The following is a 57671-nucleotide window of genomic DNA, read 5'->3' as shown; positions in this document are numbered from 1 at the left end:
CGGCTTTTCCGGCGCCGACTTGGCAAACTTGCTCAACGAAGCAGCTATTCTCACAGCGAGGCGTCGCAAAGACACGATTACTAACCTAGAAGTTCACGACGCGATCGACCGGATCACGATCGGGCTTACGCTCAACCCACTGCTCGACAGCAAGAAAAAGTGGATGACAGCATACCACGAAGTCGGACACGCCCTAGTCGCGACCATGCTCAAAAATGCCGACCCGGTGGAAAAAGTAACGATTATTCCCCGTTCCGGCGGCATCGAAGGCTTTACTAGCTTTGTGCTCGACGACGAAATGCTTGACAGCGAAGGTTTGAGGAGTCGGGCTTTGCTGTTAAACCGAATTAAAGTAGCTTTGGGGGGACGGGCGGCAGAGGCCGAAATTTATGGCGATGCTGAAATCGACACCGGTGCCGGTAGTGATCTCAGAAAAGTTAGCACTCTCGCGAGGGAGATGGTAACGCTTTATGGAATGTCGGATTTGGGGCCTGTGGCTTTGGAAAGTCCGAACAATGAGGTGTTTTTGGGCCAAAACTGGAATTCGCGATCAGAGTATTCCGAAGAATTGGCAATCAAGATCGATCGGCAAGTCAGGGAAATTGCCTGTGAGTGCTACGAAGAAGCTCGCCGGATTATCCGCGAAAATCGGGCTTTGGTAGACAAACTTGTCGAAGCGCTGTTGGATGAAGAAACGATCGACGGCGATGAATTCCGCCAAATTGTCGAGCGGTACACCGAGTTGACAAAAAAAGAGTTGGCCCCAACGTAAAGAGTCAGTTGGCAGTTGGCAGTTGGCAGTTGGCAGTGGTCATTAGTTATATCATGTCCGCCTAATCACTTACGATATGTCCGCAGGGAGTGAAACGAAGCAATCGCAATGTTTCTGCGATTGCTTCTCTACGGTCGCAATGACAAGTGTTTAACCGGACAATATATTATTGGTAATAACAGTCAACAGTCAACAGTCAACAGTCAACTGTTTAAGATTGTTGCGCGTACATTTCCCGGAGTACCAAAGCCGGGTCTACCCAGCGGCCGCCGTACTTCAATCCCCAGTGTAAGTGAGGCCCACTCGTGCGGCCGGTCATCCCAACTCTGGCAATTCTTGCACCCGCAGGCACTGTTTGACCTTGCCAAATTTGCACCGTACCTTCGCGATCGGTATAATAACGCCCGCCGTTAGCCGTTAGCACTCGGCCTCTGAGGTGACAGTAGATGTGTTCCCAATTTCCCGATCGCACCACCATACCAGTGCCGCATCGACCATCTTCCCAAACTTCCACAATTTGCCCGCCCCACCAATTGCGGATATAGCTGCCTTCCGGGGCGGCCAAGTCCAAACCGTAATGAAAATCCCCGCCACGGGGGCCGAAGGCGGAAGTGTATGTTTCAAAGTTTTCGACTGGAAAAGAAGCTTCTTGCCACAAATTACCCGTCGCTACTCTGCTTGGTAAGCCTGACTGAGCTTTGACCACCTGCTGCTGCAAATAAGGGCTGATCAACACAATGCCGATCGAAAGTGCCAGCAGCAGCATCTGTCTGAGACGAAAAAAGCGTTTTGCCGTCAGCGGGCCTCTAGAGTCTTGCAGGATTTTTTTCACGGCTCAAAGTTAAATGTGTGTGCGAGTTTGCGTTGTCTGTTAGGCTCCCATCTTGCACCCTTGTCAATAAAGCTTTCAGGGGCGGGCTTTCCGGCCCACCTCACAAAAAAAATCATTGTTTGTGGAACGGGCATCTTGCCCGTTTCTAAGAAGGGTGCAAGATGTAAGTTATGCCAATTCGCTGCAAGATTGGCTTTGAGCTCTACCCGCGATCGCGAATCAGTTTATCAACAACGTGTATCTTACTCCATCCAAAACCCGTGTCAAGGCTTCCGGGTAAATGCCCAGGGGTGATAAAAAAAATTGGCCGAGGAATTCGTGCTGCGGTTGAATTCGATCGAGCTTTTGCTTGACACTATAGTTAAGTTCGGAGATTTTGGATCACATCCAAAATCTCAAATTCATCACAAACATCAAGCAATGCTTACTGAAATTTTTCCCTTTAGTTTTGCCATAGACGCAACTGCGATCGCCGGTGCGTCTTTGTGGTCTTTGGCCCTCTATTGGGGCCTGTCGCCCCTCACAGAATGGGTAATCCTGCAACTCAACCGCTGGATGAATTTTGCTGAGAGATCCCTCTACACCTCGGAAGCCGAGTTTGAAAGAACCCGCCAAGCGAGAGAAGCTCAAAATGCCTTTTACGCTTCGCTGTTGAGCATTGTGCCCTTTTTGATTGCGGGCGGATTGTGCAATTGGGGCGTAGAATTTTCTCTGGGTACTGGTTGGGCGGTATCTATGGGTACGATCGCCTGTATTGGTGGCGGCGTTTACGAACTCGGCCGCCGAGACGCTCAATCTTAGGCGATTTTAGATTTTAGATTTTGGATTTTGGATTTCTGAAGATATTCGGAGATTTACCAGCCTCTAGAATTGATCGTAATCTCAAATCCAAAACTCAAAATCTAAAATAAATATGACATTTCCCGTCTATTATCACTCGCGCCTCCAACAAAATTAGCAATGTATTTCAACCGTAATTTGACTCAGGATGTTTGCCTAAAAGCCGCAGTTGCCGTTCAGTAGCGGTAGCGATAATTTCGGGGTTAAACTGCCACGGCCAAGGCGAAAATTTCTGCGCGATGTTGCGGTGGGAATAATGCACTTGCAGTAAGTAGCGAGTTCCATCTGTTGTCGTATTTTTGCCACCGGAATGCCAAATTTCACTGCGGAAAAATAACACATCTCCAGCTTTGCACAAAACTGGTTCTGGGGAATTTCCGTTCCAAGTTTCTTCCCCGCGATCAGGTTTGCGACCAGATTTGTGACTACCAGGAATAATGTAGGTAGGACAGAGGTCTTCTGCGATGTCGCTGAGATAGAAATGGGCTGTACAAATCCATACTGGTAGTTGAAAAGTGCGTTCCTCTTCGAGGGCTCCGCTAACGGCAAACACGCTTTCGGGCACGGGTACAAATACCTGATCGACGTGGACCCGCCAACCGTCATAACCGGGCCCGCTTTTCCACGCAGTCATGCCGATAATGTGGCAATCGCTGCCCATTAATGCTTCTGCTAACTCAATTATACCCGGCCGATCGGCATAGGAGAGCCACAGCCGATCGCGATTAAAAACGCACTTAAAATGCTGGTTCAATTCACTCCAACTGCTACCATCGAGTCCGAAGGGTTGCAGGCGATCCAGTGCTTCCTTTGTTTGCGCCACTTCCGACGGACTGAGTACACCAGGAATCAGCGCAAAACCATCTTCCTGCACCGCATCTACCGCCCCCGCTGTATCGAAAAGGTCACAAGTCTTTTGCCGATAGCTGAAAACTTCGCTTAACGTGCTTGCGTTCATAATTCAAAAAGTAAAATTATTAACTGTTATTAAATTAACACTTATTCTGCTCGATACTTGCATACTATGAAACCAGCCACCCGGTTTCTTGGTACATCAAGACTTACACAAAATTTAATTATGTAGACACGCACTGCTCACATTACGTCTGATTTGGGAATAAATAAAATGAAATACCAACCAGAACCAATATCATTAAATCAAGCCCGCGCCGCCTTCCAAAAAATATGGGGATACGACGACTTTCGACCACCCCAAGGAGAAATAGTCGGTAGCTTATTAGCCGGAAAAGATACAATTATAATTATGCCGACAGGTGGGGGCAAATCAATCTGCTTTCAACTGCCAGCTTTGTTACAAACAGGCTTAACGTTGGTAGTTTCGCCGTTAGTCGCACTGATGGAAAATCAAGTACAAGAATTGCGTGATCGCAATCTGCCCGCTTCCCTCCTCCACAGTCAATTGCCAACAGCGCAGCGCCGACAAACTATGCAATCGCTGCAACAAAACAAATTAAGATTGCTGTACCTGTCTCCCGAAACATTACTCAGCAAACCTGTTTGGGAAATTATAAGTCAGCCACACATCCAAATCAACGGTTTAATATTAGATGAAGCTCACTGTTTAGTACAGTGGGGTGATACTTTTCGACCAGCTTACCGCCGTTTGGGAACAGTGCGGTCGGCTTTGTTGAAAGCTAAACCAGCAAACAGTAAAATTGCGATCGCAGCTTTCACCGCTACCGCCAACCCGGAAGCACAGCAGATAATCAAAAATGTCTTGCAACTGCAAAAACCCGAAGCATTTTTGCTAAGTCCCTACCGTTCTAATCTGCACCTGCAAGTGCAAACAGTCTGGACGCCGAGAGGACGCAAGCAGCAGTTATTGAATTTTATAAAAGCTCGACCCAAACAAGCAGGTTTAGTCTATGTCCGTACTAGAAAAGATAGCGAAAGCTTGGCGGATTTGTTGGAAGCAGCAGGTTATGAAACAGCAGCCTATCATGCAGGTTTGAGTCCAGAATCACGACGAAAAATAGAAAAAGCTTGGCTGAACAATGAGCTTAAATTTGTGACTTGTACCTCAGCATTCGGTATGGGAATTAATAAACCAGACGTTCGGTGGGTTGTTCATTATCAAGCACCTTTGCTATTATCGGAATACATTCAGGAAATTGGTAGAGGCGGACGCGACGGCAAATCGGCGATCGCCCTGACATTGATTAGCGAACCGACGGGTTTGCTTTATCCCGAAGATAAACAAAGAAAGGAATTTTTTCAAGATAAATTGCGATCGCAATACCGAGAAGCTCAGCAATTAGCCAAAAAACTGCCAGTTAAAGGGGATATAGAAGCAGTTTCCCGCGAATTTCCAGAAAGCGCGATCGCCCTTTCAATCTTGCACAGCAGCGGACAATTAACATGGCAAGATCCTTTTAATTATGCCATCGACAAATCCGCACAGCAAAAAGGCGAAAAACAAAACTTTAGCGCAGCGGAAGAAATGGCTAAATATCTCAAACATCGCGAGTGCAGGTGGCAATTTTTGCTGCAAGCTTTTGGCTTTACCAAGGAAGCTACATCAATGCGCTGCGGCCACTGCGACAATTGTCGATAGAATTGACGATTATACTCAAGCGACTTAACCACTCCGACCAAAGAAACCGGGTTTTCTACCGAGTCTGCGGGCCCAAACGAAGTATTGCTGTGAAAAAACCCAGTTTCTCGCTACCCGTGCGATCGCGAACTAACTCACAGATGTTATGATTAAGATATTTGCTTTACACACTTGGCAAAAAATAGTAAAAAGTAAATGATAGAAACAGACACTGCGGCACAGATTTACACAGTAGAAAATACAGAGGAATTCGATCGCAGTAATGTCACTCAGCGATTAGATATTTGGCTTTCAAACCAGATACCGGACTTATCCCGATCGCGAATCCAAAGCCTCATATCACAAGGCAACGTCAAAGTCAACGACGAAACCTGCACCTCGAAAAAAATATCAGTAAAAACGGGCGATCGCATCCACCTCACATTACCCGAAGCCCAGCCCACTTCCTTGCAGGCCGAAGCAATTCCCCTCGACATCCTCTACGAAGATGACAGCCTAATTATCATCAACAAACCAGCCGGATTAGTCGTCCACCCAGCCGCCGGACACCAAGACGGTACATTAGTCAACGCCCTCTTAGCCCACTGTCCCCTAGCAGAAATAGGCGGAGTTCAGCGGCCGGGAATCGTACACAGATTAGACAAAGATACGACAGGTGCGATCGCGATCGCCAAAACCGACATAGCCCACCAACACCTGCAAGCCCAACTCAAAACTAAAACAGCCCGCCGCGAATATTTAGGCATAGTTTACGGGGCTCCCAACACCGAAACAGGCACAATAGACCTACCCATCGGGCGGCATCCCACAGACCGCAAAAAAATGGCCGTAGTACCAGTAGAAAAAGGCGGTCGCCCCGCAGTTACCCACTGGACAATCAAAGAAAGAATCGGCAACTATTGCTTAATGCACTATCAATTAGAAACAGGCCGCACCCATCAAATTCGCGTGCATACAGCCGAAATAAAACATCCCATTGTCGGCGACCCGATGTACAGTTCCAACCGTTCTATCGGCGTCAATTTAACCGGACAAGCCCTCCACGCATGGCGGCTGACTTTGCAGCATCCAATCTCGGGAGAATTAATAGAGGCGATCGCACCTTTGCCCGATCAATTCAACACCCTGCTAAAAATATTGCGGTTGCGGGCTAATATTTGATAATTGGTATAGCAGTCACCAAAGCTGTTATGACAATTCGCCATTAGGCGTTGAGAATTTTATCTACCTTGATTGCTTTGTTAAATATTCCCTCTAGGATATTCTTTCTACCTTAACTGTTTTTTATAGCACAAGTGTCACTTTGATGCTCGTGCAAGTCTGGGAGGGTACTGCTCTGTGCAAATTTGTTGATGTCCAACATATCGATGTAGCCGTTGTTCTCATTTCTCCCACTTTTATCTACTCCTCTAGGTGCGATCGAGTTCTTGCAACCCTGACACCAGATTGCCCAGTTCCATGACGTAAGCACCCCTAATCTTCTTTTTGTTGCTAAAACTCACTTTGGCATCGCTAAATACAACTACTGGAGTGACCTTGGTTAACTTCTTAGCTTTTTTGATAGCCGTAACTTCTTTGGCAATCTGTGCCAGAAAATCTTTCTCAAAATCTCTCAATTTCCCGTAAGATTGACGCTTGAGCACATCGCCCTCCAACAAAACTACGGTTGAGTGAGACTTCACATCAAGAATAAAATTGACCCCTTTAGGCGATCGCAGCCACACATCGATATCGCCTACTTCCGGCAATCTTAAGTTGTACTCAGCTATCCATCCAGATTGGATTAGGGACTCCAAAACTTGCTGAGTCTTTTCTTCACCACAGGCGCCTTGGTCAAATCTCTGAGACGACTTCCAAAACGTTTTCCCGTCCTCAAGGAACGGAAGGGCGATTAATGCCCCAATCAAAAGAGCCGCGACCAAAAATAAAGGAGCAAAAGGTGCTACCGCGTATACCAGCAGTGGCAACAACATCAACCCTGTTGCGGCACCGTACCTGTATAAGGCTTTGGTACGAAGCTGTTGAGCATGGCGACGCAATGGTTTTCCAGCACCTTCGTTATATTGCGGCTGCATAAATGCACCTATGTACTTATAGTTAACAATGGGAAAAGGTCAAATTATTTTTCTTCCTTCTTCCTTCTTCGTTCTTCCTTCTTCGTTCTTCCTTCTTTCTAATGACAAAAAATTATGAGTCCCGAGTTTTGGATTCCAAGTTTATCAAAAAACTCAAACCTCAAAACTCAAGACTCAAAACTCTCTCAGCGTAAAAGCCGATCGATTCAGTTGATCGCCCGACACAAATAATTGCATCAGACAGGATCAATTAGCGGCGAGGAACCATCGTGGCAATATTGATATTAGCCAGAGGCACGCGCTGCGGTGGAGTAGCAGGCGTGGGCATCTCGCGCGCCATACCCAAATAGTTCGACGGATCGCCAGCCTTCGCCTGCAGTTCTTGAGGAACAAAACGGCGAACACTTGTCTGCCAGATGATTTGCGGGAAGCCAAGCTGCGAACGGTGGTATTCGCTGTAGCGGGGCGTCTTCAAGTTGAAAGGAGTGTCCCCTCCAACTCGCTGAGGCAAAATTCGGCGCTGCTGGTAAGGTACTGTATCGTAGCCGAACTTTTCCAGGTACTCTTCGCTATTGACCAACTCGTCAATAAAGCCTTGAGGCCCCTTATTGGCTACCACGATCGACCAAGCAATCTTTTCGCGCTCGCTGTACACATCCCGGCCCAAAACGCGCTGCACGCACATTTCTACAAACCGGTAATTGCTGTTAGTTTGATAATTCCGCTCTAGGAAAGGAGCAGAAGTTGCCAAACCGCGAATAAAGTCCCGCACAGTAATTTGGCCGAACTTGAGTTGCGACTCCAAAGACTTTTGGCGGTTGCTCTTGAGGATTTGGTGTTCGCTGTAAATCTGGCGATATGCAGCCCAAATCAAATTTTCGATGTCTCCAGACGAGAGCACATTTTCAGTTGTGAAAATTCTCGGCTGCTCGTCGCCCCCTATTTCAAAACCAGCAACGCGCTGGTTTTGGCTCTTGGGGGCGTAGCTTAATAAAGGAAGCGCCACGTTAAAATCTCCGTTATCTCAAATTTCAGAAATAGTTGACACCGTGAGCTGCCAGCAAAACGGATACAACTAACCAACATACAGATTAGGGGATTCCCGCAATCTAAATCTGATTTTCCTGAATTTTTGCAACAATCTGTAACATTTGTTGACTGTTGACTGTTGTCAGTTGACTGTTGTCAGTTGGCAGTGGGCAGTCAACAGTCAGGAGTCAGCAGTCAGGAGTCAGCAGTCAGCAGTCAGCAGTCAACAGTCAAATTACCAACCCAGAGCCGAATAAAACTCGCTGGCGGCCACTTGATCTGCTGCGGGTTGTGATGTTGCATCCGAGTCTGGTTGCACCCGAATTTCGGTACAAAAAGTCGAAGTGCTGAAACCGCCAAAGCGCTTTACCGTACTCGTCCGCATCCGCACGTTCGGATTAGCAAACCAGAAACGCTCGATCGAACTCATTGTCTCGTATTCGGTAATCAGCAGCAGCCCATCCTCATCATCCATCTCAAAACGGCCAGCCACCGGCACAATTTCCGCATAGCCCCGTTCGCGCAACATCAAGCCTTGCCGGGGATTTTCAGGATCGGGGACGATCGCGAAAACCGTAGACCCTTTATGATTCTCATCATCCTTATCCCACGCCATCGAGCCGTGCCAAGTCACAAAAGCCCCCCCAGCAGCCCGGCTCGGATCGACTTCGTGCATCTTGCAAATCTCCGCGACTCTCGCGTCATCTGCAGCCAGGGCTGTTACCTGAATATTTGAATCCCCAATCTCCGCTTGACGAAAAGCGAGGTGGTGAGTGCTGCGCTGAGAACGCCACTCCCCAGCACTGCTTTGAAAAAACTCCATGGCATCCATACGAACTAGCTCCTTTGGCTTAGGCTTCCCTGTCTTTACGCCTTTTTATGATAAGGCTCCCCCCACTTTGATGTACTTTTGCGACACAAATTAGTTTCAAAATGTCTACTTTGGACATATTGTCAAGGGAATGTTATGATAGTTTACAATGTAGGAGACACAACAAATCCTGCGAAACGTCATTCCGATCAATTTCGCATTAATCTCAGCAAACTGGAGGAGCGATTTTATGGATATGCCTACAACCAGCCTCAGCATGGAACAGCAGTTCAAACTTCAAGTGCTGCGCGAAGAAGTCAAAAGGTTAAGCCAAGACCAAGCTCAGGAATACTTGCTCGAAGTTATGCGGCAAAGTATGGTCAAAGAAAACCTGTTCAAGCATTGGATGAAGAATATGTGAACTCTTCGAGCATTTCTTCACAAAAATCATTGGCTTGTATCTGCAAAAAGTACGATCGAGCTTTTAATCATAAAATCCAGAATCCCGCTTTCTCTAAGAAAGCGGGATTCTAAATTTACAAAAGTTTTACGCGGTTTATGTCGCTACCAGACTCAGCAAATTAAATATTTTTAGTCTCTTAGAAAGGGGCTTCGTTTGTGTAGCGACAGGTTTCAACCTGTCGGGGACTCAACCAAAACGGCCGCTGACATAATCTAAAGTAGACTCTTCCTTCGGACTTTGGAAAATTACCTCAGTCTTATCACACTCCACAAGATAGCCAAACCGCTTCCCATCGTCAGAAAGTTTAGCATTGAAAAAAGCAGTCAGGTCAGAAACCCGAGAAGCCTGCTGCATATTGTGAGTAACGATCACGATCGTATACTTTTCCTTGAGTTCCCGCATCAATTCCTCAATCTTAATCGTAGAAATCGGGTCAAGAGAAGCGCAAGGTTCATCCATTAACACTACATCAGGATTAATCGCGATCGCCCTAGCAATACACAAACGCTGCTGCTGACCACCCGAAAGAGAAAAACCGCTTTGCTTCAACTTATCCTTCACCTCATCCCACAAATAAGCTTGGCTGAGCGATTTTTCCACTAGCTCATCCATATCCCCCTTATAATTGTTCACCCTCGCACCGTAAGCAATGTTGTCATAAATCGACTTCGGGAAAGGATTCGGCTTTTGAAACACCATCCCAATCTTGCGGCGCACCGCCACAGCATCAATATCAGGATCGTAAAGATTTTGACCGTGGTAATCAATTCTACCCTCTAAACGAAAACCGCTTACTAAATCGTTGAGGCGGTTAAAACATCGCAGAATTGTACTTTTACCGCAGCCCGACGGCCCAATCAAGGCAGTAATGCGATTTTTAGGAATCTCCATTGAAACATTTTTAACCGCGTGAAAAGCGCCGTAAAAAATATTGATATTTTCTGTCCGTAAAACTGTTTCCGTTTGCTGGTCTAAATCCATCATCATACAGGTAAAAATCCTCTCAAATTTTACTCAAAACCTGGGTTACATTCGGCCTTAACCATAAGTGGATAAATGCCTTTTTAAAACTCACCCTTCAATACACTTTTTTGTGAGTAGCCCAGCGAGAAAGAATACTCGTCAATAAAACCATCAACACCAAAATCAAAGATGCAGCCCAAGCCAATTCTTTCTGAGCCTTAAAAGGAACCGTTGCAAAGTTGTACACCAAAACCGAAAGACTCGGAGTTGGCTTATCAAATCCTGCCGGCCAAAAAGGCGAATTCAGCGCCGTGAAAATCAAAGGAGCAGTTTCTCCAGCAGCGCGAGCAATTGCCAGCGTCACGCCCGTTAAAATAGCCGGAATTGCCGCAGGCAAAACCACCTGCAACACCGTTTGATAATTTGAAGCACCCACACCAACCGACGCCCATCTAATATCTTGCGGGACGATTTGTAGAGCTTCGTCAGTAGTCCGCACAATCGTCGGCAACATCAGCACGGCCAGCGCCGCGCCCCCTGCAATTGCCGAAAAACCTCCCATATTTACCACGAACAAACCGTAGGCAAATACCCCGGCAATAATCGAAGGAACGCCGCTGAGGACATTAGTAGCAAAGCGCACCCAGCGAGCAATTTGACCGCTGCTGAATTCCGACAAATAAACGGCTGCCAATACACCAAAAGGAACAGCAATTAAAGAAGCAATTCCTACCGTCATCAATGTACCGAGAATTGCATTAGCAATACCGCCTCCCGATAGTCCGGGCGGCGGTGGCAGCTTGGTAAACAAGTCTAAATTCAGGCGATTGAAACCTTGTAGGGTGACATAGGAAAGAACTGCAAACAAAGGCAGCAGAGTGATTGCCAGACTAGCTCCAGCAAGTACAGTCATCCCCAGACTCAACAGCGCTTGCGGGCTGTTTTTAACCTTCTTCAAACTTCCTGTTTTCGGTACGAAAGGATTCTCATCGGAGACGCTATTTGACATAAACTAAAACTATGTAGGAAATTGCGGTCAACTTCTAGTTGTACTTCGCTCTTACTTGAGAAACAATCCACTCTGCCAAAATATTAACAATCAGCGTCAGAATAAACAAAATTAGCCCCGTGTACATCAGAGCCGCCACTTGCAATCCCGAAGCTTCGGCAAATTGATTTGCCATCAAAGAAGCAATAGTATTTGCAGGAGCTAGGACAGAAGCACTTAACTGATTGGAATTGCCAATTAACAGAGTTGCGGCCATTGTTTCTCCCATCGCGCGACCGAGCCCGAGCATAATTCCGCCGACAATGCCGGAGAAAGCAGCAGGTACGAGTACCCTAAAAATGGTTGTCCAGCGAGTAGCCCCTAAACCGAGAGATGCTTGCCGCAAATCGGGCGGGAGACTTGCCAAAGAGTCGCGGGAGATAGCAGTAATAATGGGCAAAGTCATGATTCCCAAAATTACTCCGGCTGGCAACATTCCCGGGCCGACTGGCGGAGTGCTAAAAATCGGCAGCCATCCGAAGTTACCGTTGAGAAACTTTCCGACAGTGCTAATAATGGGAATCAATACAGCAATTCCCCACAAACCGTAGACTACGCTGGGAATGGCAGCTAAAAGTTCTACTAAAAAAACCAAAGCTGTACGCACTGGCAGCGGCAAAAAATCTTCACTTAAGAAGATGGCAGTCCCTACTCCTAATGGTACAGCAATTAGGAGCGCGATCGCCGAACTGACGATCGTCCCGTAAATCATCGGCAGCGCACCGTACTCTTCTTTAACCGGATTCCAGCTACTGCCAAACAGAAAGCCCAAACCGTACTGTTGAATCGCCGGTAAAGCCCGATAAGCAACGGTGAGCGCGATTACCAGCAAAATTACACCAACTCCTATGCCCAAAATCCGAGTCAGCCAGATAAAGCCTCGATCTAAGGATTTTTCTGCCCCAGAGCGCGATCGGCTCTGTGATTGAGCGCTGTTATTATCTGAAATCATAGAAAAAAAACCAAATATATAGTAGCTGAAAATAGCCTGTTTCGGAAAAAGCTAGAACGAAGCAGAAAGAAAGACCATAAATAAAATCAAAGAGGGGCGGGTTTATTAATTCCCTGACTTTTCAACAAGTATTTCTGGTAAAACCCACCCCTACACAGATGCACCGATTGTTACATAGAAGAGGGGCGGATTTATTAATCCCCTGACTTTTTAACAAATATTTCTGGTAAAACCCGCCCCACAGAAATATCTCTGTTCTTCCTGATTTTTACCCGCACGCGCAATGCCGAAGGGCTTTTGTTCCCTCTGACAACAGTCAACAGTCAACAGTCAACAGTCAACAGTCAACAATTACTATTTGGCAACCTCAATTTTGTAATCTGGGCTGATGCCGTCCGCGGCCGCGGCTACTTTTTCTTTAACGCTTTGGGGCAGAGGAACGTAGCCCAATTCGGAACTAACTTTTTGACCTTCATTCAAGCCGTATTCAACCATTGCCTCGATAGTTTTGGCTTTGTTGGGGTCAGCAACTGTTTTGGGGACCAGCATCCAAGTGTAGGTGACAATTGGATAGGATTGAGCGCCTTCGGGGTCTTCGATAAATGCTCGCAGGTTTTCCGGCATCGGCACAGTTGCTAAAGCTTGAGAAGCTGATTCGTCGGTAGGTGCGACAAAGCTGCCTGCTTTGTTTTCCAAAGATGCAAATTTGAGATTGTTGTTTTTGGCATAGCCGTATTCTACGTAGCCGAGGCTGCCTACGGTTTGCAGGAGTTGGGCTGTGACGCCTTCGTTGCCTTTTGCGCCTACGCCTACGGGCCACTGTACTGTTTTGCCGTCGCCTACTGCACTTTTCCAGTCGGGGCTGATGGCACTCAGGTGTTTGGTGAAGACGGCGGTGGTACCGCTACCGTCGGAACGGTGGACGATGGTGATGGCTTGGTCTGGCAATTTAGCGGTCGGGTTGGCGGCTGCAATTCTGGGATCGTTCCAGTTGGTAATTTTACCGGCGAAGATATCTGCGTAAACATCCCGTGGCAGTTTCAGCGGTTCGGTTAAGTCTGGCAGGTTGTAGCCGATGACGATGCTGCCGGCTGTCATGGGTAGCAAGATCACGCCTTTGTCGGCTGGAACCTTGGCGATTTCGTCGTCTTTCATGCCGGTGTCGCTGGCCCCAAAGTCTACTGTGCCTTTGGTAAATTGTTCGACTCCGGCGCCGCTGCCTACTGATTGATAGTTAATTTGTACTTTGGGGTTGATTTTGTTGAAGTCTTGAAACCAACGCTGGTACAGAGGGGCGGGGAATGAGGCGCCGGCTGCGGTGATGGCTACGTCTGAGGCTAGGGCGAGTTTGGTGTTTTCCGCTGTGCCGGTGGCTGCAACGGGGGAAGCGCCGGGGGATGCTGCGGTATCGCCGGGGCTGGGGCTGCTACTTGTGGTTGTGCTGCCGCTGCCGCAAGCTGCTACACTCAGGGCGAGCGCCATAGCGGAAATTGCAGTAGTCAAACGGTTTGGATTAATCAAGTTGAGACGAAAAAGCATAGGTATAAAAAATCTGCGATCGTTATAGGGGTGTCCCGCATCAGCATAGCGCGCAAAAGTAAAGATTAGGTTAAGAATCTTTACACTTAATGGCAATTTAATATTAATTAATATTATTAATGTTATTAATGAGCTTGACAATTGTGAACTTATAAGATAAAGGGCAGAGAAATAGCTACGGAAACAAGCAGTCGATCGCCCGACCGCGAAAAAGTCCTCATTAAATTATCACAAGCTCCAGGCTTGAGAACCAGAAAACCATACAATGGTGGTTGTTTTGACAGTAGTGCTAGTATTAAGAATTTAAAAGCTGCGGGCATTGAAGCTTGCATCTGACAAATACATTCTGACGAATGCTGTTTGATGATATAGCAACCGCCCTGACGGTTAGGACGTTCTTAATTGCACAAACATAAACGATCGATTGCAACTTCGGTCTTCCTTCTTTCTTCTGCTATAATGCCTGCTCCTATTGAACTAATCTGGGCTGTTATTGGTTTGCTCCTGACGATAGGAGGCACTTTTTTGCCTGCATCTGTCACAATTCCGATTGGGTTGTGGGACGATCGAGGACTTCAGGCGTACTCTTTAGGTGTTACCTATCAAATTGGAGCCGTCTTGCTAGTAGGCTGCATGGGGGGGAAAAATGCTGCGGCTCTCTCGCAAATTGCTTATTTGGCATTAGGATTAACTTTGTGGCCAGTTTTTTCTCAAGGCGGCGGCATCGGCTATCTCAAAGAAGCGAGTTTTGGGTATTTGCTGGGTTTTGTGCCTGGTGCTTGGGTGTGCGGCTGGGTGGCTTTTAAGGTGGCTTCGCGGCTGGAATCTATGGCTTTTAGCTGTTTGTGCGGTTTGTTCACTGTTCACGCGATCGGCTTAATTTATCTAATTTTTACTTACTGGCTGCCTCCGGCAAAAAAAACACCTTTATTCGATGAGATTCTTAAATATTCGGTTTATCCCCTACCGGGACAATTGGCGGTAGTTTGTGCGATCGCAGTGCTGTCATTTACTTTGCGCCGCTTGATGTTTTATTAATTGCGAAGGAAGAAGGAAGAAGGAAGAAGGAAGAAGGAAGAAGGAAGAAGGAAGAAGGAAGAAGGAAGAAGGAAGAGGTAACGGGTAATTGTGCAAAATAAGGTTATACTATACATTGCGAAACGGGAGAGTCATCTCGCTGCGGCTCGGATTGCTTTGCTGCACTGCATTCTGCTCGCAATGACAAGTGAGATTGGAGTAAATTCTCTCATGCCCGATGCCCCATTTTCTATTGCTTAATTCATGCGTTTTAAAAGAAATCCCTTGTTCTGGGTTGCTGCTGTTATCAGTTTAGTTTTAGACCACCTGACTAAGTTTTGGGTGGTACAAAATTTTGACTTGACGGTTCCTCCGCAGACGCAGCCGCTGTTACCCGGGGTGTTTCACTTCACTTATGTTGTTAATACTGGTGCCGCTTTTAGTATGTTCAGCAATGGCGGGGCGATTTGGTTGCGCTGGCTGTCTTTGGGCGTTAGTGTGGGATTGATGGTGCTGGCTTGGTTCGGGCCGCGAATTAACCGCTGGGAACAAGCTGGCTACGGTTTGATTTTGGGGGGAGCACTGGGGAATGGGATCGATCGATTTGTTTCGGGCCACGTTGTAGATTTTATCGATTTTCGGCTGATTCGGTTCCCCGTATTTAATCTGGCGGATGTGTTTATTAATGCTGGGATTATCTGTTTGCTGATTGCAACTTTTCACAGTGCACCGCCTACTCCGAGAACTCCGAGAACTCAGGACGATCGCAATTCTATGTAACTTGGATTTAATGCGAGCGTGCTACACTAACCCAGTGATTCGATTCGCTTGATAACCGGGAAAAACTAGATCAACCTCTTCTTGATTAAGGCCTAAATGAGTCTGCAACAAAGTCGCAATCGCATCTCGGAAATCCGTCGTCACTGCTAAATCGCGCTTTTGATACAACTGACTTTCATCCAATCCCGGCCACTCGCCGTAAACTTTGCCGCCCTTAATTTTACCGCCCAAAACCCACATCACATTTCCGTGTCCGTGATCCGTGCCACCGTTGCCGTTTTCGCGCACAGTGCGGCCGAATTCTGAGATAACTACGATCGCACTTTCGGAGTAAACATGGCCCAATCCCTGCACCAAATTCGCCAAACCCTGTCCCAGAGGGCGCAATCGCCCGGCTAACTGCCCTTGGGAACTTCCTTGATTGATGTGGGTATCCCAGCCGCCGAGGGCGAGGAAAGCTAGCTGAATGCTGGAGTCTCTCGCCATCAGCCGCCCCAATTGCGTCGCGTCGCCCGGGAAACCGTCCGCTAAGGGCGCGCCGTTATTGGCAGCTTTCATTTCTGCATCCAAGTCTGCCAGCAGGGTTTGGCGGGCGGCCCGGCCTTGTCGGTATGCTTGACCTAGTTGGTCGCTGTTGCTGTAAAGTCGATCAAATGCGGTGGCGATTTGGGGTCTGTCGATCGCGATCGGGCGGTTGGCATTTTTACCTAGCCTAAAGCTGGCAACTGCCATTTTTCCCGACAGGATGCGGGGTGTGGTGGCGCCACCATTCAGGGCTTGGACGGGGGAATTGGCGGATATGACTGACAGCAGGCGGTTCATCCAGCCGTCGGGGGTGTTGTTTTTGCCGGGGGTGCCGCTTTCCATGTAGTCTTGGGCCTCGAAGTGCGATCGGGTGGGATCGGGGGAACCGCAAGCGTGGGCAAATGCGAGGGTTCCTTGCTGCCACAGCGGGGCGATCGCGCTGAGTGCGGGGTGGAGTCCGAAACGGCCGTCAAGGTCGATCGCACCGCCTTGTAGCCCCGGTTTTGGAATAGCTATTTTAGGTCGAGATTGATAGTAATTCGCTTCTTGGTAGGGAACAATTACGTTTAAGCCATCGACTGCCCCGCGCAAAAAGATGACGATTAATCGTTTATTGTTGTTGGATGGGGTGGCTTTTACGGCTAAACCGTGGAGTCCGACTGACAAAATTGTCGAAGTAGAAAGTAATCCGGTTTGGATTAAAAATTCGCGTCTGTTCATGGTAATTGGTAATTGGTAATTGGTAAAATACAATATTGCACTCCCAAGCTTTTCAATCTGGAAATTATCTGCGTTGCTCTGTGTTAATCTGCCTTACATATGCGGTTAACCTATCAATCAAAGATTTATGCAAGAAGTATAATTGGTAATCGGAAATTGGGAAGAGGAAATCATTAGTTAAAAATTTACACCCTGTTCATTCTTCGCTCTTTCCTCTTCCTTCTTCTGCCTCTTTTAGCGGTGCATAAATTCTGGACTGCCCAGAATTAAGGCGGCGCGTAAATTAGCAGGACTGGACTCAATCGCACTTTTGGTATTCGCCGAGAAGTTATTCCCCAAAGTATTAGCTAACTGCGACGAGTCTATGGGTTCCTTACTCTCTTTCGGGCCCCTTGCTAAAGAGGAGTTAGAGGGAGTTCCGATCTGAGGCAACATCCATCCCGACTGATTTTTGTCAGCGGGAGGGGAGCTTAAATACAAGGGATTGCTCGCCAAAGCAGTGACAAAACTTAACCGACGGGCGATCGCATCTGGATTCAGCCAAGCATTTTGAGTATTCTTGTAACCGTCTGGAGTTTGGCAGCCGTAAGGTGGCATTCCTAACTGTTGCAAATAGCCGTACAGCGGTTGAAAGTTTTCTACTTTCTGATTTGTCGCTCGCACCGCTGATATAACGTATTGGTAGGGAGTTTTAAACTTTGCGCTGTAGTTTTTTTTATCCCAAAATTCCCGGCTCCGGAACAAAGTGTTTAAGACTTCCCGGATGTCTCCATCTGTTTCTAGAAACCGCTGGCTCAGGCGATCTACTAAGGCATTTGGCGGGCTGTCCGCTACAAAATATTGAGCTAATTTATAACTGACGTGTTTAGCTGTGGCTGGGCTTTTGGCTAAAATATTTAAAGCTTGTTCTCCCTCGGTTTCGCCAGAACCTTTGATAGTTTGTCCCAGAAATACTTTATCGCTAAAATCATGGCGTTTGGCATCAAAATAAAAGCTGTAACCATCATTTTGTCCCGAGCGCGGCGAAAATCCCCATCCTGTAAAAATGCGAGCTAATGCGATGACATCTTGTTGGGTATAACCGCCGTTGACGCCTAATGTATGCAGTTCGATTAACTCCCGCGCATAATTCTCATTTAATCCCTGAAATCTGCCTTGAACTCCGCTACTTTGGGGAGCGGTATTTTGCCAGTTATCTAAATAGTATAACATGGCAGGGTGACGGGAAGTGGCACCTAGTAATTCCCGGAATTTTCCCAAAGCGTAGGGTCTAATTGCTTCTAGTTCGTAGGCTCCTACCCAGAGTCTATCTAATCCTTTATCTGAGTAAACGTTAAAGTGATTATACCAGAAATCTACCATAACTTCTTGCAATTGGCGGGGACTTTCTGCCGCTCGCAATAAACGGGCTATTACTGCTTGTTGTAGGATGATGCGGGATTTTTGGCGGGCGGCTCTGATTGCTTCTGGCCTGGGTTTTTGACCGTTTTGCACGGGGGGGCGACCGTATTCGACAAAAAGTTCTGCCGGTGTTTTTTGGAGGGTTTCTAAACTATTTATACGAGTGGTAAGGTTCGGAGGTTCAGGGATGGTTTCTGGGGAGAGTTGCTGTTGGATGTAATTTTCTGTGCCGCGCGATCGCACTTTTTCGATATCACCCAATCGGGGGCCAAAACTGATGCGGTTGAGGAGATGCAAAATTTGGGAATTGTCGGGGGGACTGGCGGCACTGCTTGAGGCAATCAGTCCCAGCCACAAGTATAGCAATAATGCCCTATATTTAAGTTTTAGGTTCATACTAGGTGCTGGGGGAACTGTTGGTTAATTCTGTATGCTTTAGACTGGTTTGGCGGCAAAAAAGGTTCAATAGTTTAGGATTTCGGCACGGGTCATCGGAAACCGGATGTTTTAACCAAATACTTGCTTAAAACTCTCAATAAGATTTAAAAAACCCGGTTTTTTTGTGTGCGAGTGCGTAACTCCTACGGTTGTTAGTCATTAGCGATCGACACGCATACGCGGATGACACAAAATTGCTATCGGTATATAAGTAGGTGGACAGGGAAAAAATAAACTATGTAACGCTGAGTCTTGAGCTAGCTAGACTTAAACTTGAAACGCTTTGTAGTCCGTCCTTCTACTCGACTTCTGGCTTCTACACCATCCATCACCGCATAAGCCAGGTCTAACTCGTCTTCAAACATCTGTCCTGCCAGTTCATGGGTTTTGAGTTGATGCCATTCCGACTCAATCGGGTTCATTTCCGAGCAATAGGCAGGCAAAAAGAATAGGTAAAGACCCTGCGCTTCCCATCGAGGCCACTGCTGCTGTACTTGAGTACTGGTATGTATCGGTCCGTTATCTTGGACGATAACACGAATCCGTCGAGTCTTGGCAAACTCTTGTGCAGCAAGACGAGCTTGCTCATCTATGATTTTGATGTAGCTTTCACTGGTAAAAGAGCCAATCACCAAGCCGTAGACAAAGGTAACGAAAGGTTGCACAAGCCCTAAAATACTTAACCGTCTGCCGCGTCGAGGGGTTTGTTCAAGTCGTTTTTGTTCTCCGCGAAAAAAGTAGCTGTAGCTCGCTGGACTCCACAAGCTAAATCCAGACTCATCGAGGTACAACAAGTCAATTTCACCTGCAGCCGCCGCCAACTCCAGCATATCGAGATCAGCTTGCTTGATGGCGCGTTGTTGTGGGTCTTGCTTATCCCGATGGCTCACACGACTACGCTTCCAGAGTACCCCCTTTTTTTGAGTACCCGTCGTAGGTGATCGGGACTCAACTGTACTTGCCGCTCTAGGACCAGTTTTTGTGCCAGTTGCTGACTATTGTAGGTACGATTCTCTTGCCGCAGGCACGTTTCCAGGTACTCGATATCAGCGGCTTGCCAACGCGCTTTTCCTCCACGCCCTGGCTCCTCCCATAATCCTCCGAGTCCCTTCTTTTCCCACCGATGAATCGCTTCGCGCACCGTTTGCGGATGCCAATTGAAGTAGTTGGCGATTTTCTCCACGTACCATCCTTGAGCATTGAGCCTTAGTGCTTCGGCTCTATCTTTTACCCTTTGCGGTACTGTACTCGCCTTCCTCATCTCAAATAACGTTCTGTCTTCTTCTGCCTTGAGGAAAATTCTCAGTCGCGCACCCATGACTCATCACCTAGCTACAACTGTTGCCTAGTTTACCTATCTTTATTTACCTATCTTTACATACTTCAGTCTTTTCAGCCCGACCTACTTACGTGTTAATCGCTGTCAGGCTGTCAGTCTATAGCATAAAATGAGAGATGAAAGAGATATTATATTTTTAAGGCTAAACTTGCCCGTGACTCCTAATCCATTTGCTCAAGAACGCTTACTATTTGCCCCAGCAACGCCCGATGCTGATGCTATCCCGACTATTTTTGCTTTTCCCAACGAGTACACGGTGGGTATTACCAGTCTCGGCTATCAGATAGTGTGGGCAACTTTGGCTGTGCGATCGGATATTGAAGTCAGCCGTTTATTTACTGATATCCGCGAACAACTTCCCCGACATCCAGAATTACTCGGATTTTCGCTTTCTTGGGAACTAGACTATGTAAATATTCTCAATTTATTGGAATCTCTAGAAATTCCCATTTGGGCGTCAAAACGAACTGATAATCATCCAATCGTATTCGGCGGCGGCCCGGTTTTTACTGCTAATCCGGAACCTTTTGCCGATTTTTTTGATGTGATTTTGTTGGGAGATGGCGAAAATCTCATTGACAATTTTATTGATGCTTGTAAAGAAGTCCGTACTGCCGACAGACAAACTAAATTGCGGCATCTAGCCCAAGTTCCGGGAGTTTACGTCCCCAGTTTGTACGAAGTAACTTATCTGGATGCGGCTGAGGGTATTAAATCGATTCAGCCTGTCGATTCGGGAATTCCCAGTATGGTTGAAAAACAGACTTATCGCGGCAATACTTTATCTGCTTCCACTGTGGTGACAGAAAAAGCGGCTTGGGAAAATATTTACATGGTGGAAGTGGTTCGGAGTTGTCCAGAAATGTGCCGTTTTTGTTTGGCAAGTTATCTGACTTTGCCGTTTAGAACTGCGAGCTTGGAGGGATCGCTAATTCCGGCGATCGATCGCGGTTTAGCTGTGACTAATCGTTTGGGTTTGTTGGGTGCTTCGGTCACTCAGCACCCGGAATTTGAAGCGTTGCTGGATCATTTGAATCATCCGAAATACGACGGCGTGCGGCTGAGTCTTTCTTCGGTACGGACGAATACGGTGACAGTTAAATTGGCAGAAATATTGACAAACAGAGACAGCAAATCTGTGACGATTGCGGTGGAAAGCGGGAGCGATCGCCTCCGCAAAATCGTTAACAAAAAACTCACAAATGACGAAATTATTCAAGCTGCTATCAATGCTAAGGCTGGCGGCTTAAAGGGAATTAAACTTTACGGAATGGCGGGAATTCCCGGCGAAGAGATGGAGGATTTAGAGGAGACGGTGGCGATGATGCGGGCGATTAGAAAAGCTGTTCCCGGTTTGCGGTTGACTCTGGGATGCAGCTCTTTTGTCCCGAAATCTCACACTCCTTTTCAGTGGTTTGGAGTGAATAAAGATGCCGAGAAGAGGCTGAAGTTTTTAGATAAAGAATTGCGTAAGCTGGGTTTAGAATTTAGACCTGAAAGCTATAACTGGTCTGTGATTCAGGGGTTGCTCTCCAGGGGCGATCGGCGGTTGTCTCGGCTGTTGGAATTAGTGCGGCATTACGGCGATACTTTGGGCAGTTATCGGCGGGCATTTAAGGAGTTGCGGGGACAGTTGCCTGAGATGGATTTTTATGTTTTTCAAGAGTGGGAATTGGATCGGGTTTTGCCTTGGAGTCATTTAAAAGGGCCGCTACCGGAGGCGACTTTGAAGAAGCATTTGGCTGACGCGACGAGTCATTTTAGGACGAAGGATTTGCAGTTGACGACTTAGGAAATAGCCGGCTGCAAAAGATTGAAACTAACGGTTGCTGTTTGTACTGATACAGAGGATAATACTGCAAATGCTGAAACGCGATCGCACTTAAGTGTCTAGCCAAACGAGACAATGCCCAATTTTAAATATTCGTCGCTGATTAATGCCACCGTTGAAGCAGTCTGGAACTTTCACGAAAGGCCGGACATTCTGCAACTTTTGACTCCGCCTTGGCAACCGGTGAAAATCATTCGCCGCGAAGGGGGACTCGATGTGGGTGCTGTATCCGAATTTCGCCTGTTATTGGGACCGATTCCTGTAAAATGGGTGGCGACTCACACTCAGTGCGAACAATATCGCTTGTTTGTTGATGAACAAACTGAGGGGCCGATGGCACGTTGGGTTCATCGGCACGAGTTTACCTCAGAAAATGGCAAGACTAGATTGACAGATGCGATCGCATTTTCGATACCGGGCGGCCCGATTGTCGATTTGTTGTTAGGTTGGTGGGTGGAAATGCGGTTAACCGATATGTTTCGCTACCGCCACGAAGTTACAAAAAGAGAGTGCGAGAAAGATGCAAACAACGGCTGAATATTACTGTGCTTTCTGCGGCGAACCGAGTACAACTTTTGTTGATATCAGCGGTGGTATGGAACAATCTTATATCGAAGATTGTCAGGTTTGCTGTCGCCCAAATGTTCTGTATGTCAGAATAGATGAAGATACCCTGGATATTGAAATAGATACTGACTATCAAGAATAAGTGACCATCAAAATGTATGAATTGCATTTGATGCAGACTTGGTAGAATTCATAAATCTTGAAGCTGCTGCTTCTACGAAAGCCTTAAAAATTCGAGAGTTGAACGAACAGTTTGGCGACATTTCCGGGTGCCATTGAATTGCTATCATCCAAGGGTGATAGCAGTGCTCCATTGCCTCTACCAAAGTGTCAGGTGCATCGGCTACAATTCGCCAATCGGAGGTTACCTTCCGCACAGCTTGATGATGCCAGGAAACAACTGTTGTTGAAGTTTTTCCCATAATTTTTGCTAGCCGACTGGTTGGCTCAATTTCAATGGTATGCTCGATCGCGCGCGGGGGAATTCCCGATCCGTGATTAACCTCGTCTCCGTAAGCATCCGGTACGTGAATCACCAAACTGCCACCGCTGGCTACGTTCAGGATTTGCATTCCCCGGCAAATCCCCAACACAGGTATGTCCGCCTTCAAAGCTAGCTTGGCTAAGGTTAATTCAAAATTGTCGCGTTCTGCATTAACCGAGTAAACTGTGCGATCGACATAACCGCCATAAAGTTCTGGGTTGATATCTCCGCCCCCGGAAAAAATCAAACCATCTACTGCATCAAAAATACTAGCCGGATCTAATTGATTGGGCGGCAGCAAAATCGGGATTCCACTAGCCGCCTGAACTGCATCAATATAAGTTCCATTTAAGCGATACTCGCCTGCTGAACAGCGGTTGGATGTTGTGATGCCAACAATCGGAAATTTTTTCATTTGCTAGAGAGTGCGAGATAATTATTTAGATTAATACTCAGATTTTGCACTATTTGTAATTAGTTTTTTATGGGCGGACTCGAAGCCCACCCACAATAAAACTTACTTACTTATTGTGGAACAGTCATCTTGCCTGTGGTTGTCTGTTTTATTGTGATTGATTCCTACATTAAACTGATAATTTCCTCCACTGCTGTCTAATTGGTAACAGTTTGAGTATTAGTTTCGGGCAGCGGTTTGCGCGTACACAGATAAGCCAGTGGCCCGAACAGCGGCACTAATGTTAAAGCCCAAAATGCTGTAGAGTTCTGCATTCCTCGGCGCGTCATGTCGTCTGCCAATAAGGCAGGAAATAGCAGGCAAAGCATACAAAAATCTAAACTCATTACGTGGATAAAACGGTTGGTTTGCCACTGTCCAATAAAATCAGACCAATCGCCTTTTGTCAAGCCAAAGGCAACTAAACCAAGAGCAGCTAATGTTAAAAAAATTGCAGTAAAACGGGAGTCTAATATCTTTAAAAAGATATTTTTATGACCGGGAAATTCAGGATTCGGTTCGCGCAGGGCTAAATAAGGCAGCAAGGCAACGGCGCCGACGCCAAAGGATAAAGTGGCAAATAGCCATGCAGGTATTTTCTGCCCCCTGCCGTCAGCAAATAAGACGCAACTGTAGATGAGCGGCCAGACTCCCATGAGGTTGAATAACGCTACAATTAAAGGGTTGATGTCTGCTATTTTGCCTGTGGAAATATTGGTAATTAGTGTGATGGTTTTTTCTGGGCTGTCGGGTGGTGCAAATACAAAGGCGTAGGTGATAAATGCAATCCAAAGCAGCCCAAATCCAATTTTTCTGAACATAGTTAGTTTTCTTTACTTCTGATATTACTATAACAATCTTAAAGCGTTTTTGAATAACACTTTTTTTATTAACCGCAGAGGACGCAGAGGAAGAGAAGAGAAGATGAGAGCGGATAAAATGTGGGCATCTTCTGAATGTATTGCTATTGGGTATCGCCTGTTTTTCGCAGATTGCTAAATTTTTGCATAAATTGGCGATCGATCCAATCTTTCCAATACCACAACAACCGTGATTCCCACATGAAATTACCGCGAGATGCGATCGCCCTTTTATTCCCCGTACCAATTAACCCTAAGTATTGTTTCTGCGGTGCAAAGGGTTTCAGCGGTTTTTCCAATAAAAACTGCTGCAAGTTTTCAAACAGCGGTTTGCCCTGACGCACGGCAAACACGCCTGCTTTGGGACGGGGATAATTAAGCATCGCAGCGATATCTCCAGCCGCAAATACGTTGGGGTGAGAGACTGATTGCAGGCAATCGTTGACTTGGATAAAGCCGTTTGAATCGGCTGCTAAACCCGATTCTCCGATCCAATGGGCTGCCGATGCTTGTGTCACCCAAAAAATGCGATCGCACTCTAACTCTAAACCTGATTTACAGGAAATTTGGTAATCGCTATGGAATTGAGGATTGGTTTTTCTCTCAATCTTTTTTACAGCACAGACTTTTTCCTTGAAATGCAATTCAATGCCGCGACTGATGAGAATTTCTTGAAGGCGGCGACGCACTCGATGGTTATGTGCAGGCATTAATTCAGCGCCGCTGTGAAACAAATGAATTTCTAATAATAAATTTTCTAAATTTTCTTCCCACTTCCTTCTTGCCACTTCCTTCTTGCCACTTCCTTCTTCCCTCTTCCTTCTTCCCTCTTCTTTCCCCAATCGAGATTGCATATTTAATGCTAATTCTACGCCGCCTGCACCGCCGCCGACAATGGCGATACGCAGCGGTTTTTGGGGATGGTTTTGCCTTTCGGAAATTAACTGATTCCAGCTAGCTAAAAACTCCGGTACGGGTTTAGCTGCAATTGCATATTCTGCGGCACCCGGTACAGATAAAGTCGCAGGAGTGCTGCCGATATCCACAGAAAGCAAATCAAAATTAACCGGAGGACGAGTTTGACAAATAACTAAGTTTTTGTTAAAGTCGATCGCGATCGCCCGATCGACCACTATTTGACACCTGGCAAATTCAGCGAGCGAGCGCAAATCGATGTGACATTCATCATAATCGTAAAACCCGGCAACGTGCCCCGGCAGCATCCCCGAATAAGGCGCGTGCAGCACGTCGCTAATCAAAGTTAAACGCACTCCCGGCAGCGGTTTGAAACCGAACATTTTTAATACAATAGCATGACTGTGACCGCCACCAATTAAGACTAAATCTTTCACAATTACAGATGTTCGATCGAAATGTTCCAGCACCAATATTGTACAGCACTCGCACTCCGGCAGGCCGCACTCTCCGGTAAGGAGAGCTTGCAGTGCGTAATGAATGATTTCCCAGCAGTTAGACAGAATACTGTCACTTCCCCTCTGTCTCAGAGATTATACTTAGCTCAGTTGCGATCGGAGCACATCAATCCATCCATTTCGCTTAATTGATTCCACATTCAGCGCAAATGGCTGTAGACTCTAGAGCGAGCAAATTTTATCACCAAATTATGCCGGGGTGTGTTTCAATAGCTAACTCACCATTCAAAACTATGACATTACGCATCATTCCGCGCAGTTGGCAGCGATCGATTAAAACTCTTTTCCCGCTTCTGTTTGCCCTCTCATTCATTATAGTATTGCTGGCGAACAATTTCATTCCGGCGATCGCCCAGCAACCCCGCCAGGAAATTCGCGGCGTTTGGATGACGACAAACGACAAAGACATCCTCAGAGATCGTCGCAAACTAGGAGATGCTGTCAGCCAATTAAAGCGGTTAAATTTCAACACTATTTATCCTGTAGCCTGGAATTCTGGCTATGCAATGTATCCCAGCTATGTAGCCCAGCAAAGAGACATTCAACCCTTTGTTTACAGAGGGTTAGACGGACAAGATATGCTCGCCGATTTAATCGATCAAGCTCACCGCCAAGGCCTGCTAGTAATTCCTTGGTTTGAGTTTGGTTTCATGGCTCCTCCCACATCAGAATTAGCCTCAAATCATCCCGACTGGCTGACACAAAAACAGGACGGCAGCCAAACATCAAACGACGCCGGCGGCGAAGTAGTTTGGCTCAATCCCTTTCATCCAGAAGTGCAGCAATTTATTACCGAACTCGTCCTAGAAATCACTACTCAATATAACGCAGACGGCATTCAATTTGACGATCACATGAGTTTGCCGTCGGAATTTGGCTACGATGACTACACAGTTGCTTTGTATACCAAAGAAACAAAAAAAGCTCCGCCCAAAGATTTTCAAAACCCAGCATGGGTGCAGTGGCGAGCCAATAAAATTACCGCTTTTATGTCGAAGCTAAATCAAGCCGTCAAAGCAGCCAAACCAAATGCAATTTTCTCCATTTCTCCCAATTACTACGAGTTTGCTTACAAACATCACCTACAAGATTGGCTGACTTGGGTGCGTTTGGATATTGCCGACGAGCTAATCGTGCAAGTGTACCGCCCCAATCTAGAATCATTTGTGGAAAAGATTAACCGTCCAGAAATGCAAGAAGCACAGCAAAAGATCCCCACCGGAGTTGGGATTATGACAGGTTTGAGAAATAGCCCAGTACCGATTGAGCAAATTAAATCTCAGGTGCAAGCAGTCCAAGAATACGGCTTAGGCGCCGCTTTCTTCTACTACGAAAGCTTGTGGGAATATGCGCCCGAACCCATCGCAGTTCGACTTTCTCAATTTAGCGGTTTCTTCCCGTCTTCTGCATTCCGAACAGCGCTACAAATACCCCGACGCGCGGCGAATTTCCCTCCACCTGCCCCACCAAAACCAGACCCCAAAGCTAAGCCAGAGCCACCTACCAAAAACAGCGCACCTTCGCCCTCGCCAACCACGTAAAAGAATTAAAAAGTCATTAGTTATTGGTAATTTTGTAGGGTGTGCCATTAGTCCGACAGTCCGACAGGGGTTTAAACCCCTGTCTCATAGCTGAAGTCGTCTAAAGACGACTCTAGCAATTCTATCAAAGCTGTTTTGGTAGAGAGTTAGCGCAGAATATATGTGTAACTCTAATTTTCCAAATTGAGATTACTATTTGAGTCGGTTTTAACCGACTTATGCTATTAGACAGGGACTTGAGTCCCTGGCGGCCTGTGGCAGAATGAAACAGCTCTACTGGGGGCTAGGGGATACCGAGTTATGTTCCTATAAAATATCCGTATTACCAACAACTACCATCAATAAAAATGCAAACTAACCAAAAAATTTTACTGCCAAAAATGGGCTGCGGCACTTGGGCCTGGGGCAACCGACTGCTTTGGGGCTACAATGAAAGTATGGACGATGAATTGCAAGCCGTTTTCGATCTTTGTGTTAGTAACGGCGTCACTTTATTCGATACCGGCGACTCTTACGGAACAGGGAAATTAAACGGACGCAGCGAACAGCTTTTGGGGCATTTTTCTCAACAATATCAAGGTGCAAACAAAGACGCTCTTTGTATTGCCACAAAACTGGCTGCTTATCCTTGGAGGCTGACGCGACAATCAATGATATCGGCTTGCAAAGCCTCTGCTGCGCGCCTCGGGAAAAATGTAGATTTGGTGCAAATGCACTGGTCTACCGCTAATTACGCTCCTTGGCAAGAGGGGGCTCTTTTAGACGGTTTGGCTGACCTTTACGAGCAAGGATTGGTCAAAGGAGTGGGCTTGTCTAATTACGGGCCGAAACGGCTGAAATGGGTGCATCGGAAATTTAGCGATCGCCAAATTCCTATTGTTACTTTACAAGTGCAATATTCGCTACTTTCTACCTATCCGGTGACAGAACTCGGATTGAAAGATGTTTGCGATGAATTGGGGATAAAATTGATTGCTTACAGTCCTCTAGCCTTGGGGTTGCTGACGGGTAAATATTCCGAAAATGGATCTCTTCCTAAAGGCATCCGAGGTTTGGCGTGCAAGCAGCTACTTCCGGGAATGCGATCGCTTTTGGAGTGTTTGCGAGAAATAGGGGCATTCAGAAACAAAACTGTTTCCCAGGTAGCCATCAACTGGTGCATCTGCAAAGAAACTATTCCTATTCCGGGGGCGAAATCTGTGGCACAGGCGAGGGATAATATTGGTGCTTTGGGCTGGGAGTTAGACTCCGGGGAGATTGCCGAATTGGATAAGGCAGCGGCGAGTGTAGATAAAAAAATGGTGCAGAATATCTTTCAAACTCGGTAATATCTGAGATGTCGTACCATTCTCAGGGACAGGTAAGATGCCTGTTCCACAAGACATGAATTTGCTTGTTCTAGAAAAACTAAATTTTGTGGTGGGGTAGGCTTCTAGCCCGCCCCTGAAAGCCTGATTTACACCGCACAAAAATTTTCGACACACCGAACAAACATTTCTACACCCATCCCCAGCGCAGTTTCATCAAAATCAAAACGCGGGTGATGGTGCGGGTAAGCCAAGTTTTTCTCTGGATTTGCCGAACCCAAAAAGAAATAGCAACCGGGAACTTCTTGCAAAAAGAACGACATATCCTCGCCGCCCATTGTTTGACATTCGGGAACGATTCCTGCAGGAGTTTCGACAACTGATTCTGCCACGCCGCGCACCAATTCAGCTATTCTCGAATCATTAATAACTGGCGGATAAAGCGCACAATAATCTAATTTGTAATTGGCCCCGTGACTCTGACAAATTCCGGCAATTACTTGCTCGATTCGCTTTGCAAAATAACCTTGATATGCTGGATTGAAATAGCGCACAGTGCCACCGATTTGAGCGGTATCGGCAATGACGTTGTGGGTGTGGCCTGCGTGGAATTGGCCGACAGTTACTACTGCTGAGTCGATCGGGTCAATGTTCCGCGCGACAATTGCCTGCAAAGCGCTGACAATTTGGGCTGTAACTACGATCGAGTCCACAGTCTGATGTGGCATTGCGCCGTGCCCACCTTTGCCAAAAATCGTGCAGTCAAAAACTTCGACAGCCGCCATCAGCGCGCCGCTGCGGACGCCTACAGTCCCCAAAGGTAGATTGTTCCACAAATGCAAGCCGACGATCGCATCAACATCAGGATTCTTTAAAACTCCCGCTTCAATCATCGGTTTTGCGCCCCCTGGCCCTTCTTCAGCGGGCTGAAAGATAAATTTTACTTTACCCGAAAAGCTGTGTTTGTGCTTTGCGAGATAACAGACAGTTCCAAGGGCGATCGCAGTGTGGCCGTCGTGGCCGCAAGCGTGCATAATTCCATCATGCTGCGATCGATAATCTACCTCATTTTCTTCTTGAATAGGCAAAGCATCCATATCCGCGCGAATTGCCAAAACCCGTCCCGGTTTGCCGCTGTCTATAGTGGCGACAATACCAGTTTTAGCAATATTAGTTTCATGATCTATGCCCCATTCCTGCAACTTTTGCGAGACAAACTGCGCCGTTAAATTTTCATCAAAACTCAACTCCGGCTTTTGGTGCAAAAGACGACGCCATTCGACTAGCTGAGGCTGCAAATTTCTAATCTCCAGCCGCAATTGAGATAAATCGATAGAGGTTAAATTCGGTAAAGTAGAAACCATGTTTTATTTTCCTTTTTTTTGATTAGGTTTTAGATTTAATCAATTGATAAATGGTAATCACTAATTATAGCAGCCCAGAATAAGTTGTGAAACTCTCTCTGCTCTTTCTCTGCGCTCTCTGCGGTCTCTGCGGTTAAAATAAAATCTTCTTCAACCCTATCCCAGTTGGGTCGGAGATTTTTTTTATGAACCGCAGAGGGCGCAGAGTACGCAGAGGAAGAGAGGAATGAGAAAGAGAGGTGTTTAGAATAGGGTTATTTAGAAGTCTGAGCAACTAAATTCACTCCTGGCAGTAACCGCTCTAAATCTAAATCTGAAGCAATTTTAGCTAATTTAGCAAGGTCAGTCGGGTCATCTAAATGCGGCAAAATACCCAACACAGGTATTTGAGTCAGCGACTGGATCAAATCAACGGGCGCTAAATCGGCAATTTCTTGTTCCGAATAAGCTTTAACGCAATTGAGCACAATTCCTCTCAGCTTAAAACCAGTGTGTCTGGCGAGAGCAACATTCGCTACAGCTTGCCCGATCGCCCCCAATCTCACAGGTACTACCAAAACCCCCCTCAGCCGCCAATCCCTGGCAATATCGGCCACCGTCAGTTCCCGCGTTACAGGCGATCCCAGCCCTCCCAAAGCTTCGACCAGCACAAACTCCTTGCGCTCCGAGAGGCTTTGCCAAGCCGTCCAGACCTTTTCGAGTTCGATACGTCTCCCCTCCCGTTCGGCGGCGATCGGCGGTGCTAGAGGCGCATCAAAGTGCAGCGGATTGAGTTCTTCGGGGGATTGGTCGAGGGAAAACAAACGGGTGTAGAGTTCGCGATCGCCCGTTCCCGTTTGCAAGAGTTTCATAATTCCCAAACGGCGATCGGGAAAATACATTTGCCAATAAGCAGCCAGAGCGCTGGTCAAAACAGTTTTGCCCGCGTCGGTATCAGTTCCAGCAATTAGCAAGGAGTTCATTGACAAATAGCTAACAAGTAATTGGCCTCAACCTCAGTCTAGGGGAATTTTGTCAGAAGTTTAGAGTTCTGGCGATGGTGCGGGTGTTGGTGCTGGTTCCGGTTCCGGCGCTGGTTCCGGTTCCGGTTCCGGTGACGGTGCAGGAGTTGGGGCCGGTTCCGGCGATGGTGCGGGAGTTGGCGCTGGTTCCGGCGATGGTGCGGGAGTTGGCGCTGGTTCCGGTGTTGGTGCAGGAGTTGGCGCGGGCGTCGGTTTTGGTGTTGGCGACGGCGCGGGTGTTGGTTTGGGTGCGGGGGTTGGTGCGGGCGTCGGTTTGGGCGTCGGTTTGGGCGCGGGAGTCGGCGCGGGCGTCGGTTTGGGTGTCGGAGTTGGCGCTGGGCTTGGTTCTGGGCTCGGTTCTGGCAAAGGTTCTGGGCTCGGTTCCGGCAAAGGTTCTGGGCTCGGTTCCGGCAAAGGTTCTGGGCTGGGTTCTGGCAAAGGTTCTGGGCTCGGTTCCGGTAAAGGTTCTGGGCTCGGTTCCGGCAAAGGTTCTGGGCTTGGGGTGGGCAAAGGTTGCGGGGTTGGGGTTGGCAAAGGTAGCGGGTTTGGTACCGGAGTTAGTGTCGGCGTCGGACTTGTAAGTGCTGGCGGTGTCGGAGTGGGTTTGGGACGCGAATTGTTGAGAAATGAGCCGACTAAAGCCCAGGAACCAAAGCCAGTCAAGATTACTAAGCCCGCCAGCAGTCCGATCGCAGCGAAGGGATTGTCCCAAAAAGTGTCGCCAGCAGGCTCACTTAACGGGTCTGGCTGGTTTGGCGGGGGGGAACTCGGGGCGGCTGGCTCCGGCGGCCTGCCCACGGCCACCGTTGCTATTAGCGAAGGGTTTGTCGGCACCACTGCTGGCGGCGCGGGCGGTACAGTTGGCTGGCTAGGCTTAGGATTAGTTTGGGTATCGAGTGCTTGGGCGACTTCGCTGACAGATTGATATCGATCGCCCGGAGATCGGCTCAACATCCGATTCAGCACCAACGCCAAACCAGTGCTCACCTGCACTCGCTGCTGCCAATTCCACTGCAGCGTTGTTTGATCGAGCAATTCCTGCGGTTCTTTGCCCGTCAGCAGGACGATCGCCGTTACAGCTAAAGCGTAGAGGTCGCTGCTGGCTGTTGCCCGCCCGCTGTGCAACTGTTCCATCGGCGCGTAGCCCATTTTACCGACAGTTGTCGCGTGGGCTGTTCCTTCGGGAGACTGGACTTTGGTGGCGAGTTCCTTCACCACTCCAAAGTCAATCAGCACAGGCATTTGGTCGTTTTCCCTGCGGATGATATTTTCTGGGGAGATGTCGCGGTGGATGATGCCGCGCGCGTGGATGTGAGCGAGTACCGGCAGCATTTGCCGGATAAATACCAAGACTTCGGCTTCCGTGAAGGTGCGACCATTTGAAGTTCGATCGAGCATGAGTTCGCGGTAAGTCATCCCTTCCACATAATCCTGCACTAAAAACAAACGCTGGTTCTCTTCAAATATTGCCCGAAACTGGGGAATTTGCGGGTGCGCTATTTGGTAAAGTATTGCCGCCTCTCTTTGAAACAATTCCTTCGATTTTTCCAAAACGTAAGGCCCGCTTTGCACGGGGATCAATTCCTTCAGGGCGCAGCGTTCTTGAAACCGTCCCAAATCTTCTACTAAATAAGTCCGGCCAAATCCCCCTTGACCTAAAATATTCACCAAGCGGTAGCGGTTTTGTAGGAGAGTTCCAATAGCAATAGGTGGCTGCATAAGTTTAAGTTGAAACTGTTAAAAAATAGACGATCGCTCACAGACTTAGTAATGCTATGTCTTTAATGCTCTTGAGCATACTCCACTATCTGTAGTCCCCAGTCCCGACCAAAGTTAGTATTTTACATTTTTTTGACATTCTTGGACGCCAGGATGGTCAGAAACCGAGTTTTTTCACGAAAATACACAGGTTGCAACCCGCATATCCGATCGAAAACCCGGTTTCTGCGTCAATATCTCAAGGGAGAAATGCACGATTTTTCGTAGAAACCGGGTTTTTTGGTCTTAACCCTAATAAATTGTCGCCTCTCGGTCTAAGCCATACATCTCTATAAAGCTTGAGATGATTTATGGGAGATGTCTACTGACTACTGACTACTGACTAATGACTACTGTCAACTGCCAACTGTCAACTGTCAACTGTCAACTGTCAACTGTTAAGCTTTGCTTTCACCATGTCTTGAATTCTGTTACCGTCTGCTTTGCCTTTAAGCTGCTGCATTGCCTTGCCCATCACCTTGCCCATATCTTTTGCAGAAGTAGCGCCAACCGAAGCAATCACTTCGTCAACGACTTGACTCACCTCTTCGTCTGACATCTGCGCCGGCAAATACTCTTCAACAATTGCCAACTCCGCCTCCTCTTGTGCCACTAAATCTTCGCGGCCACCTTTGCGGTATTGTTCGATCGAATCCCGGCGCTGTTTGGCTATTTGCATCAAAATTTCCATTTCTTGAGCTTCTGTCAGCGTCTCTTGGCCGGAGGGACGGAGGCTGACTTCTTTTTCGAGAATAAATTTCTTGATGCCGCGAACTGTTTCCAAGCGAACTTTGTCCTTGGACTTCATCGCTGCTTTGATTTCTTCGTCAATGCGTTCTCTTAAGCTCATCGATTTCTACCTTGCTTTGCCCGATATCAAAAATCTGGAGTATGCTTCCGATTCTTAACTTTTTTTACAGTATTTTTCAAGTTTATTGCCTGTTGGTGGCATTTTTATCGCATTGAACCCGGATGCCTTCGGCCTTGGACTGAATTTTGGGCGACTAGACTTCCAGCCTCGGCCCCAAATTGACTCACGCCAGAACTTTTAGACGCAGGGACACAAGTGCGATCGTACTTGTGCCAGTACGAGAGTTCGCTAGAACCCACATTCCACGCCCTGGGGGTGTCACACAGCATAATTACGCAGAAAACTCTATCTTTACAGTAATAAATTATGCCTTTAAAAAGTTTTTAATCCGTTAATGTACGGTATTCAAGTATAATTCATAGTTTTATGGCTGGATAAAAATAAGTAAAAACCGATTGTGACCGTTAAGGGAGCTGAATGTGGGGTAGAAACCGGATTTGTTGGACATATTTCTGCAAGTCCTATTCAATTCTCCTAACTTCACACTTGTGGCCGCCCCGAATGTTAAATCTCTTAAAAAATTGGCTGAATATTTCTAGTTTCAGATGGTAAGATAGCGATGGAATAAACGTCCTGCAAGAGGCCTGCTGTGATCCGTTCTGCTACTTTACCGCTTCCGCTTCCCGAGCCGCCGGTTTCCGCTCATGACCGTCTGCGGCTGTTCTCCGGTTCTGCTAATGTTCCTCTCGCCCAAGAGGTGGCTCGCTATCTGGGGATCGATTTGGGGCCGATGGTTCGCAAGCGGTTTGCTGATGGGGAACTCTACGTTCAAATTCAAGAATCAATTCGGGGTTGCGATGTTTACTTGATTCAGCCAACTTGCTGTCCGGTAAACGATCGCCTCATGGAATTGTTAATTATGATCGATGCTTGTCGCCGCGCTTCGGCCAGACAAATTACTGCCGTCATCCCCTATTACGGATATGCTAGGGCTGACCGCAAAACGGCCGGAAGAGAGTCGATTACTGCAAAATTAGTGGCTAATTTGATTACGGAAGCTGGGGCCGGTCGCATTTTGGCGATGGATTTGCACTCGGCTCAGATTCAAGGTTATTTTGACATTCCTTTCGATCACGTTTACGGTTCGCCGGTGCTATTGGATTATCTGGCGAGCAAGCAATTGACGGATATTGTTGTGGTTTCGCCGGATGTTGGCGGAGTCGCTAGGGCGAGAGCTTTTGCCAAAAAGCTTGGCGATGCTCCCCTGGCAATTATTGACAAGCGCCGCCAAGCTCACAACGTGGCAGAAGTGATGAATCTTATCGGTGATGTCAGGGGCAAAACTGCTGTGTTGGTGGACGACATGATCGATACTGCCGGCACGATTTCTGAAGGTGCGAGATTGTTGCGCCGCGAGGGTGCGAGGCAGGTTTATGCTTGTGCTACTCATGCGGTGTTTTCGCCTCCGGCGATCGAGCGTTTGTCTAGCGGGATTTTGGAAGAGGTAATTGTTACGAATACAATTCCTGTGCCGGAAGAGAACCGTTTTAAGCAGTTGACGGTGCTTTCGGTAGCCAATTTGCTCGGAGAAACTATTTGGCGGATTCACGAAGATAGTTCTGTTAGCAGTATGTTCCGCTAGACAGGAAAGGCGCTTTTTGAATGTTTGTTTTAGGGTGCGTTAACCATGTGTAACGCACCGTTTTTTTGTGAACAGTGCGATCGTTTCCCGCAAGTAATAAGCCCAGGCGCATCTAAATTTTACTGTCAAGTCCAATCAAATTCTTGTGGAGTGGGCGTCCCGTCCGCCCGGAAAATACCATTTAGATGCCCGACAGCTTATCAAGTTCCTCGGTAAAATAACGGTTATAACTTTGTAGTGAGGACTGAAGTCCTCATAAAAATTCGCTCGGACTTTAGTTCTCACTACCAACCAAGGTGACGATCGCCGATCGATCGCACTTGGTACCACCGGAACAAGAGATGGTAAAATTCTATCTTGTTGTTGGAAGAGGGCGAATTTTTTATATTCTAGATAAGTCTCATCACAATCAGGAGCCAATAGGGAAAACTCATGAAACATTCATTGGTACGAACAGTGGCCGCACTGGCAGGTTCAGCAATTTTAACACTTGGCGCGATCGGTTCGGCTAAAGCATTTACTTTTGACGAAACCGAAATTAACCAAGACCGAGTAATTGTCATCGCCCAACCCCGCCCTTCCGGCGGCTACCAATTGCTAATTCTAGAACAAGTCTCTGACGCGCGAAAATGCTGGAGCGAAAGTGGCTCTAATCCCGTGAAAGTCGATCCATTATTAGTTAGTTTTGATTTCACCGGTATTTGTGGCCGCGCAACTGACAGCAACGGCTTTTCAATTCGCATGGCAGGCACCGATTTAGCATTAAAATACACCCTAACTTTGGAAACTGTTGATGGCAATGTTCTACTAATTGGAACTCCGGTAGATTACCAAGGTAAATCGGTGGTTATCGGTCGCACAAACGGCGATGTTAACGACTTCATGAAAATCAGTCTCGATCCTGCTTGGCGCTTGAGTAAAAGAGCTTACCAAGGCCGCACATTAGGCCACTTTTATTTCACTACCAATCAATCCGCACCCGCAGAAATTGGCAATACCGGAGGCAATACCGAAGCAATACCGCAGCCAATACCGCAGCCAATACCAATACCAATACCGCCGCCATTACCGCAGCCATCATCGCAGCCATTACCCCAGCCATCACCGCAGCCATTACCCCAGCCATTACCCCAGCCAATACCGCAGCCATCACCGCAGCCAATACCGCAGGAAATACCAATACCGCAGCCAATACCGCAGGAAATACCAATACCGTAGGCAATACTGGCTTTTCTACAATTCGGAGATAACTACCGATGATATCTACGCTTCCGAAATTAAAGAAGCTGTGGGCTTTGGGTTTGTAGCCCGGTTTTCTCAACATAATACCTTTCGACCGCAACTTGCTGTTACCAGAGAGCACTTGGTATCTTTAGTATTGGACTCCTGGAAAGGAATACAAGATGCTATATCACATTTCCTAGCAATGTTTCTATCCGTCCCTATAGCGATGTTGATATTGTCCGCTGGAGTGCCTGAAAAGTTCTATTTGCGCGGGAAAACAAGATAATTAGCGGTTATCAAGATGGAACTTTTAAACCTACGCAGTCCGTCACTCGCGCTGAATTGATGGCGGTGCTCCGTCGAGCGGCGGAATTTGGTTTCTCTGCCCGGGGAATGAACCGCGATTTAGTTGCTAAAGAACCGTCTAAAACTTTTTCAGATACTCAGAATAATTGGGCTGCTTCTATTTTTACTCTACTGTCTTCTTATTGTTCTGTTGCTTCGGCTCTTAACAAAATTGGCGATCGGTTTGCTTTCGATGATTCTGCAAAGCGGAATTACGCGGCGGTGGGTACTTGGCGGATGCTGAAATCCGTTAAGGCTCAGTAGGGCGAAGTAGATACCCGGCTTCTTCAAGAAGTTGGGAATATGAGTATATTGCACAATTACTTCATTTGTTGGTTAATAGTTATATGTTGTACTCTTGTCAAGAACGGGCAAGATGCCCGTTCCACCAAACTTAATTTTATTGTGGAACGGGCATCTTGCCCGTTCCTAAACAAGTAATTGAGAAGGGTGCAAGATATCAGTTAATCAGGACTAAAGTCCTGACTACAAACCAGTTTGTAATCAGGACTTTAGCCCTCATCATATCGTTTCCTTGCGTTTTTTCTTTGAGGGCTTTTTAGGAGTTTTATGGACGGGGATTGTCTCGGATTCTTGCTGTGCGATGTCTGGGGTTACTTGACACAAGTCGTTCAAGGAAAGTTTTTGTTGCGATTCAAGTTCGTTTAGCAAGTTTGATGCTGTTTCTAATATTTGTTTTCCCTGTCTGACTTGAATAGTAGTTTTATTTTCGATCGCATCCAGCAACACAAAAATCGAAACAGTTTGCCAAATATCTAAATCGTCGCCGACGACATCGCAAGCAGAGACTATTTTGCCGTTTTGTGGGGCGTGAATTCCTAAGCCGGAATCTTGAATTAACGGCTGGATTTCTGCTAGACTTAAATTCGCAAGGTCGCTAATTTTATGTTCGAGGGACACTAAATCTGCTAAATCGGGTAAGTTGACCGATTCTGCAGCTAAAGCATCGAATTTAAAGGTAAGAGTTTGATTCAGCGGATCGGAAATGGCATAAATTGATTGAATTTGCGAGCGACTAACTGCACCTTTCTCGAAAAAATCTCTACCCTGCGGGGCGATCGCAATTTTTCCATTTTCAGCCACCTCCAAGCTTTCCAAACTAACCAGAGTCGCCGCCGTAGTCTTCACAAAAATCTCGTCCAACCCCAGCAAATCCGCCAATTCCTTCAAAGTTGGCGCAGGTTCAAACTCAACACCCGCCCGCAAAATGAACTCTTCCAACACGTTAAACTCGCGCGGTTCGCTAACCGCTACCTCCAGCGGAGTTTGGCGGATTGCGAAGCGGAATTGACGCGCCGCCAACACTGACAAACCCGGATTTTGTTGCTCAATCTGTTCGGCTAGCGAACTTAAATTCGAGTCTATTGGTTTAGTTGAGGACGCTAGAAACATCTACAAAACCTCCGCAGTGACGCACCGTTTTTGAAACTTCCTGATACATTTTTCCCACTGTACCTGTTTGTTGGGTAAATAAATCGTGGCAGCCAACAACTACCAGCAATTCTTGAGCGCGGGAAAATGCCACATTCACCCGTTCCGGTTCCTTCGCAAATCCAATATCGCCCCTAACATTATTGCACACGGTGCTGACAATAATCACAGGTCTTTCCATGCCTTGAAATATGTCAACCGTACCAGTGCGGATGCTCAAAGCAGGGAATCTTTCGCCTTCAATTCTGTCTTTAATTGCATTTAATTGAGCAGCATAAAAAGTGATAATTCCGATTTCTTTCGGTGGTTCACCGTCGGCAACTTTGGGCCGCCAAGCTGTGTCCATTTGTTCGCACAAACGCTCGATCGCATCAATCTCCTTGACATTCAACCGGGAAGTACCCTGTTTTTCCTCTTCAAATCCTTGTCCGATGGGCGTTTTTACCCACAGAATGTGATTATTTTCTTGAATGATTCTACCTGCGAGGTTGTGGGCGCGTTTGGTGTCAGCTTCCTGAATGCCACAGTTGAGTTTTTGCTGGTAAAATTGATTGATTGCGCCCATGATTTGTGGGTGCATCCGATACTGAGTTGTCAGCATTTTTTTGATGCTGTCGCTGGCATTTTCAAACAAAACTTTGAACAGCGATTCTTTGATAAAGCTAAGTTCGTCTCCGGTACAGCCGATGTCTTCGGCAATATCGTCGATCGTACTTTGATTAAACATCGGCGGCAATTGCCGGTGATCGCCCACTAATACTAACTTTCTGCCTTTCAAAGCGGGAATTAACAACTCGGGCGGAGTGCATTTGCTAACTTCGTCAATGATGACTGCATCAAAGCTGGGAAAGTTTTTAGTAAAATCGAAACTAGCAGCTTGCACGCAAGTAATGCCGATTACGTTGGCATTGTCAATATAAATTTGCTTTAAATCGTTGCGGTCTTTTTCTGAGGGATTGCGAAGTTTTTGAATCCAATCTGTCACAAAGTTTTGAGAACGATTTAGGGCTGTTTCTTCTTGTTCTAATTTCTGCTGCCAACTTTTGAATAAACGCTTAATTTTGTTTAAAAAAGCTACGCTGAATAATCCTGTATTCGGAACTTCTGGCTGGTATTGAGTCGGGATAGTTTGCCATGCTGACTCCCACCAATTTCTCTCAACAAGTAATGCTGCTGTCGGTTGCTGCTCTTGCAGTTGAGCGGTAATTTCGCTCAACTCTGCTTGAAGTTCGGCGAGTTGCTGCTGCGAAGTTGCCGCCGCAATTTGCAGGGGAGATAAATGCTCGTCAAGAGTGTTTTTGATTGTCTCCAAAACCCCAAAAGGGTCTATGTCAGCAATGGATTTTTCAAGCTGAATCGTGCTGGCTTTCCAAGCATCAACTTGCTTGACAAACTGCTGCGGTTGCTCCCAAATATTGGATTTTTGGGCGAGATATTGTTCGGCTAAAATCCGCAACTTTTCAGGGACGTTTGGCTGTTGGACAATTGCTTGCAACAAATTAGTAACTTCGCTAATTTTTAAGTTTGCCTCTTGCTGCGCTGTTTCTACCTGAAGTTTAGCGGCGGATATTTGCTGCTGGTTCAATGTTTGACCGATTTTATCTAATAACTGTTGCTGTTTGATAAGCTGCTGTTCGGTTTCGGTTTTCAGGGGAACCACGCACTGACGGGCATTGGCGAGGATACTGTGCAGCAATTCTTTGACTAGGCGATCGAAGGTAGCCTGAATATGATTTGGCTGCAAGGATTGACTGTAAAATTGTTGAATGCTAGCTAAGAAAGTCGCTGCTTTTTCGATGATGAATTTGCGCTGACTTTGACTGACTTGAGAATAGCTGGCGAAGTCTTTGGCTAGTTGTTGCCACTGTGTACGATCGCCTGCAGAGAGCACGATCGGCGTTTGACTCAAATTTAAGTGCAGAAACTCGCTAAACCGGAACTGTTGCCCTTGTATGTCCTTAAAACCTGCGCTTTCTTCGTGGGATATCGCCTTTTGCAACCGATCCAAATCGGGCAAATTGATTTTGCATTTCGGGGGAACGATCGGCAATTTGAGCGATCGGGCAATTTTCAGCAATCCTGTCGGCAATTCTACCATATCATCCGTGAGCATTGCGCCCGTTTCCCAGCAAGTTTTCACGACTTCATAGAGCCCCGTATCTGCTGTCTCAATCCAGTGTGCAACGGCGACGACAACGGCTGCAATTTCCGCTTTTCGCAGTTCCAAATTCTTGATTTTCTGTTCGAGATTTTGGCGGTGTGTCTGATTTTGCCGATCGCCCAATTCGAGTTGATTCACAGCCTCAGACATCTGCCGCGACACCCGCAACGACTCCGCAACCGTTGACATAGCGTGACAAACATCATCAGCGCGATCGAATGCTGTCTTAAATTCCGATATTTGCGCTGCTACAGTTTCCTGCAACCAAACCGCAATCCCAAACGCGCCACAAGCAGGGCGATCGAAGCCTATTTGAATAGCATTGCTAGCGGCAATCTTAACATTTGCCATAAAGTTCTCTACTAAAACATTGCCTTCTGAATAAGGTTTTAGTCTGGGCATAAACTCAGCCACTTCTGGAGATTCCCAGTTGACATTCGGCGCATCCAGCAAATTTCCTAGCCCGCTAACTAGAGATTCAATCTCGCTTTTTTTGGTTACAATCTCTTCATAAGCTGCTGCTTGCTGCTTGCACTTTTCCTCAATATTTGCTTGACTGTCGTGCAGGTGTTTTAGTTCATAAAAAAAATCTTTCTCTGCGCCCCAGTAGGCGGTAAATCGCTCTGATTCTGCCACCAACTGCCGCAAAGATTTGACATTAGTCAGGCGCTGCGAGAGCTTTTGTTCGCAGTCAGTCGCCGTATTTTGCAGCCAAGTGCCGATCGCATTTTCCTCCAAAAACGGCTGCCCTTCTTCCTGCACCTTATGAGCTTTTCCCTTCCGCAAAGCCCGAATCGCCGGATTGTGAACTAACCGACTCAAAGCATTGTCTACAGCCAAATTTGCTTGGGAAGCAATAAGCGTTTTGCCGCCCTGACGGGCAATTTGATAGCAAATCTCTGCAATCACAGTCGTTTTGCCAGTTCCCGGCGGGCCTTGAATCAAAATTAAATCCCGCGCCGAAAGCACCGTTTCTACGGCAGCAAGTTGATCTTCATTAGCATTGCGATTTAATAAGTTTTCCCGATCCAATTTAATCAGTTTTTCGGGTATTCTCGCCTGAGAAGAGTCGAATAAAAACTCACTCAAATAGGGATTTTGAGCGCGACCATCTGTCAGCATTTTTAAAGCTTTTTTCTTCCGTTCGATCTGACTGATATCGCCCGCAGCCTCAAAATACAAGAATCCTTGTTTGGGCATTTGATATCTGCCGCCCGCCATCCGATCGCCTAAATCAACATCTAACTTAATCCGTAATTTACTATGTTCAAAGTCAACTTCAGCGATGCTACCCAATGTCTCTCCATCTCGGCTGCTTCTGCTTCCGGGCGGCGAATCAAACAGGATAATTTCTTCATTTCTGGCTTTTTTCAGCCTTTCGCGAAAGTCGCCCAATTCTAAGGAATTTTCCTCATAGCCGTCAAGAGTTGCGGAATTACGATCGATTTCAAAAGTGACGATTTTGAAGCCGGAACCGTAATTGTGCGCTCGGAAAGGCACGCAAAATTGACGCGCTTCCGCGATGCGTTTTTCAACATTTAAAAAAGTATGCCAAACTTTTAGCTGTTCGGTAGTCGGTATGTGTCTGTCGTCCCAAAATGGCATTTGTTGGACGCGGGCGATCGACTTTACAGGAATTGGCGATCTACTGTTAGCCAAAAGTCGCAACTGAACCGGCAAAGCATACCCATCTTTCCTCCCTCTGGGAACCGCCACCAAACCAGCATCCAGCAGTTTTAAACCGCCAATTCCGTCTTCACAGCGTACAGTTGCTAACAACCGCAAAGTGCGATCGGCTTTTTGCAACAATTGGGGTAATTCAAAATCATCTCCATCCGTAGCAAGCAGCAATTCCCAGATTTCTTCTTCAGAAAATCTCTCATTTACCTTTTGGCGGCGCACGTAGAAAAGATTGTGGGATTTGCCAGCTATCTCCGACATCAGAATTTCCGCACGTTCTTTGCATTCCCAATCGCAATATTTCCCTAAAGCTGCTTCTCCTTCTATATCCCGAATAAACTTATTAATTGTGCGATCGCCACTAAATTTATATCCCCAATCTTCTGTTACTAAAGATGGCATATTTTGATGTTAGATTTTAGATTGGATTTAAGATTAGCACATCGGAACTTGTGCCGACAGAACCGCTACATCCCAAAAAAGATTAAGGTGTGCAATGCACACCCTACGACCATCGCAAATTACCGTACAGGCGACGGGATATTGAATTAAAGTGTTTAGAATCAAAAGGGCGAACGATGGGACTTGAACCCACGAATGGTGGTACCACAAACCACTGCCTTAACCACTTGGCTACGCTCGCCGTATCAGTTTTAACTATAGCATCAGATCTCAGCACAAGTCTAGGGGTAGGGCAAAAATATTTTGAAATATTTTTGAGCGTCCCTGAACCGGACAGATCGATTGTGCCTCAAGTTCCAAGCACAGTAAGACTATAGCACAATTTTCGCTCTTCCCGATCGCACAGGCCGATCGGCAATTATCCTGCCCCCAGCAGTTATGCGGCCTGGGTTCGGTAACTTTGGCAGCGTCCCGATTCGATCTAGCGCATTAAAATAGCCTTATCACCCCAGGCGCATCTACATTTTACAGTCCTGTTTGATAAAACTCACCTCTGGCACCATTTTTAATAACAGGCAAGATGCCTGTTCCACAAAGAATGAATTTCTTTTGGGGAGTAGGGGTTGGGCATCCTGCCCCTAAAAGCCTTATTGAGAATGGTGCAACATCTCAGATGAAATGCTTGTGGGGTTTCCCGCCCGCCCGAAAAATGCAACACAAGAAGCGGGACAGCTTATCCCACACCGCATGAGTTATCAACCATCCTTCTTCTCTCTCTTCTCTCTTCCCTCTTCCTTCGCGCAGCTTCGCGTCTTCGCGGTTCGTTTAAAAAAAAGTCTTGTCCGCAATATAAAATCTAAAATCAATATGAGCTACTGTGTGAACCCTGAATGTCAAAATCCTCAAAACTCCAACGCCGCACAATTTTGCTTAAACTGCGGCTTTAACCTGGTGCTGAGACAGCGATATCGCCCGATTGAACTTTTAGGTAGAGGCGGATTTGGTAAAACTTTCCTAGCAATTGATGAAGACATCCCATCTCTACCCCCCTGTGCAGTCAAGCAATTTTATTTTTACGACCGCGACCCCGAAATTTTCAACAAAGCCGTTGAATTATTTCGGCAAGAAGGCGTCCGTTTAGACGAGCTCGGAAAACACCCGCAAATCCCCACATTATTAGCCGGATTTGAACAAGAAGGTCATATTTATTTAGTTCAAGAGTTTATAGAGGGATCGACTCTTAAACAAGAATTAGATAAGAGTGTATACGATGAAAATCAAATTTGGCAAGTGCTGCAAGACTTATTGCCGGTGCTGCAGTTTATCCATGACAAGCGCGTCATTCACCGCGACATCAAACCCGAAAATATTATCCGCCGACAGTCAGACAACAAATTCGTATTGATCGATTTCGGCATTGCCAAACTGCTGACTGATTCAGCTATGCTTCGTCCAGCAACGCTCATCGGCAGTCAAGATTATGTAGCCCCCGAACAAATGCGCGGCAAAGTATTTCCTGCTAGCGACCTTTACAGTTTAGGTGTTACTTGCATTCGCCTGATGACGCAAGTTCCTCCCTTGGATATGTATGACTGCAACAACGAGCGCTGGTGGTGGCGCGAGTTTCTCCCCAAAGCCACGAGTATTAGCGACGAGTTAGGCGAAATTTTAGATAAATTGCTGCAAACTCGTCTCACTCAGCGCTACAGTTTTGCTACGGAAGTTTTGCAAGATATCCAAGCAGCTTTAGATATTCGCAATCAAAATTTGCTTTCGCCCGAAAAGCCGATGATCGCTCCTACTCTTAATAATAGCGACAACTCAACCGATATCAGCGCGCTACCAACTTCTGATTCTCCAATTTTACCGACCAATGCCGTCGCCCATTGTGCAGAAAATTTTTCCTTATCTGCTACTTCAAATACTTCAAATATCGAGCCAACCCTAATTTCTGCACGGGGAGTTGATTATACCAAACTGCGAGATTTTTTGTGTAACAAAAAGTGGAAAGAAGCCGATCGCGAAACTTGGGGCTTGATGTGTCAGTCTCTTTCCCAGGAACCGGGAACTCAGCTAGAAATTAGCCAAATTTACCAGCTATCCTGCGAAGATTTGCAAACAGTCGATCGCCTTTGGTTGCACTACAGTCAAGGTCGGTTTGGCTTCAGCGTCCAAAAGCAGATTTACGAAAGCGTTAAGCGAGACTATATCAGATTTTGCGATCTGGTGAACTGGCAAACCTACAATTCTGCTACTACTTTAGGGCAGATTAAATTTAGTCAGCGATCACCAATCGGACACCTCCCCTCTCGCAGTTGGGTTGGCGGCATTCAGTGGCTGCGACACCTCGATGCCCTGTCAGCAAAATTAACCGAGTGCGACAATAATGCTGCTCCTAAATTGTAATTTGTCTACCGACAAAATAACTAAATTTTTATTTTTAAACTCTACCTGAAAGCAGAGAAATTTGTCTCGTTAGATGTAACTAGCGACCGAGGCTCGCTGCGATCGGTTGCCGCACAATGGAGTGTGAATGCGAACACAGATAAAGTCTGCGAGCCTGAGACTTTAATAACAGAACTAACTAAAGAGAGGTATCGATCCATGTTTTTTCACAAAAAACAATTAATGGCTGCGGTGACAGTAGACGAGCCCAATCCCCGTTTTGCCCAATTGCTGCTAGAACAGTTTGGCGGAGCAACCGGAGAACTGACAGCAGCTCTGCAATACTGGGTGCAGTCCTTTCACTGTGAAGATGCAGGGATTAAGGATATGCTCCAAGATATTGCACTAGAAGAATTCAGCCACTTAGAAATGGTGGGCCAACTGATAGAAATGCACACCAAAAACGTTGACCAAACAGAAGCTTACAAAAGCACTTTGTTTGCGGTGCGCGGCGTAGGCCCACACTTGTTAGACAGCCAAGGTCAAGCTTGGACGGCTGCTTATATCAACGAAGGCGGGGAGGTGGTGCGCGATTTGCGTGCTAATATCGCTGCGGAAGGAGGAGCTCGCCAAACCTACGAAGAGTTGATTAAACTAGCCCCGGATGCAGGAACGAAAAAGACGCTGCACTTTCTGCTGACTCGCGAAATTTCTCACACTCAAATGTTTATGAAAGCTCTGGAATCGGTGGGCAAACTCACCGATCCGCTGTTCGGCAATATTCCCCCAGATTCCACCGTGGATCTCTACTTTAACTTGTCCACAAATGGCAAGGACGAACGCGGCCCTTGGAACTCGGAACCTACTTTCCAGTACATCGCCGATCCCGCTCCCAAAGCTTAATTTGATAGTTGTGTAGGGTGTGTGGCTTAAAAGATTTAAGCCCAGTGTTAAGTAAGTTGTAAGCCGCGCACCTTCTTTTTGAGGGTGCGCGGCTTAGAATATTTAAGCCCAGTGTTCAGTAATTTTAAAACCGCGCACCTTGGTTAAGTTGTTACAGGTGCGTGACTCGGAATATTCGGGTTAAGTGTTGAGTAATTTTCAAGTCCCGCGCCCTACGGTGCTATAATTATTTGAATTTCCGATCGAACATTAACATCAAATCCATATTGAAATTGCGATCGACCTATTTATTAGTCTCTCACGGCAGCCGCGACCCCAGACCTCAAGTAGCTTTGGAAAACCTAGCTCAACTGCTGTCTCAAAAATTGGCTGACTCGTTCCCCGCAGTAGCAACCGCCACCTTAGAACTCGGGCCCGCACCGCTGCACGAACAAATTTGCAGTTTGGGCGAACGTACTCTGTCGCTGGGACTGACAGAATTGCAAATCCTGCCTGTATTTTTATTGCCAGGAGTTCACGTCGCCGAAGACATACCGGCAGAGGTGGAAATTGCCCAACAAACTTTTGGTGACAAGCTAAAAATTGAATTGCGCCCGCATTTAGGTTCGCAGGAAGCAGGCTTAACAAAATTGGTAAAAAGTCAGATGGAAGAGGTGACTTTTCTCCCCAATCTGCTATTGCCAAAATGGATTTTATTATCTCACGGCAGCCGTCGCCCCGGAGGTAACTCGACTGTTGAGGAAATCGCCAGCAAACTCGGTGCGGTGACAGCTTATTGGTCGGTAAAGCCGAGTTTGGAAGAGCAAATTGACAGTTTGGTTCGTGGTGGACAGCAGCAAATAGGGATTGTGCCATACTTCTTATTTAATGGAGGAATTACAGATGCGATCGCCAAAAATGTCGCACAGCTAAAGCAGCAATTTCCTACGGCGGAGCTTTATCTCGCAAATCCTCTAGGCGCAAGTGTAGAATTAGCAGACTTAATTGGGAATTTAATTCAAAAATGAACCGCAGAGGCACAGAAGAGGTAAAGGAAGCAAGAAAAATGTCTTTAGGAAAAGTGTATTTAGTAGGTGCGGGGCCAGGAGATCCGGGTTTGATGACCTTGAAGGGAAAAGCTTTGTTAGAGTGCGCGGATGTGGTGATTTACGACGCTTTAGTCAGTCCTCAAATTTTGGCAGCAATCAACCCCCAAGCAGAACGAATTGATGCCGGAAAACGCAAAGGCCGTCACTCGTTAATGCAAGATGAAACAACTCAGCTAATGATAGAAAAAGCTGGAGATAATGCGATCGTAGTTCGTCTCAAAGGCGGCGATCCGTTTATCTTCGGTCGCGGCGGCGAAGAAATGGAAGAGTTGGTAAAAGCGGGAGTGTCGGTAGAAGTCGTGCCGGGTGTAACTTCTGGGATTGCGGCCCCTGCTTATGCGGGAATTCCTTTAACACATCGATCCTACAGTTCCTCAGTCACCTTTGTCACCGGTCACGAATCAGCGGGAAAATATCGGCCGGAGGTAAATTGGCAGGCGATCGCCCGGGGCTCCGAAACCATTGTAGTATACATGGGAATCCACAATTTGCCTTACATTATCGGCCAGTTAACAGCAGCCCAAATGAGTGCAGAAACGCCCATAGCGTTAGTGCGCTGGGGAACGCGGCCCGAACAAGAAGAATTGATCGGAACTTTGGCTACAATTGTAGAGCAAGTTGAGGCAACTGGATTTGCAGCACCTGCGATCGCGGTCATTGGAAACGTCGTCAATTTGCACTCGATATTGTCGGGCTGTCGCCCTGTTTCTCAGACCCAAGACTTGTGCATCGGAGGCTAGAAACCCGGTTTCTTAGCAAAAGTTGCCGCGATGAACGAAAAATATACGAAGAAACCAAGTTTCTGAGGTTGCAACTGCGTCCCGGAGTAAAACAGTCCGGGCTTGAAGTATCTGCCATAGAGACTATTTTCTCTGTGGTAGCATTTCTTCGGAGAGTAAAAAGCATTTTTAGGAGCGGCAGCGTCTAAATGCTCTCACCCTTGATGCTTTCTTTTCCTTAGCCTTGGTCGCCAGAAACATAAGAAAGTTTTAATCCCGGTTTATCTCAGATTTATAGAACTTACATATATGGAATGACACATCCCAAAAACGGATACAAGCCCGACTTAAGTCGTGGTGATATAACAATTTTAGACAAAACTTCAAGCTCCTAAATTCATCTGTGGAGTAAATCTAAAATCTAAAATCTAAAATCTAAAATCGACTGACAGAACCCAAACACCATTCAATGTTTACGAGGTATTCGATGAGTTCCAAATTAGTTCCGCCAGAAACAAAGCCCCAGCCAAGAACAAATTCAGCCTTCAAGCAATTATGGTCAATGCACGCGGTGATGGCAACCTGTTATTTCCTGCTGTTGCTTGGGGGATTTTGGATGGTTAGAATGCCAGACAATACACCATTACAAGGTAACGCTTATAGCTTGCACAAATCGATTGGCGTGTTGACAATTGGATTGCTAACTTGGCGTATTTTCATTTTGCAGCAAGTTTGGTGGCGTAAGTATACGCGCCGCCGCCCCAAGTTTACAGGTGAGTGGATTCGCACGTTTCTACTGCACACGGCAATGTATCTGTTTATGCTAGCGGTTCCTCTGAGCGGAGTTTTCCTATCTAATTCGTATAAGAGCGGGAATCTCCCTTTCTTCTGGGTTGCAACGTTGCCAGATATCTTTCCTAAAAATCCAGCGGTTGTAGATTTCGCAGGAGATTTACATTTCTGGATTGCTTATACTTTCCTGGCATTTATTGTACTGCACACGATCGACCAACGAAAATATGTGCGATCGCTTTGGAGACGAACAACCCAAGCCCTGAAAAAATCCTCGCTCAGTTAACCTTAATCCGCCTGGGAATCAATAACTTATGTATGTCATTGCTCGCTCTTGAGCGTTAGCTTTCGCTATCCGACGGAAAGCAATTGCAGCATCTGTTTTTGATGGGTTCTGCGCCCAGGAGTTTTAGATTGAGTTGATAAGCTGTACCGCATTTAAATTGTATATTTTAATGCGGTATCAAAATTCATCCAATCCCCTCCCCCACATCTACTCAACGCGCCACCTGCCGCATATATTCCCCCCACAACAAAGCGGCATTTGCACTACCTCCCCCAGTCGGAGAATTATCATCATTTCCCAACCAAACTCCTGTCACCAGTTGCTGACTCGGAATATAACCGACAAACCACAAATCTCTATTATCATTAGTCGTGCCTGTTTTTCCAGCTTCTCCCAACCCCAAAGCAGCACTGCTACCCGTACCTCCGCGCACCACACCTTGCAGCATATCAGTCATCGTATCCGCTACGGCTTCCGAAACTAACTGCCGATTGGCAATGCCATCTTTTTGATAGTCATAAATCACCCGGCAACTGTTAAAATCATTTCTATCTTTGCAATCGCTGCTGTCAATAATTCGCTTAATTACGTGGGGACGATTTCCCAAACCCCGATTGGCCAAAACCCCGAAAGCACCCGTTAATTGCAACACGTTAACTTCACTTTCACCTAATACTAAACCCGGGTTAGAACGCAGTTCAGAAGTAATTCCCAAACGTCTGGCCATTCCCACTACATTTTCTAAACCGACATCTTGTTGTGCTATTCTCAAAGCAATTGCATTTTCCGACTGTGCTAAACCCCGATACATATCAGCACTACCGCTGCTTCTTTCGCAGCCGCTGTAACTTTGTCCGCCCCAGGAAAGGGGGGCGCAAGAATAAGTTTTATCGGGTGAGATTCCCCGTTCCAAGGCGGCTGCATAGGTGAAAATCTTAAATGTAGAACCGGGCTGTCTCAAAGCTTGGGTAGCCCGATTAAACTGACTTTTTAAGTAATCTACGCCCCCAACTAAAGCTAAGACTTCTCCGGTTGTACTATTGAGAGTTACCACGGCTCCTTGAGAAAAACCTGCACTGGCTCCCGCATTTTCAACAGCATTTCTGAGGGAACTTTCCGCCAACTTTTGCAGGCCGGGATTCAAACCTGTTTCTACAATAAAATTGCCTTCTCGGGCTAACTGCTCCCCCAGCAAAAACTCCAATTCGTCAAATACATAACTGTAGAAATAAGGAGCGATCGTACTTTGCAGGTATTGGCGAGCTTTGGGATTGATCTCAATTCGCGATCGCCTCGCGCGATCTGCTTCTTCCTGAGAAACCGTCCCCAGTGCCCGCATCCGTTCGATCACTCGATCGCGGTACTGCACCGCCAATTGATAATTTTGAATCGGATTAAAACTGTTTGGCGCAGGCAAAATGCCCGCCAAAGTTGCCGCCTCTGACAAAGTTAAATCCTTCGCCGATTTGCCAAAATAAAACCGAGACGCATCCTCAAAACCGTAAAGGTCAATTCCCAAAAACACGCGATTTAAATAAGTCAGCAACAGCTCATCTTTGCTGTAATAATTCTCCAGTTTCAACGCAACTACAGCTTCCCGTAACTTGCGTCCTGCCGAATCTTGAGTTCCCACATAATCTCGAAACAAACTCCTCGCTAACTGCTGCGTCACAGTGCTGCCGCCTTCGCGAATTCCTCCCCCGCGAACATTGGTCAAAAGCGCCCGCAAAACTCCGATCGGATCTACCCCCAAATGCCAATTGTAGCGGCTGTCTTCCGAAGCAAGTACCGCCTTGGATAAATAAGGCGAAAAATCCTGCAATTTTTTTAATTCTAAGTGAGCGTTATTCTGAGGAGGACGCAGGGGAGTTTGTCCGTCGCGGGCGTAAACAATCACGGGGCCATTGATACTTCTCGGCAGAGGCCGCACTTGAAACTTTGTCGATTCCATCCCTACCAACACCGCAATCAAAGCGGTGATTCCGCTGACGCCGTAAAAGCTGTAACGCACAAATTGCAAATACCAAGGCGGCGGATATACGTACTGAATTCTGACAGCGGCGGCTAGTTCCGGCGGCCCTAATGTGAACACGTCTCCGTGACGCAGGGACATACTTTTAACTCGCCTTTTGCCGCTGTAAATGCCGTTGGTGGAGTCTTCATCTTTGATGACAAAAGGAGTCCGCCGCCGAGTATCCCGTGACAGAGATAAGTGCACGTGACTGACAACGGGATTGCGAACTACAATATCTGAAGATTTGGACGATCGACCTAACAAATATCGATCGCCCAACAGCGGATAAACCTCAGCTTTAGCTGCACCCGCATCCTGTACCCACAGTTCGGGTACTTTGGCATTAGGTTTCAGCGCTAGCTGGTTAAAATTAACCTTGGCAATAGTCTGGACTGCTTGGGTAATTGCACCCAAGACGGTTTGAGGTTTGCGGGGCGGCGGCGGTGGGGTCATATTTCGCTGTGCACTACAGTCGAGCGATCGGCTCTTGCACCATTCTACTCGCAACTTTTGGCTAATTTCAGGATTTGCCCCACAGAAGGAGGCGATCGTCGGCTAGTGGCGATCGATTTTGGGGTGATTGGTGAACCCGCCCGGAATCCGTTTATTGGGCAAATCTCTACCCAACCACAAAAAATCCCGCTATCACGAGAGAATTAAAGTATCATAAACTTGCCCAAAAATCAACACTTTAAATCAAATTTATCCCTAATTTACCAACATACTTTAAGTAATTAAAACCCCCCTTGAAAAAGGGGGGTTAAAAGCAGAAAATCCGCTTAATTCTCCTTACATCGAAGAACCCAAACCGGCATAAGCACCGTAGAAGAAAAGGCTCACAATGCTCAGAACACCGAGACCTGCGACAGTAGCTACCAGCCACAAAGGAATTCTGCCACTTTCACTAAACATAGCTATCACCTCACTAATTCACAGCTAAACACATTCGATCGAACTATCGAAAGCAAACTCAGACACCAGTTAGTTAAAGAAATAACTGGAAAACAAAATACCCAGAGTAAAAATCAGCAACAAACCCAAATACAAAGAAGTCCGGTTTAACTCAACAGGCTGCTCGTTGGGATTAGGAAGGCGCTCAGGCATTGTAAACTCCTATCGTTGAATAAATTGCATTGCTGCGATCGCGCCCAAAAAGAAAATTGTTGGGACACCTAAAGTATGAACTGCCAACCAGCGCACCGTAAAAATCGGATACGAAATTGGCTCATTATTTGGGGTTCTGCTCGTCATTTTTCCAAATCCTTGTTAAATTACTTGGCAATGAACTGATCTACTTGTTTCTTAGCTTCAAAGCGATCCGAGATAATCGGCACTTCTTCCCGCTGCGGTGTGAAATACTGGTTAGGGCGAGGAGTTCCGAAAGCATCGTAAGCCAAACCCGTTTGCACAAACAGCCATCCAGCAATAAACAAAGCCGGAATGGTGATGCTGTGAATTACCCAATAACGGATACTTGTAATAATGTCCCCAAACGGACGTTCTCCAGTTGTACCAGCCATTTAGAATCCTCCTTTCAACAACAAATTGACAGACAATCTCTATTACTATTCTACTATCAAGCAGCTTGTGCTGAACCTTGATATTTAAGTAAAGTACCGCTCGCGCCGATCACAAATCCGCGATCGGGGCCCATAAAGACAATCCTGTAAAAATTAGCGGGAACATCTTCTACTTCGCGGTCTTTTAGCCAAGTTTTCCCGCCGTCCAAACTGCACAGCAAATTGCCGCCCCCGCCGGCTACCCAAACTTCATTATCAGTCCGGTAAGCCATGTCCAGCAAACCCCAACTTGCTTTGCGATCGGGAAAAAACGGTTTTCCCCAACCGTCAGGATTGGACGGATCGCTAAACTGAATCTGACCGCCGCGGGCGAGCATCCACAAACGCCCATCCTTGGTAAAGCCCATATTTTGCAGGCGGCGAGAACTATTGCGGTTGTGAGGTTCCCAAGCTTCTTGTCCTGGTTTCCACACCGAGTAGAAATTGCCTTTCGAGGAAACCGCAACATACTGCCCGTCTTGAGAACGGTTGATATTGCGAACTACCCCAAAAGAATCCTGCACGACTGCTTTCCAATTTTTGCCGCCGTCAGAAGTCCGGTAAATCGCCCCGACATCGGTCGTCATCTCGGCGGAATTCGGGCCCAAAGCTGCGATCGTACTCGGAGAACCTGGCAACTGACTGCTCAAAGCAATCCGCGTCCAAGACTTGCCCTCATCGTTCGTGTGGAGCAAAACAGAAGGCTGGCCGACAATCCAGCCTTCGGAACCCGAAAAACTCACCGAGGCAAAACGCGACCTAGGATCGTCGATATCCAGTGCTACAGACTTCCAGCTAGTGCCACCGTCCGAGGTTTCGAGCAGAGTCGCCTCAGAACCCACAACCCAGCCGTGTTGAGGATTGCCCGTAAAGGCAATATCCTGCAAATTAGCTTCCGTCGGCAAGGAAACCACTTGCCAGGGGTTGTAACTCACGGAACCGATGGTGCTGCAACTCGTACAGATGAGGGCAGCGGCCAATAACATTACAATTCGTTGCCAAAATCTCACAATCGTTTTACTGCAAACCATACATACTAAGTAACAACAAGAAACCAACGACCAAGCCGCCAAAAATCAGCAAACTTTTCTGACCTTCCGTCATGCCGTTGACACCGACACCGTAGCGCTGATTTGCCTTAAATCCCGATACCCCTTCCTGCTGACCGAGATTTTGAAACGCCGACTTGCGCGCCCCGCAAACGGGACAGACCCAAGTTTGGGGCAAATCTTCAAAAGCCGTGCCGGGGGCAATGTCATTTTTAGGATTCCCTTTTTTCGGATCGTAGACGTAGCCGCAGGCGCGACACTCGTGCCGATCGAGGGTTTTGGTTTCAGTAGCTCGATCGCTCATAGCTCCAAAAGAGTAGGTAAGCTAATCTTAAAATATACATTAAAAATTATTGCAGAAGATGGACGATTAATCTCAACCAACCCGTAATTTTAGCTACCCAAAATCTATATAATGTAACAGACAAGTTACAGAACCCTTTCACCTAGGCAGTAATTATTCACCGTGTTTGCACTCAGCGGCTACGAGTATTTCTTAGGCTTCCTGTTAATTTCCAGCCTAGTCCCTATCCTCGCCCTCACGGCGTCTAAGGTACTGCGCCCCAAAAGTCGTCCCTACGACCGACGCACTACCTACGAATCCGGCGTCGAGCCGATCGGCGGAGCCTGGATTCAATTCAACATCCGATATTATATGTTCGCCCTGGTCTTCGTCATCTTCGACGTAGAGACCGTCTTCCTGTATCCTTGGGCGGTTGCTTTCAACCAGCTAGGACTGTTGGCTTTTATCGAAGCCTTGTTTTTTATCACGATCCTCGTTATTGCTCTTGTCTATGCATGGCGCAAAGGAGCCTTGGAATGGTCTTAAGTTCTGACAAATCACAAAAAGCGCTGATCAACCCTGTCGAGCGCCCCGAAGTCACATCCCAACTCTCAGAGAACGTCATCCTGACAACAGTGGATGACCTCTACAATTGGGCGAGACTTTCGAGCCTGTGGCCGCTGCTTTTCGGCACGGCCTGCTGCTTCATCGAATTCGCGGCTTTGATCGGATCGCGCTTTGACTTCGACAGATTCGGCTTAGTACCGCGATCGAGCCCCCGGCAAGCCGACTTGATCATCACTGCCGGCACAATTACCATGAAGTACGCCCCCATCTTGGTGCGGCTGTACGAACAAATGCCGGAACCCAAATACGTGATCGCGATGGGCGCTTGCACCATCACCGGCGGAATGTTCAGCATGGACTCCACCACAGCAGTCCGCGGCGTTGACAAACTGATTCCGGTAGACGTGTACATCCCCGGCTGTCCCCCCCGCCCAGAAGCGATTATTGACGCAATTATCAAACTGCGGAAAAAAATCGCCAACGATTCCATGCAAGAACGGGCCAATTTGCTGCCAACCCACCGCTACTACACCAGACCCCACAAAATGAAAGTAGTAGACGACATTTTGGACGGCAAATACTTGTCTATTCCAGGCCGGATAGCGCCGCCAAAGGAATTGACGGAAGCAATGGGAATGCCAGTACCGCCGGCCCTGCTTGCAGGACAAAAACAGGAGGTAAACCGTGGCTGAGACAGAATCTGCAATTGTTGAAGCCGGGAAGGTTTCCCAGTGGTTGACTCAGAATGGCTTTGAACATGAAGCTTTAGCGGCCGATAATTTGGGCGTGGAGATATTAAAGGTCGATCGAGAATTCTTAATTCCGATGTCAACAGCACTGTATGCCTACGGGTTTAATTATATGCAGTGCCAGTGCGCCTACGACCAAGGGCCGGGACAAGATTTAGTCAGCGTCTACCACTTGGTTAAACTGACAGACAATGCTTCCAAGCCTGAAGAAGTCCGCGTCAAAGTATTCGTACCCCGCGAAGATCCCAGAGTGCCATCAGTCTACTGGATTTGGAAAGCAGCCGACTTTCAAGAGCGGGAATCCTACGATATGTACGGCATAGTCTATGAAGGACATCCGAATCTGAAACGGATTTTGATGAACGAAGATTGGGTAGGCTGGCCACTGCGGAAAGATTACATTTCCCCTGATTTCTACGAATTGCAAGACGCTTATTAAGTGAGTTTTGCTAGGGCGGGTTTGAGCATAAAATTGGACTTTTGCGGTCAAGTTTTATGCAAAACCCGCCCTCTGTTTTTTAATTAACTGGTTCCTAGGCTCTGCCCGGGAACCGATGTCCAAAAACGCTATTTTCAAAAAAGTATTAGTATGGTTTACGAAACTGCTGGTTTAATAGCTTTACTAAGTATCGTAATAATTTACCTGCAACTTCGCCGGGGTAAGAACAAACCAGAGGATAACAGGCTCGAAGCACAGACAGTCGAGCTTAGGCAAATCAACCAGCAGTTACAACAAGGAAATAACCTATTTACCGCCTTTATAGTTCAAATCCTTGCAAGATTTAAGCAAACAGAGGCAGAACTCAAGGCAACTACTACTGAGAACAATTCTTTGAAGCAGACGGTTCAAAAGCTACAACAACAGTTAGCAAGTGTTGAGAGCGAAAGAGATGAAGTAAGGAAAATTTCAACAGATCTTCGTATTGAAAATATTTACTTTGAACAAAAAATTGAAGAACTAGAAGCTCATAAAAAAGTTCTTATTCAAGAATTGGGTAGTTCTCTCAGCAGTCAAGATATAGAGTTTATAACGTGGGAATTTTTAATCGAGAAAGTTAAAGAGGTTACTAGCCAGCTTAATGAAGTCATAGCCCAAAATCAATCACTCATTCAAATAAATAGGGATTTACAGCAAGAAAGAGACGTTCTGAGGAGAGAGTTAAATCAAGCTAAAGATAATAATACTAGATTGACACAAGATAATCTACAACTCCGAGCTAGCAAAAACTCTTTAGAGTCAGAACTAAGACGAGCACTAGACAGAATTCAACCTTTAGAGATAGATAATAACCAGCTAGAGCAAGAAAAAACCCAATTAGAAAGTAAACTTTATGAGTTAAATTCATTAAAGTCCAATTCATTAAACTCCAATTCACGTCAATTAGAAACAAAAGTTAAGCAACTAGAAGAGAATGCCAGAGAGCTAGAAAAAGCCAAAATAAGTTTAGAGCTACAGCTTAAGGAGGAGAAAAATAGAGTTGCACTTCTTCAGCAAGAAATTGAGAGTTTGAAAAATAAAAATAAAAATCAGGCTCAGGAAATTAATCGGCTGCTTGCAAAAATAGATCAACAAGAGGAGAGCATAAAAGAGCTACGAGAAGAAATTGAGAGGTTGAAAATTATAATAGTAACTCCGGATAAACAAATTAATCGCCTGCTTGCAAAAATAGCTCAACTAGAGGAGAGAATAAAAAAGCTGCTTGCAAAAATAGCTCAACTAGAGGAGAACATAAAAAAGCTACTTGCCAGAATAACTCAACTAGAGGAGAACATAAAAGAACTAGAGAATATCATAAGAGATCTAAGAAAAAAACCTGATGGAATAAGTTTATTAAAAGATTATAATGATTTAGTTTATTTCGTTCAAACATCTTTAGGAGCTTCAGGTATAGAGGAATTAAATGATTGGGGAAAAACGGAAAATTTTTACATAGAACTTATCAGTAGACTTTGTTTTATCGATACGATACTCGTAACTAAGATTAGATCCTTGGAATGTGAATTAAATTTCGTTTATCATGAAGATATTTCTGAGGTTTTAGCTGTTAGCTTTAGCTATCCCGGTAAATTCTTGTTTTGGAGTAATGGCGAAATGTGGTGGGAACTAAGTTATTTCTTCAATAGTAAGTTGTAATTCAGGGTTTATAAATCCAACCGATGAATTCCAACAATAGCAAAAAAAAACTAGAATACGGGGATTTTGAAATGAGATAAACTGAGGGCTACTTATTCGTATCCGCAGTACCTGGAGGTAATAAAAGAAAGTGGAAAATAATACAATTAAATTACTAGATATCGTTGCCTTGACAGTTGACATTCCTAAATACAACCTGTGGCGCGGACAAGTAGGGACTGTGGTTGAACTGTTGGCTGATGGTGCAGCATTTGAGGTTGAATTTAGCGCTCGCAACGGACGCACTTATGAATCTGTCGGGTTGTATCGAGAGCAAATCATGGTGTTGTAGTTTGAGCCAGCATCACCTGATATCAAACCCGAAATGGTTACAGCATAAGTGGCACAATAACTTGCGGACTTTATAAAAAATAGAAATTTGTAACCGCAGATGCACGCAGATAAACGCAGATAGATAGAGATATAATTTATATTATCGGTAATCCTGAAAACCTATGACTCAAGCTTTACGTAAGCTCGTAAACTTCGAGGAATTTGTGGAGTAGCTGCCAGAAAATGCGGCGGTACGCTACGAACTGCACAATCGAAATATTATTGAAATAATACAACCAGTAGGCGAACATCAAGAAGTTAAGCTGTTCAGCATCTAAAACGCATATTGCATAGTATAATATGATGATATTTAGAAAAAGTCAATGCCTACTAAA

Annotated in this window: 53 protein-coding genes, 1 tRNA gene and 1 pseudogene (1 of these 55 running past the window's edge); 25 read left to right on the top strand and 30 right to left on the bottom strand. The window is 46.5% G+C overall.

All coding sequences use genetic code 11. The annotated features are described in order from the left end of the window. A protein-coding gene (ftsH, locus tag QUB33_RS02625; protein ID WP_333346845.1) for an ATP-dependent zinc metalloprotease FtsH crosses the window boundary here: on the top strand, nucleotides 1–772 show its final stretch. The gene continues 1163 nt to the left of window position 1, outside the view; the window shows 772 of its 1935 coding nt (coding positions 1164–1935); its start codon lies beyond the left edge, outside the window; its stop codon occupies nucleotides 770–772. Nucleotides 773–983: 211 nt separating this feature from the next. Here ftsH and QUB33_RS02620 read toward each other — a convergent pair whose 3' ends face one another. Then, a complete protein-coding gene (locus QUB33_RS02620) occupies nucleotides 984–1538 on the bottom strand; it encodes a M23 family metallopeptidase (RefSeq protein WP_333036920.1) in 555 nt (184 codons plus the stop codon). 486 nt (nucleotides 1539–2024) lie between these two features. Here QUB33_RS02620 and QUB33_RS02615 point away from each other — a divergent pair, with 486 nt between their 5' ends. After that, nucleotides 2025–2405, top strand: coding sequence for a hypothetical protein (locus tag QUB33_RS02615; protein WP_190745204.1), 381 nt, complete (start codon nucleotides 2025–2027; stop codon nucleotides 2403–2405). A 166-nt stretch (nucleotides 2406–2571) separates the two neighbouring features. Here the strand turns inward: QUB33_RS02615 and QUB33_RS02610 are convergent, their stop codons facing one another. Then, nucleotides 2572–3402 (bottom strand): phytanoyl-CoA dioxygenase family protein, encoded by an 831-nt coding sequence (locus tag QUB33_RS02610; protein WP_333346838.1) that lies wholly within the window; start codon nucleotides 3400–3402, stop codon nucleotides 2572–2574. Nucleotides 3403–3570: 168 nt separating this feature from the next. Between QUB33_RS02610 and QUB33_RS02605 the strand changes: the two genes are divergently transcribed. After that, complete coding sequence (locus QUB33_RS02605; RefSeq protein ID WP_333346833.1) at nucleotides 3571–5019, top strand: RecQ family ATP-dependent DNA helicase; 1449 nt, start codon at nucleotides 3571–3573, stop codon at nucleotides 5017–5019. Nucleotides 5020–5214: 195 nt separating this feature from the next. Then, nucleotides 5215–6180 carry an RluA family pseudouridine synthase gene (locus QUB33_RS02600; protein WP_333346831.1) on the top strand — a complete coding sequence of 322 codons (966 nt, stop codon included), beginning with the start codon at nucleotides 5215–5217 and terminating at the stop codon, nucleotides 6178–6180. Between the two features lie 248 nt (nucleotides 6181–6428). On the opposite strand, the gene QUB33_RS02595 is transcribed toward QUB33_RS02600, so the two are convergent. From QUB33_RS02595 to QUB33_RS02585, 3 genes are all read right to left on the bottom strand, one after another. After that, nucleotides 6429–7094, bottom strand: a complete 666-nt coding sequence (locus QUB33_RS02595) for an NERD domain-containing protein (RefSeq protein WP_333346828.1) — start codon at nucleotides 7092–7094, stop codon at nucleotides 6429–6431. A 250-nt stretch (nucleotides 7095–7344) separates the two neighbouring features. Next, a complete protein-coding gene (locus QUB33_RS02590) occupies nucleotides 7345–8100 on the bottom strand; it encodes a phycobilisome rod-core linker polypeptide (protein ID WP_333346824.1) in 756 nt (251 codons plus the stop codon). A gap of 258 nt (nucleotides 8101–8358) precedes the next feature. Continuing rightward, the gene (locus tag QUB33_RS02585) at nucleotides 8359–8955 is read right to left on the bottom strand and encodes a phycobiliprotein lyase (RefSeq protein WP_333346820.1); all 597 of its coding nucleotides are present in this window, start codon (nucleotides 8953–8955) and stop codon (nucleotides 8359–8361) included. A gap of 229 nt (nucleotides 8956–9184) precedes the next feature. Here QUB33_RS02585 and QUB33_RS02580 point away from each other — a divergent pair, with 229 nt between their 5' ends. Beyond that, complete coding sequence (locus tag QUB33_RS02580; RefSeq protein ID WP_190657595.1) at nucleotides 9185–9355, top strand: NblA/ycf18 family protein; 171 nt, start codon at nucleotides 9185–9187, stop codon at nucleotides 9353–9355. Between the two features lie 228 nt (nucleotides 9356–9583). Here QUB33_RS02580 and pstB read toward each other — a convergent pair whose 3' ends face one another. From pstB to pstS, 4 genes are all read right to left on the bottom strand, one after another. Continuing rightward, entirely contained in the window at nucleotides 9584–10384 is an 801-nt protein-coding gene (pstB, locus tag QUB33_RS02575) for a phosphate ABC transporter ATP-binding protein PstB (protein WP_333346817.1), read from the bottom strand. Between the two features lie 91 nt (nucleotides 10385–10475). Continuing rightward, nucleotides 10476–11369 (bottom strand): phosphate ABC transporter permease PstA, encoded by an 894-nt coding sequence (gene pstA, locus QUB33_RS02570; protein ID WP_333346813.1) that lies wholly within the window; start codon nucleotides 11367–11369, stop codon nucleotides 10476–10478. A gap of 34 nt (nucleotides 11370–11403) precedes the next feature. Beyond that, nucleotides 11404–12360, bottom strand: a complete 957-nt coding sequence (gene pstC, locus QUB33_RS02565; protein ID WP_333346810.1) for a phosphate ABC transporter permease subunit PstC — start codon at nucleotides 12358–12360, stop codon at nucleotides 11404–11406. Between the two features lie 354 nt (nucleotides 12361–12714). After that, nucleotides 12715–13899 (bottom strand): phosphate ABC transporter substrate-binding protein PstS, encoded by a 1185-nt coding sequence (pstS, locus tag QUB33_RS02560; protein ID WP_333346807.1) that lies wholly within the window; start codon nucleotides 13897–13899, stop codon nucleotides 12715–12717. 459 nt (nucleotides 13900–14358) lie between these two features. Here pstS and QUB33_RS02555 point away from each other — a divergent pair, with 459 nt between their 5' ends. Continuing rightward, nucleotides 14359–14937, top strand: coding sequence for a biotin transporter BioY (locus QUB33_RS02555; RefSeq protein ID WP_006635529.1), 579 nt, complete (start codon nucleotides 14359–14361; stop codon nucleotides 14935–14937). Between the two features lie 243 nt (nucleotides 14938–15180). Then, nucleotides 15181–15696: a signal peptidase II gene (gene lspA, locus QUB33_RS02550; protein WP_333346802.1), complete on the top strand. Its 516-nt coding sequence runs from the start codon at nucleotides 15181–15183 to the stop codon at nucleotides 15694–15696. A 21-nt stretch (nucleotides 15697–15717) separates the two neighbouring features. Here lspA and QUB33_RS02545 read toward each other — a convergent pair whose 3' ends face one another. The 3 genes and pseudogenes from QUB33_RS02545 to QUB33_RS02535 all read right to left on the bottom strand — a co-directional run bounded on the left by QUB33_RS02545 (nucleotide 15718) and on the right by QUB33_RS02535 (nucleotide 20098). Continuing rightward, nucleotides 15718–16941, bottom strand: a complete 1224-nt coding sequence (locus QUB33_RS02545; RefSeq protein WP_333346798.1) for a DUF1501 domain-containing protein — start codon at nucleotides 16939–16941, stop codon at nucleotides 15718–15720. Nucleotides 16942–17175: 234 nt separating this feature from the next. Further along, nucleotides 17176–18738, bottom strand: coding sequence for a DUF1800 domain-containing protein (locus tag QUB33_RS02540; protein WP_333346795.1), 1563 nt, complete (start codon nucleotides 18736–18738; stop codon nucleotides 17176–17178). A 299-nt stretch (nucleotides 18739–19037) separates the two neighbouring features. Then, nucleotides 19038–20098 (bottom strand): annotated as a pseudogene (locus QUB33_RS02535) (IS630 family transposase). A gap of 175 nt (nucleotides 20099–20273) precedes the next feature. Between QUB33_RS02535 and QUB33_RS02530 the strand changes: the two are divergent. The 3 genes from QUB33_RS02530 (at nucleotide 20274) to QUB33_RS02520 (ending at nucleotide 22659) form a co-directional block, all read left to right on the top strand. Beyond that, complete coding sequence (locus tag QUB33_RS02530) at nucleotides 20274–21911, top strand: radical SAM protein (RefSeq protein WP_333346792.1); 1638 nt, start codon at nucleotides 20274–20276, stop codon at nucleotides 21909–21911. A gap of 114 nt (nucleotides 21912–22025) precedes the next feature. Then, nucleotides 22026–22487, top strand: a complete 462-nt coding sequence (locus QUB33_RS02525; RefSeq protein ID WP_333302915.1) for an SRPBCC family protein — start codon at nucleotides 22026–22028, stop codon at nucleotides 22485–22487. Further along, a complete protein-coding gene (locus QUB33_RS02520; protein ID WP_006635525.1) occupies nucleotides 22471–22659 on the top strand; it encodes a CPXCG motif-containing cysteine-rich protein in 189 nt (62 codons plus the stop codon). The genes QUB33_RS02525 and QUB33_RS02520 overlap by 17 nt, the downstream gene beginning before the upstream one ends. A gap of 7 nt (nucleotides 22660–22666) precedes the next feature. Here the strand turns inward: QUB33_RS02520 and QUB33_RS02515 are convergent, their stop codons facing one another. The 3 genes from QUB33_RS02515 to QUB33_RS02505 all read right to left on the bottom strand — a co-directional run bounded on the left by QUB33_RS02515 (nucleotide 22667) and on the right by QUB33_RS02505 (nucleotide 25667). After that, entirely contained in the window at nucleotides 22667–23416 is a 750-nt protein-coding gene (locus tag QUB33_RS02515; protein ID WP_333346789.1) for a gamma-glutamyl-gamma-aminobutyrate hydrolase family protein, read from the bottom strand. A 197-nt stretch (nucleotides 23417–23613) separates the two neighbouring features. After that, nucleotides 23614–24276, bottom strand: coding sequence for a DUF2834 domain-containing protein (locus tag QUB33_RS02510; protein WP_333346786.1), 663 nt, complete (start codon nucleotides 24274–24276; stop codon nucleotides 23614–23616). Between the two features lie 143 nt (nucleotides 24277–24419). Further along, nucleotides 24420–25667, bottom strand: a complete 1248-nt coding sequence (locus tag QUB33_RS02505) for an FAD-dependent oxidoreductase (protein ID WP_333346783.1) — start codon at nucleotides 25665–25667, stop codon at nucleotides 24420–24422. Nucleotides 25668–25897: 230 nt separating this feature from the next. Here QUB33_RS02505 and QUB33_RS02500 point away from each other — a divergent pair, with 230 nt between their 5' ends. Next, nucleotides 25898–27289, top strand: coding sequence for a glycoside hydrolase family 10 protein (locus QUB33_RS02500; RefSeq protein ID WP_333346780.1), 1392 nt, complete (start codon nucleotides 25898–25900; stop codon nucleotides 27287–27289). Between the two features lie 347 nt (nucleotides 27290–27636). Beyond that, on the top strand, nucleotides 27637–28617 hold the full coding sequence (locus QUB33_RS02495) for an aldo/keto reductase (RefSeq protein ID WP_333346777.1): 981 nt from the start codon (nucleotides 27637–27639) through the stop codon (nucleotides 28615–28617). Between the two features lie 128 nt (nucleotides 28618–28745). On the opposite strand, the gene QUB33_RS02490 is transcribed toward QUB33_RS02495, so the two are convergent. The 5 genes from QUB33_RS02490 to QUB33_RS02470 form a co-directional block, all read right to left on the bottom strand. Beyond that, nucleotides 28746–29960 carry a M20 family metallopeptidase gene (locus QUB33_RS02490; protein ID WP_333346774.1) on the bottom strand — a complete coding sequence of 405 codons (1215 nt, stop codon included), beginning with the start codon at nucleotides 29958–29960 and terminating at the stop codon, nucleotides 28746–28748. Between the two features lie 254 nt (nucleotides 29961–30214). After that, nucleotides 30215–30922, bottom strand: coding sequence for a dethiobiotin synthase (bioD, locus tag QUB33_RS02485; protein ID WP_333346771.1), 708 nt, complete (start codon nucleotides 30920–30922; stop codon nucleotides 30215–30217). Nucleotides 30923–30982: 60 nt separating this feature from the next. Then, nucleotides 30983–32680, bottom strand: coding sequence for a serine/threonine-protein kinase (locus QUB33_RS02480; RefSeq protein WP_333346768.1), 1698 nt, complete (start codon nucleotides 32678–32680; stop codon nucleotides 30983–30985). 430 nt (nucleotides 32681–33110) lie between these two features. After that, nucleotides 33111–33569, bottom strand: a complete 459-nt coding sequence (locus QUB33_RS02475) for a GatB/YqeY domain-containing protein (RefSeq protein ID WP_333217409.1) — start codon at nucleotides 33567–33569, stop codon at nucleotides 33111–33113. A gap of 104 nt (nucleotides 33570–33673) precedes the next feature. Next, a complete protein-coding gene (locus QUB33_RS02470) occupies nucleotides 33674–33859 on the bottom strand; it encodes a hypothetical protein (RefSeq protein WP_333346765.1) in 186 nt (61 codons plus the stop codon). 320 nt (nucleotides 33860–34179) lie between these two features. On the opposite strand from QUB33_RS02470, the gene QUB33_RS02465 reads away from it, so the two are divergent. The 3 genes from QUB33_RS02465 (at nucleotide 34180) to QUB33_RS02455 (ending at nucleotide 37005) form a co-directional block, all read left to right on the top strand. Beyond that, nucleotides 34180–35172, top strand: a complete 993-nt coding sequence (locus QUB33_RS02465; protein ID WP_190734335.1) for a ribose-phosphate pyrophosphokinase — start codon at nucleotides 34180–34182, stop codon at nucleotides 35170–35172. A gap of 432 nt (nucleotides 35173–35604) precedes the next feature. After that, nucleotides 35605–36390 carry a DUF3747 domain-containing protein gene (locus QUB33_RS02460; protein WP_333346762.1) on the top strand — a complete coding sequence of 262 codons (786 nt, stop codon included), beginning with the start codon at nucleotides 35605–35607 and terminating at the stop codon, nucleotides 36388–36390. 351 nt (nucleotides 36391–36741) lie between these two features. Next, complete coding sequence (locus QUB33_RS02455; protein ID WP_333346759.1) at nucleotides 36742–37005, top strand: hypothetical protein; 264 nt, start codon at nucleotides 36742–36744, stop codon at nucleotides 37003–37005. 258 nt (nucleotides 37006–37263) lie between these two features. On the opposite strand, the gene QUB33_RS02450 is transcribed toward QUB33_RS02455, so the two are convergent. The 3 genes from QUB33_RS02450 to QUB33_RS02440 form a co-directional block, all read right to left on the bottom strand. Continuing rightward, the gene (locus QUB33_RS02450; RefSeq protein ID WP_333346756.1) at nucleotides 37264–38154 is read right to left on the bottom strand and encodes a hypothetical protein; all 891 of its coding nucleotides are present in this window, start codon (nucleotides 38152–38154) and stop codon (nucleotides 37264–37266) included. Beyond that, nucleotides 38132–42436 carry an AAA domain-containing protein gene (locus tag QUB33_RS02445; protein ID WP_333346753.1) on the bottom strand — a complete coding sequence of 1435 codons (4305 nt, stop codon included), beginning with the start codon at nucleotides 42434–42436 and terminating at the stop codon, nucleotides 38132–38134. The genes QUB33_RS02450 and QUB33_RS02445 overlap by 23 nt, the downstream gene beginning before the upstream one ends. A gap of 168 nt (nucleotides 42437–42604) precedes the next feature. Continuing rightward, nucleotides 42605–42677, bottom strand: a tRNA-His gene (locus tag QUB33_RS02440). Nucleotides 42678–43303: 626 nt separating this feature from the next. Between QUB33_RS02440 and QUB33_RS02435 the strand changes: the two genes are divergently transcribed. The 5 genes from QUB33_RS02435 to QUB33_RS02415 all read left to right on the top strand — a co-directional run bounded on the left by QUB33_RS02435 (nucleotide 43304) and on the right by QUB33_RS02415 (nucleotide 48609). Then, entirely contained in the window at nucleotides 43304–44842 is a 1539-nt protein-coding gene (locus QUB33_RS02435) for a serine/threonine-protein kinase (protein WP_333346750.1), read from the top strand. A 198-nt stretch (nucleotides 44843–45040) separates the two neighbouring features. Continuing rightward, nucleotides 45041–45724, top strand: a complete 684-nt coding sequence (locus tag QUB33_RS02430) for a manganese catalase family protein (protein ID WP_333346747.1) — start codon at nucleotides 45041–45043, stop codon at nucleotides 45722–45724. 230 nt (nucleotides 45725–45954) lie between these two features. Then, entirely contained in the window at nucleotides 45955–46731 is a 777-nt protein-coding gene (locus tag QUB33_RS02425; protein WP_333346745.1) for a sirohydrochlorin chelatase, read from the top strand. After that, complete coding sequence (gene cobA, locus QUB33_RS02420; RefSeq protein WP_333346742.1) at nucleotides 46728–47552, top strand: uroporphyrinogen-III C-methyltransferase; 825 nt, start codon at nucleotides 46728–46730, stop codon at nucleotides 47550–47552. Before QUB33_RS02425 ends, cobA begins: the two co-directional genes overlap by 4 nt. A gap of 466 nt (nucleotides 47553–48018) precedes the next feature. Continuing rightward, a complete protein-coding gene (locus QUB33_RS02415) occupies nucleotides 48019–48609 on the top strand; it encodes a cytochrome b (RefSeq protein WP_333346739.1) in 591 nt (196 codons plus the stop codon). Nucleotides 48610–48820: 211 nt separating this feature from the next. Here the strand turns inward: QUB33_RS02415 and QUB33_RS02410 are convergent, their stop codons facing one another. The 7 genes from QUB33_RS02410 to QUB33_RS02380 all read right to left on the bottom strand — a co-directional run bounded on the left by QUB33_RS02410 (nucleotide 48821) and on the right by QUB33_RS02380 (nucleotide 53535). Further along, entirely contained in the window at nucleotides 48821–51076 is a 2256-nt protein-coding gene (locus QUB33_RS02410) for a transglycosylase domain-containing protein (protein WP_333346736.1), read from the bottom strand. A 336-nt stretch (nucleotides 51077–51412) separates the two neighbouring features. After that, a complete protein-coding gene (locus QUB33_RS02405; protein ID WP_006635506.1) occupies nucleotides 51413–51535 on the bottom strand; it encodes a photosystem II reaction center protein J in 123 nt (40 codons plus the stop codon). Nucleotides 51536–51604: 69 nt separating this feature from the next. Further along, nucleotides 51605–51727 (bottom strand): photosystem II reaction center protein L, encoded by a 123-nt coding sequence (locus QUB33_RS02400; protein WP_006635505.1) that lies wholly within the window; start codon nucleotides 51725–51727, stop codon nucleotides 51605–51607. Between the two features lie 9 nt (nucleotides 51728–51736). Then, nucleotides 51737–51874: a cytochrome b559 subunit beta gene (psbF, locus tag QUB33_RS02395; RefSeq protein WP_006635504.1), complete on the bottom strand. Its 138-nt coding sequence runs from the start codon at nucleotides 51872–51874 to the stop codon at nucleotides 51737–51739. Nucleotides 51875–51894: 20 nt separating this feature from the next. Next, nucleotides 51895–52143, bottom strand: coding sequence for a cytochrome b559 subunit alpha (gene psbE, locus QUB33_RS02390; protein ID WP_006635503.1), 249 nt, complete (start codon nucleotides 52141–52143; stop codon nucleotides 51895–51897). A 56-nt stretch (nucleotides 52144–52199) separates the two neighbouring features. Beyond that, nucleotides 52200–53213 (bottom strand): photosynthesis system II assembly factor Ycf48, encoded by a 1014-nt coding sequence (locus QUB33_RS02385; protein WP_333346733.1) that lies wholly within the window; start codon nucleotides 53211–53213, stop codon nucleotides 52200–52202. Further along, complete coding sequence (locus QUB33_RS02380; RefSeq protein WP_190661728.1) at nucleotides 53200–53535, bottom strand: rubredoxin; 336 nt, start codon at nucleotides 53533–53535, stop codon at nucleotides 53200–53202. The genes QUB33_RS02385 and QUB33_RS02380 overlap by 14 nt, the downstream gene beginning before the upstream one ends. A gap of 162 nt (nucleotides 53536–53697) precedes the next feature. On the opposite strand from QUB33_RS02380, the gene ndhC reads away from it, so the two are divergent. The 5 genes from ndhC (at nucleotide 53698) to QUB33_RS02355 (ending at nucleotide 57295) form a co-directional block, all read left to right on the top strand. Beyond that, nucleotides 53698–54060, top strand: coding sequence for a photosynthetic/respiratory NAD(P)H-quinone oxidoreductase subunit C (gene ndhC, locus QUB33_RS02375; RefSeq protein WP_006635500.1), 363 nt, complete (start codon nucleotides 53698–53700; stop codon nucleotides 54058–54060). Further along, complete coding sequence (gene ndhK, locus QUB33_RS02370) at nucleotides 54051–54773, top strand: photosynthetic/respiratory NAD(P)H-quinone oxidoreductase subunit K (protein WP_333050395.1); 723 nt, start codon at nucleotides 54051–54053, stop codon at nucleotides 54771–54773. Before ndhC ends, ndhK begins: the two co-directional genes overlap by 10 nt. Continuing rightward, nucleotides 54766–55269 (top strand): NAD(P)H-quinone oxidoreductase subunit J, encoded by a 504-nt coding sequence (locus tag QUB33_RS02365; RefSeq protein ID WP_172190238.1) that lies wholly within the window; start codon nucleotides 54766–54768, stop codon nucleotides 55267–55269. Before ndhK ends, QUB33_RS02365 begins: the two co-directional genes overlap by 8 nt. Nucleotides 55270–55419: 150 nt before the next feature. Continuing rightward, nucleotides 55420–56964 carry a hypothetical protein gene (locus QUB33_RS02360; protein ID WP_333346728.1) on the top strand — a complete coding sequence of 515 codons (1545 nt, stop codon included), beginning with the start codon at nucleotides 55420–55422 and terminating at the stop codon, nucleotides 56962–56964. Between the two features lie 130 nt (nucleotides 56965–57094). Then, nucleotides 57095–57295: a DUF4926 domain-containing protein gene (locus tag QUB33_RS02355; RefSeq protein WP_333346725.1), complete on the top strand. Its 201-nt coding sequence runs from the start codon at nucleotides 57095–57097 to the stop codon at nucleotides 57293–57295. Nucleotides 57296–57671 lie beyond the last annotated feature (376 nt).

This window comes from Microcoleus sp. B3-A4, from assembly GCF_036705385.1.
Lineage (GTDB): Bacteria > Cyanobacteriota > Cyanobacteriia > Cyanobacteriales > Microcoleaceae > Microcoleus.
The sequence above is the reverse complement of the archived record's forward strand: the minus strand, read 5'-3'. Positions and strand labels throughout refer to the sequence as shown.

Coding starts and splice junctions, on each gene's coding strand:
- QUB33_RS02620 (WP_333036920.1), bottom strand. CDS start 1,538: ATGCTGCTGCTGGCACTTTCGATCGGCATTGTGTTGATCAGCCCTTAT.
- QUB33_RS02615 (WP_190745204.1), top strand. CDS start 2,025: ATGCTTACTGAAATTTTTCCCTTTAGTTTTGCCATAGACGCAACTGCG.
- QUB33_RS02610 (WP_333346838.1), bottom strand. CDS start 3,402: ATGAACGCAAGCACGTTAAGCGAAGTTTTCAGCTATCGGCAAAAGACT.
- QUB33_RS02605 (WP_333346833.1), top strand. CDS start 3,571: ATGAAATACCAACCAGAACCAATATCATTAAATCAAGCCCGCGCCGCC.
- QUB33_RS02600 (WP_333346831.1), top strand. CDS start 5,215: ATGATAGAAACAGACACTGCGGCACAGATTTACACAGTAGAAAATACA.
- QUB33_RS02595 (WP_333346828.1), bottom strand. CDS start 7,094: ATGCAGCCGCAATATAACGAAGGTGCTGGAAAACCATTGCGTCGCCAT.
- QUB33_RS02585 (WP_333346820.1), bottom strand. CDS start 8,955: ATGGATGCCATGGAGTTTTTTCAAAGCAGTGCTGGGGAGTGGCGTTCT.
- QUB33_RS02580 (WP_190657595.1), top strand. CDS start 9,185: ATGGATATGCCTACAACCAGCCTCAGCATGGAACAGCAGTTCAAACTT.
- pstB (WP_333346817.1), bottom strand. CDS start 10,384: ATGATGATGGATTTAGACCAGCAAACGGAAACAGTTTTACGGACAGAA.
- pstA (WP_333346813.1), bottom strand. CDS start 11,369: ATGTCAAATAGCGTCTCCGATGAGAATCCTTTCGTACCGAAAACAGGA.
- pstC (WP_333346810.1), bottom strand. CDS start 12,360: ATGATTTCAGATAATAACAGCGCTCAATCACAGAGCCGATCGCGCTCT.
- pstS (WP_333346807.1), bottom strand. CDS start 13,899: ATGCTTTTTCGTCTCAACTTGATTAATCCAAACCGTTTGACTACTGCA.
- QUB33_RS02555 (WP_006635529.1), top strand. CDS start 14,359: ATGCCTGCTCCTATTGAACTAATCTGGGCTGTTATTGGTTTGCTCCTG.
- lspA (WP_333346802.1), top strand. CDS start 15,181: ATGCGTTTTAAAAGAAATCCCTTGTTCTGGGTTGCTGCTGTTATCAGT.
- QUB33_RS02545 (WP_333346798.1), bottom strand. CDS start 16,941: ATGAACAGACGCGAATTTTTAATCCAAACCGGATTACTTTCTACTTCG.
- QUB33_RS02540 (WP_333346795.1), bottom strand. CDS start 18,738: ATGAACCTAAAACTTAAATATAGGGCATTATTGCTATACTTGTGGCTG.
- QUB33_RS02525 (WP_333302915.1), top strand. CDS start 22,026: ATGCCCAATTTTAAATATTCGTCGCTGATTAATGCCACCGTTGAAGCA.
- QUB33_RS02520 (WP_006635525.1), top strand. CDS start 22,471: ATGCAAACAACGGCTGAATATTACTGTGCTTTCTGCGGCGAACCGAGT.
- QUB33_RS02515 (WP_333346789.1), bottom strand. CDS start 23,416: ATGAAAAAATTTCCGATTGTTGGCATCACAACATCCAACCGCTGTTCA.
- QUB33_RS02510 (WP_333346786.1), bottom strand. CDS start 24,276: ATGTTCAGAAAAATTGGATTTGGGCTGCTTTGGATTGCATTTATCACC.
- QUB33_RS02500 (WP_333346780.1), top strand. CDS start 25,898: ATGGCTGTAGACTCTAGAGCGAGCAAATTTTATCACCAAATTATGCCG.
- QUB33_RS02495 (WP_333346777.1), top strand. CDS start 27,637: ATGCAAACTAACCAAAAAATTTTACTGCCAAAAATGGGCTGCGGCACT.
- QUB33_RS02490 (WP_333346774.1), bottom strand. CDS start 29,960: ATGGTTTCTACTTTACCGAATTTAACCTCTATCGATTTATCTCAATTG.
- bioD (WP_333346771.1), bottom strand. CDS start 30,922: ATGAACTCCTTGCTAATTGCTGGAACTGATACCGACGCGGGCAAAACT.
- QUB33_RS02480 (WP_333346768.1), bottom strand. CDS start 32,680: ATGCAGCCACCTATTGCTATTGGAACTCTCCTACAAAACCGCTACCGC.
- QUB33_RS02475 (WP_333217409.1), bottom strand. CDS start 33,569: ATGAGCTTAAGAGAACGCATTGACGAAGAAATCAAAGCAGCGATGAAG.
- QUB33_RS02470 (WP_333346765.1), bottom strand. CDS start 33,859: ATGCTGTGTGACACCCCCAGGGCGTGGAATGTGGGTTCTAGCGAACTC.
- QUB33_RS02460 (WP_333346762.1), top strand. CDS start 35,605: ATGAAACATTCATTGGTACGAACAGTGGCCGCACTGGCAGGTTCAGCA.
- QUB33_RS02455 (WP_333346759.1), top strand. CDS start 36,742: ATGGCGGTGCTCCGTCGAGCGGCGGAATTTGGTTTCTCTGCCCGGGGA.
- QUB33_RS02450 (WP_333346756.1), bottom strand. CDS start 38,154: ATGTTTCTAGCGTCCTCAACTAAACCAATAGACTCGAATTTAAGTTCG.
- QUB33_RS02445 (WP_333346753.1), bottom strand. CDS start 42,436: ATGCCATCTTTAGTAACAGAAGATTGGGGATATAAATTTAGTGGCGAT.
- QUB33_RS02435 (WP_333346750.1), top strand. CDS start 43,304: ATGAGCTACTGTGTGAACCCTGAATGTCAAAATCCTCAAAACTCCAAC.
- QUB33_RS02430 (WP_333346747.1), top strand. CDS start 45,041: ATGTTTTTTCACAAAAAACAATTAATGGCTGCGGTGACAGTAGACGAG.
- cobA (WP_333346742.1), top strand. CDS start 46,728: ATGAACCGCAGAGGCACAGAAGAGGTAAAGGAAGCAAGAAAAATGTCT.
- QUB33_RS02415 (WP_333346739.1), top strand. CDS start 48,019: ATGAGTTCCAAATTAGTTCCGCCAGAAACAAAGCCCCAGCCAAGAACA.
- QUB33_RS02410 (WP_333346736.1), bottom strand. CDS start 51,076: ATGACCCCACCGCCGCCGCCCCGCAAACCTCAAACCGTCTTGGGTGCA.
- QUB33_RS02405 (WP_006635506.1), bottom strand. CDS start 51,535: ATGTTTAGTGAAAGTGGCAGAATTCCTTTGTGGCTGGTAGCTACTGTC.
- QUB33_RS02400 (WP_006635505.1), bottom strand. CDS start 51,727: ATGCCTGAGCGCCTTCCTAATCCCAACGAGCAGCCTGTTGAGTTAAAC.
- psbF (WP_006635504.1), bottom strand. CDS start 51,874: ATGACGAGCAGAACCCCAAATAATGAGCCAATTTCGTATCCGATTTTT.
- psbE (WP_006635503.1), bottom strand. CDS start 52,143: ATGGCTGGTACAACTGGAGAACGTCCGTTTGGGGACATTATTACAAGT.
- QUB33_RS02385 (WP_333346733.1), bottom strand. CDS start 53,213: ATGGTTTGCAGTAAAACGATTGTGAGATTTTGGCAACGAATTGTAATG.
- QUB33_RS02380 (WP_190661728.1), bottom strand. CDS start 53,535: ATGAGCGATCGAGCTACTGAAACCAAAACCCTCGATCGGCACGAGTGT.
- ndhK (WP_333050395.1), top strand. CDS start 54,051: ATGGTCTTAAGTTCTGACAAATCACAAAAAGCGCTGATCAACCCTGTC.
- QUB33_RS02360 (WP_333346728.1), top strand. CDS start 55,420: ATGGTTTACGAAACTGCTGGTTTAATAGCTTTACTAAGTATCGTAATA.